Here is a 55,128-nt window from a genome sequence, read left to right as displayed (position 1 = left end):
AGCGTTGTCACCGCAAACAACATCATGCGGATAAGTTACGTCTGGGAGCTGGATGCCCTGAAAGGGGCACGTCCAGATCTGTGGGGAAGGTTGAGGGGCGACCCTTGACCTCACCCTAACCACTTAACGCAGCAATGAATAACCATTCAGGGGCGATTAAAATACGTCATACGGCATCTGCTGCCGAGCGGTTAAAACAAGCGCATACATTAATGGGTATCAGTAAATCTTTAGGCGGTGAATTTGAAGGTCTATTTAACCAGTGGGCTAAAGTGCGCATTACGGATACAGAGGTTAAAAAACTTATACAGATTGCTATGGCACCAAATAAAGAGGTTTTAGAAAATTTAGCGGAAGGTAAATTAGACCTGCTATCTACGCATTACACGAACATTGTTGATAACGTGTATGAATATGCTTTGGGTAGTCAAACCCAGCAATTGGAAACAACCGCAGGAACGGTATTTGGTGCTTACAATGCCGTAACAGGTTATTTTCAAAATGTGCGTAGTTTTAAAAGTGACGAAGCCAAGTTTAAATCTATTATGGATGGTACAGCCAAGCAACGGGCGCAAACCGCTTTTAATCTTTGCCGTGATTTTGCAACGCAGGGAAGCGAAGCATTGATTTACAATTAATTGCCGATAAGGGGGAGCAATCCCAATGCCATTAAGTTAAGGACTTGAAGGCTTTACAGTAAAGAACCGGATCATGTCCGGTTCTTTACTTTTACAGGAAATCATTGTTGCATTATGCCTGTAAACATTAAAATCATTAACGACCTAAAAATTTTTATTACCCAGTCAGCTACTCAAACAGAGCTAAGGGCATTATTCACACACTCAAAAACAGATTTCTCCCGCGATAGAAAGTTAGGGTTTGAGCGGTTAGTTCTTTTATTAATAAATTTTTTCCGTAGGAGTTACAGTATTGAAATCGCTGAATTTTATAATTGGTTAGAAATAGATGAGCTAACAGTAAGCAAATCAGCTTTCTGTCAGCAACGAATGAAAATCAAAGATTTATTCTTTGCTTGCCTCAATGAAGTTTTAGTACAAAGTTTTTATGAGCATTATGGACAAAATATTAAGCGCTGGAATGGAATGCGGGTCATTGCCGTAGACGGATCGATAATAAACCTAATTCATTACGATGAAGTCATTAATCATTTTGGAACTCAAAGTAATAAAAGCGATAAGAAATTTCCAATGGGACAGGCACTATCTGCTTATGATATATTGAATGGAATTGCAATAAGGGCCGAACTTTATCCTGTGAAAATATCCGAACAAAGAATGGCGCAACATTGGGTGCAATATTATGAATCTGATATGTTGTTAATCTATGATCGTGGTTATCCTGGCTTTATCAGTTTCTTTCTTCACGAGAATAAAGAACAACCACAACCCTATATTATGCGCTGCCCTTTAAGGTTTACATACGAGATAAGAGACTTCGTTATTAGTAACGATACCGACACAATGGTTTCATTCAGAGCGAATAAGTATTCATCAGATGAGCTATACAAACAAGGATTCTTTGTTCCAATAGGTTCAACTATTAATGTTCGGTTGATTAAGGTTATCCTTGACGATGGTACAATAGAAGTATTGGCAACCAACCTGTTCAATCAAACAGACCACCCACAAGGAATTTTCAAAGAGTTGTATTTTATGCGATGGGGCATTGAGACCAACTTTAGCTCAATTAAAAATCAATTGCAATTGGAAGCTTTTAGCGGACAGAGAGTTACGACCATTATGCAAGATTTCTATATTACTTTCTTCCTATCTAATTTCCAGGCTATCATTGCAAAACCATGTGAAAAAGAAATAGCCTTAATTACTTCAAAACGTGTACATCAATATAAAATCAATAAGAACATTGCCTATGGAATAATGAAAAACAGGTTGATAGACTTGTTTATACATCGAAATCCTGAAAAGATCCTACGTCATCTTGAAGAATTATTTATTCATTACCTCGAACCAGTGAGGCCTAATCGAAAATATCCACATTCTAGAAAAAACAATAAGTCGAGAAGTAAATACGAGGCATTAACGAATTATAAAAGGGCAATTTAATCCCTAATTTTATGTCAATGGACAAAGTTTGTTTGCATCTAATCCGTTAGGTTCAGTTAACAAATTGCTAACTTTCTAAATATTTCAGATTTTCTTCAAGCGATTTTAACTTTTTAAAGAATTTGACTTTGTAATACCAGTGACCACCAATAAGTGATATTGAAGTTGCAAGTGCACAAGTTATAAAAATGGTTTGTAGGGACGGGTGCCAGTAAGGCAAGAATAGTTTAATAACAGCATAAAAGTATGCAGGATATAAAAACAGATAAATAATGTTAAACATCAAATAAAATCTTCTGAAGGCTGAAATGGTCTGTTTAAGGGTTACCATCACATTGTCACCACTGTATATAGTAAAAATTTGTTCCTGCCTTTTAAAAACCCAAATAGTTACAATACAGTAAATTACCATTATGGTTAAATATGCAACTGACTCCAGAATGCCAGCAATTCTGTGCAGATAAATACCTTTTATTAACATGATTAGCGATACTACTGCTAGCATACCCAATAATATTTGGTTTGTAGCGGTTCCAAATTTTTTCCAATAAGCACTTTTCGAGTGCAGGTGTCCTAGTGTGTCTGTGGTATTCATAATAATTTGTTTTAATTTTTCTGATGGAATCTTCTGTTGTTGAAATTCATTATCCTGGATAGTCTTCCAGTGCGCTTTAAACTCGTCCAGTTCCATATTATCCGTTATTTACAATTGTTTTTAATTTCGTACGTATCTTATTCAGGTTAAAACCTACGTTTGATTCTGATAAACCTATTACATCGGCAATTTCTTTATAGCTATAATCATCCATATACAGCATGGTAATTGCCCGTTCCACTTCTGTTAGATTTTTGATGGCTGAATACATTTGTAACACCTGTTGATTTTCTTCCGTATTGTCTATAGCAGATATATTAAAAGCACTATCGTCAAGCGCAGCAAATTTTTCGCGTTTGGTTTCTTTCCGAAGCCGCGTTATTGCATTGTTAAGTGCTATTCTGTAAACCCATGTTGAAACTTTTGAGTTGCCATTAAATGAGCCATAGGCTCGCCAAAGCTGTAATATGATGTCCTGAAAAAGGTCTTCTTTATCCTCCCGGCTATTGCAATACATGTTGCAAACCTTTAGAATCAGGCCTTGGTTATTAGTTATTAATAAAATAAACTGGTCTTTCAATTAATGATATTTATACAATTAGTCGCATGAGATTGGAAAACCTTAGCAGATGTTAAAATTAATTTTTTTAAGCAGTTATGTAGCTTATTTAAAAGGACCATATTATTTTATCCACCTTTTAAGTCGTTTAGAAAAACTCTTCGATGCCATCCAATTATCAAGACAGTCATTTACCAATTAAAATGCCTATTAGGAAAACACAACCCTAATCTCTCCAAAAAGCTGGCAGCTCCATCTAAATCCTTCCCGGTTGGGAGGACTTGAAAAAAGTGCGAAGCTAAAGTCTCCGTTCTCTGGAGATTTAGAGGGGGCTTTATGCTGAGGGGTTCCTTAACTTAATGACATTGGGAGCAATCCCCCTTATTTTCAAAATTCCCCGGCGGCGGGCTATCGCCCGCCCGAAGAACGCCCCCTGTTTTCTTATGCTTTAACGATCTTTGGTGAAAACAGGGGGCGCTGATCTCAAAAGACTTAAATAGATAATCTTCGGTTCCGTTAATGTATGAATTAACTTAATATTTTAGTCCTAACAGCTTAATGTTACAACACATTTAAATTTAGATTTTTGATATTCGCCTTATTCCTTGAATAACACCATTGTCGTCCAACCATATCATAGCATATGATTCATTTTCAATATGCACTTCGATTGGACTAATATACGTAGCGTTTTGATCCATTAAGATTGGCCTCAGTTCAGAACCTAATTCATTAAGTTCAGCTGTCAATTGTTCATATACTTTTTCATCGAATTGAATGACATCATTCAAATTTAAAATATGAAATTGTTTACTGTTACTAGGTAACAGTTTTTCCAGTTCAGACATTTCATTACGACGATCATAATCAATTTGCCGACGTTTTTCCTCTTGATCAGCTTTCTTATCTAAAAAGCTAAGTATTAGTTCTTCTATATTCATAAAATCAATTTAAAAAATGCTAGGAGTTTATTCTCATTCCTTGTTCAAAAATATTAATTAACTAAAAAGCGTCGTCGATAGATTAACTTATTCTAATAATTCAAACCCGTCTTTGGAAATAAATTCTTTCAATAGTTGGTCTATTCTAATGCTGATTTTAAAATTTGGTAATGTTTCACCTTCTATTTTTTCAAAATAAGCTTTTGCTTTATCTCTGTCCACTGTAGCTTTTAATTCATCGAAGCGGCCATATTCATTAATATTCAGCTCTGTAATATTGTCCCGCATTAAATCCTGAAGCTTATCTTTATCTAAGCCTAAAATACTGGCGAGCTTTAAAATCTGCCCATATTTAGCCCGATATAAATACTCTGTAATGTAATCTCTTAACGTTTTATCTGCCGATAACTTCACATTGCCGCTCATCACATCGTTCAAAAATATATTAGCAAACTTTTGCTCTTCCTGGGTTAGTGTGGCAAAAGATTTATGCAGTTCATCTAAAATTTGTTTACGCTGCTCTTCTGAAATGTCGGTTTGATCTAAAGACTTGATGTACTTTACAAAGCGTGAATTCATGTAATCAGCATCAATTTTACCAGTGTCAATCTCTACAATGTAAGGTTCTATTTCAAAGGGGACATCGGGTAAGCTACTACCGCCTGCGCCCTCGACGAACATTTCTTTGTAACGTGCTAACAGGCTATTATAATTAGTCCCATCAACCAACATCTCTATAAAAAGCTTCGGCTTCCGATCTTTGAACTCATAGCTGGATTTGCCCCATTTAAAACCTTGTACTTTTGCTGCTTCAAGGAACTGGTTAAAGACTTTAAACAGCTTGGCAAACTGTCCCCGTACAGCTAAATCATCGGGTAATTTTTCAAAATTTTTAATCCCTGCATTGTTAAATAGGTCGGCGATCTGTTGATAGGTAGCGTTCATATTTTCCAATTGCTTGTCTAAGCGTTCAACAAACAAACCATAAGGTCTATCGCCTGAATATAGTTTTACGGCTCTATCAACGTTTTGATGCATGGTATGCGGAAACCGGTAATATTTTACTACGCCAAAAGGCTTTTCTGGTCCGAATAAACGGTTTGTACGGGAAAAGGCTTGTATAATATTTTCATAGCGCAATACCTTGTCAAGATATAAAGTATTTACCCATTTTGAATCGAAACCTGTAAGCATCTGGTCTACAACAATGAGCAGATCAATCTGCTTTTCGGGTGATTTCTCTATTCTCTCATAAGGTCTTTTGTGCGCCAAACGATTAGATATATCTTTCTTGAACCTGGCATGAGTAGCGAAAGTAAAATCTTGTTGATATCGCTGGTTATAGTCTTGTATCAATTCCAGTAAACCCTCTTCCTTAAATACAAACCCTTCATTATTGTCGATATTCGGATCAAACAATGCGGTGGTTTTTAGTGTAGGGAAATCAGCTTTTAGCAGTCGATAATATTCTATTGCTTCTGTAATACTGCTTGTGGCAAGTATGGCATGGAATTTTCCATTATGGCTTAAACGCAGCCAATTATCTTTAATATCAGCAACTACTGTGCTTTGGTGTTCTATACGCGCATACTGTGACCGATTTAAGTAATCCTCTATTCCTTTTACATATTTTCCAGCCCCGGTGAGTCCACCGGCCATAAATACACTTGCTGAATCCATAAAATGATAATAGATTTCGCTTTTATCCGGATCGGCGATGGCTTCGACCTCGGTTGTGACTTTAGCTTCTTGCAGGGCAACTGCCTTTCTGATGTCCCTGTCTCTATAGGTGAGTACTTTATAAGGATCAAAACCCAGTACATTTTTATCACGAATGCCATCTGCTAAACTGTAGCGGTGCAACTCGTCACCAAATATTGTTGATGTAGTGGCTTCTTTGCGTTGGTTTTCTTCCTGTATAGGTGTGCCGGTAAATCCAAATAACACTGCGCGGGGAAATGTTTCTCTAATAGCGGGCAATATATTTTCTCCAAAAACGGTGCGGTGCGCTTCATCTATTATGATTACCATTCTTTTGCTGCGCATCTGCTCCAGATCTTTAGCGTTAAGCCCATCTTCTTCAGCTCCAATATTGCTCATTTTTTGGATGGAGGTAACAATCAAAGTATCGGCCGGATCGCTGCTTTTGAGCTTGGACACCAAAACATAAGTATCCTCAGTGGCCTGCACAGATTGATTGTCGTCTGCAAAGCCTCGGTATTCTCTTAATGATTGTGTACCCAATTCAATCCTGTCCATTAGGAAAACTACTTTATCGGCATCTTTGGAGTTGGCTATCAACTGTGCCGATTTAAAGCTGGTCATGGTTTTGCCCGAGCCTGTAGTATGCCATATATAACCGCCGCGCACATCGGGGTTTTTCCAATCGGTTTTAGCCACACGATCTGATATGGCATTGGCCGCATAGTACTGGTAGCTGCGCATCACCTTCAGTACACCCTCCGAAGTGTCGGCTACGGTATAAAAACCAATGAGTTGGTGGGCCATTGGGATGGAGATCAGCGAGCTGGCTATCTGACGCCAATCGTTGATAGGTTCATTATTGAAGTCTGCCCAATGAAAAAAGTAATCTTTGTTAAATTTTCCTTCAGGACCGGGGTTAGCAAAATACAGCGTTTCTTCGGGCGTTATGGCCACGAAGATTTGTATCAAGGAAAATATACCTGAGAAAATACCTTCGTACGCGTATTTTTCTATTTGGGTGCTTGCCTGGCTGATGTGTATGCCCGATCTTTTCAATTCAAGATGAATAACAGGCATGCCATTAATCAGTAAAACCAAATCGCCACGGCGGTCGTTTAGTATTTTAGATTTGCTTTTGTATTTGGGTTGCTGTACAATTTGGTAGCGACTTTGCCCGGCGGCAATTTCTAACCTATCGTATATTTTTAAACTTATTTCTTTGCCAAAATGTAGCGTATCCGCAGGATTATCGCGGGTAATGGCTACGCTTTTACCATTAATAAAACCGTTTAATTTAAGCGGTGTGCGTAAGGCGGTAATCTGCTCTAAAATCTGCTGCATCTCGCCCTGGGTGAGTGGCGTATCATTAAGGCGGTCTATCTCTCGGTTATTCTGGAAAAGGATACCGGCCCAGTTGTTCAGCAAATCCTCCTCGGTAGGGTTTTTAAGCACCTCCAGTTCCCAGCCCTTTGTAGCCAGGAGCTGTATCAATGCGTTTTCAAAAGCTGCTTCACCGGTAAAAGTAGTCATGGTCAGGTTGTTTTTTAGATGAACATTTTTTGAAGCAAGGCTTGTCTAAGGTGCTTTAACTGTACAATTTTTTGCTGGGATTGATTAATCAAATGATCCAAATTTTGGAAATATTCTCCGATTTTTTGCTGTTCCAAATCATTTAATGGTATCAACAATTTTGTATTTCTGATGGTTTTTAACCCTAAATTTTTTATTGTAGAACCAGTTAAATTATCGTTGAAAAATTTAATAATCACCGAAGATTGTAAGTAAGCATAAATGAACCTTTTGTTTACGCCATTTAGAATAATGTATGCAACACTTTTGCCAAGCATAATATTTTTTTTATTATAAAATGCTAAGTTTCCAATTGTGCCATTAATTGAAAGCAATATAGTTTCACCATTTAATAACTTGTCACTCTTTGATTTTTCGATTTCAGTAACACACTTTGTTTCATTATTGACGATAATCTCTCCATTTATAAGGTTGTTCCCGTTTATAAAAAACACATCTCCGTCTTCGCTATATTTAGGTGTTCCATGTAAGCCATCACCAATTTTATCAGATATCTCCTCCAGTTTTTTTGCCTGCCATTTCTTAGTAAACCCTTCAAAACGAATTTCCGGGACATCGGCATTTTCCTTGGGAAACATTTTTTCAAGCATCGCCTTTTTTAGGTTAGTAACCTTTTCCAGCTTTTGCTCCTGTAGTTGGATTAAGTCATCAAACTCTTTGAAATAATTTCCGATTTGGGTTTGTTCAGTGGGATTTGGTATCGTTATGGGCATCTTTCCAAGAGTTTTCCCGGAAATTTCTAAAAAAGTCGAGCCCGACGAATATTTTAATGCAAACTTCTTTATAAGAAATCCCATTGAATAGATAAAATAAGTGTCGCTATCCTCGTTCAATACCAATGATTGAAACCCTTGATTTGTTGCTCCGGGGCTTTTCAAAATTGCCATATCACCTATTCCAGCACGGCTGGTGAATAAAACGGTACGATTGGCTGGTAAAATAGTAGCTGAACTTTGTTCGAGGCCTAATGGTGTTATTTTTTTTCTGCTTCCATTTGCATAAACTTTATCTCCAATTTCGGTAGGCGAGTACCAGTCTATCGCTCCATCCCAATATTCTTTATTTAACGTGCTTGGTGTTCCACCTCCAATAATTCCTCCAATTTCTGCTAACTGTTTTTCCTCCCATTCCTTCTCAAAACCCTTAAAGCGCACGGCAGGAACCTTTTTAATTGCTGTCATCATCTTCACCTTGTAAAAGTTTTTGCCACTCGTTCAGCCCCTGCATATCGTGTACACTGCCGGTTAGTTCGCCCATCATTTGCGCAAGGGCCTGTTCTGTATCCTGTAATTGGTTACTTACCTGTTGTAAGGTAGTGCTGTACTTGCCGGCCAAATAGTTTACCTTTTGTGTAAGTGTAGCAATGCTATTGGCCGGCAGGTTGTGCAAAGCATTTACCAACGGGTTTATCCACTTGTGTTCAAGTAAATCATTTACCTGTTCATCTGTCAGTGTTTCAATGGTTTTTTTGGTAAGTATATGCAATGCATATGCTTCCTCATTAATTTCTTTTTTAAGGGCTTTCTCTTCGACTATCAAGGTATTCACTTTCCAAATTTTAGTTTCGTCGTCGTCTTCTGAGTATTTTATCCCTTTCTTTTTATCGGCAGCAATGTCTTTGGAGGCTTTGATAATTTCTGCATTTACAAATGCATCTTTGGCTTCGTTGGTAATGTCGCTGTCTTTAACTTCTTCAGATAAAGCTTCTAATAGTTCTTCAAATTTAGCGGTAATTTCGGCCAAACGGTTTTCTTTAGCTATAAGGCTTTGCAGTTCATCGGCCAAATGCAATTGTTGTACTAATTCAAAGGGTAAAATATGTCCCTTCCAACCATCCTGCACCTCTGTGTCTTTACCTTTCACTTTTTTGGTCACCATGTTAGCATCTACCTGTTTGGCTGCTTCAAAGCCTTCGGTTTGCAACATCTCCAAGTCGCCAGCAATCCCCTGCCAGGCATCATCCAGTAATTGGTAGGCCGCGTATCTGTCAATCAGGGATATTGGCTGCAAACGGCTAAAGATATCGGCGCTCAATATGCTTTTTTCTTTCGCTATGCTCAAGGTCAGCATTTTTTCAATCAGCCTGCTTTTAAGGATGGTATCAAAATTTGCAAAGGCATGATTAAAGCTTGCTAAAAATGCTTTTACATCCGTATGGGTATTAATGGCCGATGTTAGATCTTCTATTTTTAAAGCGGCTATTTCATCGGTTGTATTAGTAAATACAGATTCTTTCAATCCCGGAAAGGCCTCCCAATAAACCGATAGTTCGTCAATTTCTTTCACCGGGATACCGCCAAACATAGTGGCATAAATATCCCAGCTTTCGGCCGCCTCGCCACTATCTACATAACGAGGAATGTTGAGGTTGTAATCATTCTTCCTAATCTCGTCGCGGCTTACCAAAGCAGCTAATTTGGGGATGCTTTGGCGTTCTATCACCGCGTCTGCAATCCGCCTGATATCGGATGCGCGAAGCTTATTGTTTTTCCCTTCTTTAATAAACCTCTTCGATGCATCAATGATCAATATATCGGTTTCCACGCGCTTTTGCTTCAACACCATTACAGTGGTGGGAATCCCGGTGCCAAAAAATATATTGGCCGGCAAACCTATAATAGCATCGATATGATTTTGTTCAATCAGGTTTTTACGAATGGCTCCTTCTTCACCACCTCTGAATAATACGCCATGTGGCAATACAATGGTCATGATACCATCGGGCTTTAAATGGAATAAATCGTGCAGTAAAAAAGCGAAATCGGCTTTTGATTTCGGCGCCATGCCGAAACGGGCATAACGCGGATCCGCCTCCTTATCAGCAGGCTCCCATTTTTGCGAATAGGGCGGGTTAGAAACCACCGCATCCAGATACAACGGATTGTATGAGTTTACGGGGTCGCTTTCATTAAAGTACGGCCAATCTTCTTCTAAAGTATCACCGTTTCTGGTCTCTATATTATCTATGTTGATACCACGCATAATAAGATTCATACGGGTAAGGTTATAGGTATTTTGTTTTAGCTCCTGTGCGTAGTATTTAATTTTGTTATGGCCATCCATGTGTTTGGCTACACTTTTACCAATATTAATAAGCAGGGAACCAGAACCGCTGGTAGGGTCGTAAATCTGTATTTCGGAACGATCTTTAAGATGATGTGCTATAATCTCAGACATTAATACAGAAACCTCATGTGGAGTATAGAATTCTCCGGCTTTTTTTCCTGCGTTAGCAGCGAATTTTTCAATAAGATATTCGTAAATGAAACCGAGCACATCGTAATCCTGTCTGCCATCCATTGGGATGTCTTTGATCAGCTGTATCAGTTCGCTAATAGCTTTGGTTTGTAATGCAGCCGTATCACCTAACTTACTCAGCCCCGTTTCCAGGGTTTTAAAGATGCCATCAAATAATTTTTTATAAGCTGGATTAAACAAACGGTTAAAAGCTGACAATGCATCGCGTACATCCGATACTTCAAAGTCGCTTCCTTTATCTATCCAGGTAGAAAAAAGATCCTTGTACGCAATAAAATACCCAATATTTTCTTTGAGGTAGTCAACAGTTTCGGGCTCTTCTTCAGACAGTAGCTTAATGTCTTCGTCCGTAAATTTTTCCTTTTTAGCGAATTTTATTTCGTATTCTGATAGGTATTTATAGAAAATAAATCCTAATATGTAATCTTTATATTCATTCGCTTCAATCTTGGAACGCATCTGATTTGCGGATTCCCATATTTTAGCGGCTAATTGCTGTTTGTTCATTCAATTTTGTGATCTGATTTCATACAATTTTATTAAAAAAATACAGCCTTTTTGTTTTAATTCCTATTTAAATATTTTCAAATGCGACAAGGATTTGGAAATCTGTGGTAAAATTTATAATGCACCTTATACGTGCTACGATATAATTAGTACCTAATGCTCTCAATTTTTCACAAAGCATGGACTGCGAAAAACCTGTTGGCATCACGTATGAGCCTTGTTCTGGCCATTCCGCGCATGAAATTCTTTTCTCCGCAAAGAAAAGCTGCATAACAAACACCGGAAAAATCTTGGCTTTAAAGGAAGTTTTTATCTGTAAACCTGGTATTGAACTGGTAACTTCAACAAGATTAGAAGCCTATTAGGGTTATATTTGGCAGGATTTCACAATTACCTTTCTGAAGGTTAAAGAAATTCGTAACCGGCGGTCTATTCTTTGGCCATTAAACACATCAGTCTTTCTCCCCGTAATTCCATGAGTCCATATTTTCCGAGACTCGCCTGCTATAACAACCATACTTCTTGGTTCCAAAAGAGCATCAACCTTTTCTTTGGTTCTTATATTAATAAAATCCATGACACATGGGGAACCTAAACTTATCGAAATAACAGTGTCCCCAAAACATGGTTCGCAATCGATATGGTTTGCTATACCTTGACCTGGTTCATATTCATTAACAATCAATTGGTCAGGCAACTCCGAAATATATCCCTCATTAAAGAGACGGTTGGCTATAATCTTCGCCCAGGGTGGTATTTCACCTAAAAACATTGAATAATTTATTGCGCGTGATTTGTAATCATACTTCCAACCATAATGCTGAACCCTCCGTTTTAAATCACCCAACCACGTTGACTTATTAATTTCTTGCCATAGGTAAGTGTGATCCTCTCGACTTAAAAAATCTGGTACATATTTTAACCCTCTCACTTTGATGAGATCCTGCGTTAGATTTAGCGTTTTAGGCTTATTATCTAATGCTTTTTCGGATGGTTGGTTAAAAAGATTGTACATCGTCAAAACTTTATCACTTCAAATCTAACTCTTTCTGATGTTGGTGGCCAAGTACTATGTCGATAATTATTATACTTTACAACACGGTTCTCTTCAAATATTAACTCAGGATCGTGCAAAATATTTTTAAACCTTTCGTATTTCTCATTTTTTTCCGGTTCAATCACGTTCTGAAAAAATAAAAATTTGGGACATTTGTTCGGAATCTTTAAGATATTTTGAATGCTTTCAGCTAACTCATTTTCATTTAATGAATCACTGGCAAACAAATAACTTGTATTAATGAGTACACAAGACGCGTCTTCTAAAACATCCAAATCCAAGAGTTTCAATTCATTGATATAAATACTGGCATTAACGGGCTGATGCAATTCATTATCCATCATATCCGCGGCCCCTTTTAACATCGAATTATAATAATCCACTGCTATATAATCGAATTCAGCAACTTCCATGCCTAATGAAATTAGATAGTCAATGAATGCAATGGCTGAGGTTGCAGGGCCGCAACCAATGTCTATAAACTTAATTGTTCCAGGTTGCTTGATGAACCTTTTGAGCCAAGTGCTTTTTTCAAATAAATACAATGACGAATAATAGTGCTTTCGCATGTTATAAAAGCAGTATAATTTTACAATTTGATCTGCTGTCAACTCATTATATTCATTGTCAAAATGGCCTTGTCCAAAATTAATTATCTTAGATCTTATGGTATAGCTACTGTAACCCAATAGGATATCGTGCCATATCGTATCTTCATGATTTCTAAGATAAGTTAGAAATTTTCTATTAAATAATGCATTAGAAAAGACTGTTGGCTGATAAACATGTTCTGTATCAATTTCAATTTCAGGCTGATATTCTAAAGCTGCTTTTTTACTATTGAATTCTTTAAGAATGTCAAACTGTTCGAGTAAGTCCTCATCTAAAAACTGCTCCTGAAATCCAGGCACATGGGCAAAATCAGTATAGTATTTAAAAAGGTCTACTAAAATCTCATCAAAATATTCTTCTTGACCATCGGAAACCGCCTCTGAAAGTTTTTCAAGATACGCTCCAAAACGATTAATATGAGACGCTGGTTTTGTATAGTTCTTATACTGGAGCCAAGCAAATAATCGCTGTTTTAATATAGAATCGTCTATTTTATTATAGCAAGTTGTTACAAATGCAGATTTATTCGCCTGTTTAAAATAAAGGCCAAAACTTATATAAAGTATTTGATATGCAGGATGTCTTAATACTTCACTATCAAATTGATTAATATGGCTTAAGGCCCCAATAAGTAGGTTGGTGTTTACAGTTGAAACAGTCAAATTACTCAATAGCAATTTGAGTTCGGACCGATTTTCATCGACAAGTTCTTCTATTTCACCTGCATCAGATTTCAGGATTACCTCATAAAGATCCTCAATTGTCATAATAACTCTTTATACTTCTCAGCCATTTTTAACCGGAATTTAAGTTCTTCAACCTCAACGCGGTTATCTTTCACAGCGTCAATAAACACGCTTCTCGAAAATGTAACCATTTCTCTAAATGGAACTTCGTTATATAACACACCTGAAAATATAGCCGGATTTGTTTTTAATCTCAACCGTAAGCAACAAAGGCCTATTTCAGAATGTAGAGGAATATTATTTGGCAATCGCATTAACTGTGGCATTATACTATCAAGAGGATTTGCCTTTATTAATAGCTGGTAACTTTTGCCGTGAATTATTGTACTGCTATAATTAAAGTTTTCACCAAAAGAGGGAGTTTCATTTTTTTGATCAAACAGATGATCGAATTGTGCAAAATTTAATTCTGACTTAATTTCTCCAAACACGTAATTGAAAACTTTATCTATGACCAAATAATCGAATTTTGTATTCAATTCAAATTTGATTGTAGGTTTATGAATCCTTTTATTCAGTTTAAAGTATTCTTCTGAAATGTTTGTCAACCGATCTTCAGTGTTTCTCAGAAGCTTATATCCAAAAAACATATTTAATACAGCGAAAGAATATTCACCAAATTTCACCGGAGGGTTTTTTGAAATGTCTAATCTGGGCAGTTCCGGATTGGTCTTTGTGCCATATATTCTAAGAAATGCAAACAAATAAAGTGCAAATTTCTGTTGTGACTCTAGTTCCAAAATTTCCTTAAAAACAGACTTTCTTTCTAATGACTTCTGCAACAAAGAAAAAATGCGATCAACTAATTTTTCTTCATGAATGAACCCTTTAGAGGAGGAGCTCAATTGGCGAAATGCTTTAGTATCCTTATCCGTAAAATTTGAATCATCATAAATTCTATTGATGAGCCATCCCAGTAATACCCGATCCTTCGGGACATCATTTGCAAATAGCCACTTATAAAATTCGGAATGCTGGGAACTGATTACAATTTCTTTTGCAAATAATGGGTCTATTGCCTGAATCGCATAAAAAAAATGGTCAGAAAGGCTTTTATAAATATCCGTCTTGCCCAACGTAAGTACATTATAATTTTTAGTTCCTGCAATTAGCCCTAATATTTTATCAAATCGGTCGAGATTATTTGTGAGGTCTACTGTACCTGGCATAGACCGAGATACAGATATTGTCGGCAATTCGTTAGGTAGCCCGACAGTGATTAACTCTTCCGGGATTATCCCGCCATCTCGAAGTTGCGATTCTTCTAATAATCGTTGTTTAACACCTTCATTTGAAACATACAACTTAATAATACGGCTAATGGGTATTGCAGTACTGACTAATTTGTAATCTTTAAAATCGGATATGTCCGATTCCTTTACATTTGAGATGTCCAATTTCAAAAGGACATTATCTGCATTGAATGTATTACTCTTACCATTGCTTAGCGTTAAATAATCACTGTTAATGGCCTGAATGTCCGAAAAAGCATTTTGCGAACTATACTTGGTTGGGTAAATAACCCCAGCACCAAAGTACTGCAATACGTTCCCGATATGAACTTCAAAAAAAGCAGTAAGCGTGTTGACATACTGTTTTTGTCCATAGGTTATTTTACCATCATGCTTATGTTGACCATCGTACCTTGAATAGCCTGAATACTTATTTATGTCGTTTTCTGATAAGGGTTTTTTAGGTGTTTCAAAATATTTCTCATTGTTTTTTAATTCACTCTCTTTTACCAGTTCTTGATTGTTCGTAATTTCTAAAGGAATTTCTTTTTTAATCGTTTCCACCATATCTAATTCACTACCCGCTTCAATTTGGGTATCATCATTTACTTTATTATCCTCATTTCCAAAAAGGTTACCAGTAACAGTCGCCATAAATCCTGATAACGATGCTCCCTTTTGAGGTACTTTTTCTTTGGTGCTCGACTTTTTTGCCATTGGTTAAATATTAAAAAGGTAAATCATCATTAATTGGTGCGACTGGTTTGTAAAAATTCAATATTCCTGGCTTAAAATTACATAAAACATAAAGTGTTGTTTTTGCTCTTGTTGCGCCAACATAATAATGATTTATGGTCGCCCACATTTTATTTGTGCCATCCGCATTTTTTTCAATTACCCATTCCTCACCATCCCGGCGTTTTCTTGGTTTTGTTAATGCGGCTTGTGCATCGTTAAAGAACGGCATTATAACAATATCAAACTCTAAGCCTTTACAAGAATCATAAGTCACAATAAAAGGCGTTTTCATTTGATCAAACATCACCTGTTCATCAGCCTGAGGCATAGTAGAGTAGTAATAAGAGAACGATTTATCTTCAGGTGCATCGGCTTTACATGAGTAACCATTCTTCTCTAAATACAACTTTATGTCTGTTACCTGATTAGCGTAATTTACTAATATTCCGATATTATTATTAGCATTACTTTCAATTACACGCCTAATGTAATCCATTTGTTGATCATTGTTAAGACCTGTAATTATCTCAGGGTTTTCCCCTGCATCTAACTGTGAAGTATCTAATTCCTGAACATTAGAATCTTCGGGAACAAAACCTCGCGCAAATTCAAAAATCTCCCTGGTGTTTCTGAAATTTGCTTCAAGTTGTTGCAACTCTGTGTAAGATTGCTTTTTCAAAGTTGCAAATATCATATCTACAGCTTCATCCGGGGGGAAATTGCCTTGTAAATTTTGAGCATTGTCCGCACCACAAGATACTTTATCTGCTAAAATAAATGAATTTGCAAAAACACTGGATGTAAGATCCTGTGCTTCATCAAAAAATATTTCAGTGAATTTTGATCCTCCTCGTCGATTAAGTTTGTTATTAAAGTCCTCAGCAACCTTTTTGTCATCATAATCTGGTTGAAACCATCCATACCATTTATAAAAAGACGCAACTTTATTGTTAATCACATTCCTAATTGCGTTATTATCTAATGTGCCAAAAAGTTCTTCGGACTTTTCGGTCAGTAACCCTTTAATTGAAGCTAATAACGTTCTGTTATATGTAAAAAGCATTACATCCTTTTTGTTTCTGACAGGTATTAAAAATCGATTAATCGTTACCACAGTTTTACCGCTTCCCGGCCCTCCATAAATAAGTATCGAATTGTCATTGTTTAAGGCTAATCTTTGCGCATCAGTAAGTTGTCTATCGATTGGCAGTCTGAAACGAAAATTCGGCATTTTGTGACGGGTTAAAGATAAGGATTAGATTGCTAACTATATTAGCAATCTTGTTTATAATTTGTTAAAATTATAAAATATTCTTAATCAACTACTTTTTAGTGGAAGAAGAAATAAATAAGCCGATTCTATGATGATTATATTGGTTTAAAACCTACTCCAATTCGCACTTCAAGTATTTTGTTCTCTTTAACAAGGCAAACTTGAACCCTTTCTCGATTTGGAAGTTCATAATGAATATTAGAATAAGAAAAGTCACTATTTTGAGGCTCCATTGATGCTTGACCAAGGCCGTTGATAAATCCAAATTTTTCCTTTTCATCTTGTTTCATAACAGGATAATCCCAGTTTTGCGCTGCTTTGAGAAATGGAATTATAAAATCAAACGGAACTATGCCGTCCCAACTAATTGGCGTTAGATTATTATCATCACAATAACGTTCAAGCTCTTCTTCAGATTTAACATAGGAATGCCACATAAATCCGAGTTCCTGATGATTTAACTTGCTAAAATCTAAATTTTGGTAAAGGTCAAAAAGAGCTTTTGGAGTAGGTAAAATATGATGTGTCACCCAATGCATTAATAAGCTTCGAACTAATCTAACATTATCGTCTGCAAAGTATTTTACAATTATATTCGGGAAGAGTAGTAGCTGTTGTTTTAAAAATTTGCCTTCTATTACGTGAATTTTAAATGCTTCCGTTTTTTTCGCCTTATCAAGCCATTCGCGAGTGGCTGTAGTGATATAGGAACTTACTATAAGTAGAAAATGATCTGCTTTTTCCACCCTGGCCCAGTTAACTTTCTCTACAATTTGCTCTAAAGGAAGGCCATTACTGTAGCGTTTGCATTCTACAAACCATTGTTCCTGATAAGGACTTACTATAGAATCTGTTATATATCTTTTGGCTTCGATGTCCCTGCCATTATCCGCTCCGCCTTGCCTCCATGCCATTGAATGAAAATGATACTTCACCAATAAATCATAACACAACTCTTCAAATTGTATCCAATCTATTTTGGTAAAATCAATATCATCATCTGTGAAAATCATTTATTTATTTATTATTAAAGATCTCGTAACTTATATTGCTCGTAAAGTATTAATGACTGAAGGTTATTCAAATTGTTATTTTTAATATAGTTAATAACATCGTCTTCGTGGATATCGCGGGGTATTAGTCTTTCTAATTTTCTTATAGCAGAACTTGGAACGCCATATTCTCCAAGTATAGATAGATTGTCTCTTAGGAAATCATTTTCTATCATATTGGCATATATCCTATAGTTTCCTGGCATGAGCCCTTCTTCTGAACAAATAAACTTCTGTATTTCATTTATAACAGATAGCCATTTAGGCACCTTATATTCGAACCAATGCTTCATCATTTGGAATATTTCCTGAATACACTCATTCATTAATTCAGAATCACTCAGGTTTTCATATTTCGGAACTCGTGGAGCGTTGGGAGTTTTCTTACTTGCTGGTTTAAGCTGTCCTCTCTTATAATTAAAATCGGACGTAATTAATGAGTTTATATTTTTTTCCAACCCATAATTAAAAGTCCGGTTTACTAATTTTGCTTTAGTCATCGGACTTGTTGTTTCCCCTTCGATCAAAAGATGATCCCAAGCCAGTTCTAAAATATAACGTAATTGTTCATAATCTGGCACGGTCCAATTTATTAATGGGTATTTAGTTTTTATATCTTGTCTCAAAATCTCAAAGATTGATTTTTGACCATCAACTTTAGCACCGTTTTTTTTGATCACTTCCTTATCCCCTGGTGGAATGTTTTGAATATCTATGTATTGTTTTGTTTCCTTATTTAAAACTTCTTCATGATCAATTTGAATCAGTAATTCATCCCTAATAGGCTCTTGCACAAAAAATGGAATGTCGATCAGAATAGTATTATTAACGGGCGGTTTATTAAAATTATAGATCGTTCCTACATAGTGCTCCATCATTCTTCCTGCACGACCTTTGATGTTAGAGTAATCGAAGAAATCGATTGGATTCCCCCCTTTAGTTTCATCAAAATAAATAATGTTTTTTGCACTTGTGTTGACTCCTTCAATTATAGTTGAGGTACAAAAAAGGAATTTTAAATCGCCAGAATTGAAATAGTCTATGATTGATGTGCAAATATGTTTTTGAAGCGCTCCGTCGTGAATGCCAATGTCATAATTTAAATTGTCCAGTAAACTCCAACTTCTACTAACGTTATTTTGAACCCATTGTATTAAAGGATAATTCTTCACAGTTGGTGTATCATTGTTTTCTTTTAAAAACTCTACGAACGATTTGGACAAATTTCTCACTCGGTTCGGTGAAGAGCAATAAATAATACTCTGCTCATTCTTTAGCTTTAAAAGCAGTTCAAATAATCGTTTTTCTTTATTTTTAACTTTGCCTTTTGAGTTGAATTCTTCTGAATATGTCTTGTAAACATCGACGCTTTTTGAATCGACTAATGAGTAATCGCTTTTAAAAAACACAGCATTAAAGCGCTCAACAAAACCGCTACTTATAGCATCAATATTTGGCCCTAAAAGATAAAATTGAGGTGAAAATGTTTTAAGTAAATAATACAGAGCACAATTTAATGAGGAGGATCGTTCATCGTCTCTATTGCCGCTAAGTTTATAAAATTCATCAATAACAATAAACTCAATTTTCGGAAATAGCGGATATTCATTAACCCTTTCAGCCGTAAATAAAAATACATTTCCTAAAGTAGGACTTGGCTCTTGGGACGTTCTTACAATCAATTTGTAAAACTCTTTATATTTCAAGAGCTTTTTTCTTGTTTCATCCAGTAGTGCGAGTGTCGGTTGAATAATTACAATATTCTTAAATCTTTTAGCTGCTATGATCTCCTCTATTAGAAGACTTTTCCCAAAACTGGTTGGAGCACTTACAATCACATTTTTACCGTCTTCAAGCAGCTTCAATAATTCATATTGTTTTTCATGAAAATATTTGGATGCCAAATTTGAGGAAGAATGAACTTCCTTTCTTATCTCCCCTGGCAGATTATTTATCGTTATCCAATCACGGTTCTTTTCCAAATAAGGATAGAAACCAGCGGCCTCCACAAGATCGGTCCACATTTCCGTAGTAGCTGGGTGAAATTTAGCCCAATTATTTAAAGCATTAATTATAATTATTCGGGCTTTTCCATCATCTCTTTTTAATAAGGATGAACAAAGTTGTGCAGCGCCAAAGCTTTCATCAAAATTTAACGAAGTCAGACTATCTAAATTAATTAAGGTTTCCTCAAAATCAGGCATTTTGCTGGGCTGTAAGTTTCAAATGTAATGCACTAATGAGTTGTTTCTTACTTGGAATAGGGAAAAGTATGAGTATTATATTCAAATTGGTTTTTACTGGTTCTCCCGAATCAATTCCAAACCCTTTTAGTTTTTCGTCAAACCTCGCTTTCAAAATCTGTACTTCTGCAGCATAAGCATCTAAAAAGCTTTGGTTTGTTTCATCCGTTACACCTTCAAATATTTTTGATTGATAAGTGCAGATGAGAGGGATTGTAACCGAATCGAAAAACTCTTGCAATTTTTTATTGCCGTTTTCAACATCCTCGAAAATATCAAACCAATGTTTTTTCTTGTTTAGAAATTCTTGGTACTCTTCTTTGGTGTTTAAATCCGTGTAGTCATCTATTGTATCGAAAGCATTTTTCTTTTTACCGATCAACGCAATTTCCCTCAATAAGAAGTCCTTTTTAAAATGAAATTCAATATCTTCTATTAAATCATCAATACCATTTTCTCCAGCCCTATTGTCTTTTCTTGAATAAACTTTAGATTCCCCTAAGAATAACGTCTGTTTATTTGGATTTCCTGGATCAGTCCCAATGTGAATAATGTCGAAACCGTGAACAACGGCGCTATCAGTATCTTTAAAATGTATTTTTGACAGTAGCGGAAGGCTCTCGAAATTATCTCTTAATATTAAATGCAGAATCATTTCCCCAAATTCCCCTCGCTTCAGATATTTATCTTCTATTTTAAGTTCACAATCAAAAATCTCTGAGTTATCATCAAGGTAAATTTTCTTTACCTCATTAAATCCCTTGACTTTGTAAATGGATTTTGCAGCTTCTTTTAGCTTTCTCCGGTCGTATTGCTTTAATATTCCAGTATGGAAACCAAAAGCAAAGTCCACAATAGTGTCCATTAATTTTTCAGCAAATTCTTCATTGCGATATTTTCCGAAGTCAAAACCAACATGAAAAGTTCTAAGATCTGCCCCGGATATATTTTGAATTAGAATATTATTAGAGTTGAAAGCCATTTTAATATACTTTGTGACCTGGTATTTTCAGGATTAGGTTCATTCTTCAAAAGCGTAATATGAATAAACATAAATATTAAAATTAGTTATTCCTATTTTTCCACACTTTGCATTATAAGTCCTGCGGAAGAGACGAAATAAAAAGCTTTTAGATATTACTAATTCTGATATAGGCCACCGGAAACTTTGGGAGTAGAGCAAAGCATTAATAGTGTTATTTCTAAAATGAAGCAAGGCAAGCCATGTGTTGATTTGACCCAGACACTTTGCCTGAAATACTTTGCAGATTAAGCGTCTCGATTCATACGTAAGCTTTTCAAAGACAAAATTTCGGTGATGCGCCAAAAAACAAGTTTTCTGGAAAGTCTATTTTACAATTTACAAATGATTCATGGCAGGTGCTATGAGGCTGCACTATCAACAATGGACAACTATTTATTATTGGTTAATGTAGGACACGAAAAACTCTCATCATTGATGAGAGTTTTATATTAAATTTTAGACACTATGAAATTATTTATAAATCGTCTGTTTTAAAGCCTATTCTTTTGCGTGGAGTTGGATTGTTTTTCTCCTCAATTAGTTCATCTAAATAACGAAATACAATTTCCATGTTTTTATCTTGATTATCTAACTTTCCTTTTATTTTTTCTACCTCTAACCTTAATTCTGTATTATCAATAAACATTTGCCGTATGCGAATAAATATGCGCATTATTTGAATGTTGACAGCTATTGCCAAGTCGCTATTTAGTATTCCTGAAAGCATTGCTACCCCTTGTTCCGTGAAAACGTACGGTAAGCTTCTGCGCCCGCCCCAATTTGATATCACAATTTGTGATTTCAAGTTTGACCATTCCTGATCTGTAAGTTGAAACATAAAGTCAGGAGGAAACCGTTTAATATTTCTTGATACAGCCTGATTTAAAATCCCGGTAGTTACTTTATACAATTCAGCAAGTTCTTTGTCCAGCATTACTTTTTGACCTCTCACATAATAGATTTGGTTCATCATAACCTCATCCGGTATTATAGGTGATTTTTCCATGTTACTAAGTTTTATAATTTACAAATATCTTGATATCACAATTTGTGATATCAAGATGAATACTATGATACTTTTAATAACCCATGTTCACTGAAAATCTTACTTTCCAATACTTTAATGTTATTACTAATTTTACGCTTAGTGATCTTCGCATATATTTGGGTTGACCGTAAATCTTTGTGACCTAACAACTTTCCTACAGTTTCTATTGGTACATCATTTTCAAGAAGAACGGTTGTTGCGAAAGTGTGTCTTGCCGTGTGCGTGGTAAGTTCTTTTTTAATTCCACAAATAGTTGCTACTTCTTTGATGTAAGCATTGTACCGAACGTTACTATTAACGGGAAGTAATTTGTTTTCGCCTACGCAATAAGGATGATTTTTGTATTTTTCAATAATTGCCAGGGCAATAGGTAACAAGGGTACAGTTTCTTCAACACCTGTTTTCTGACGGTCTTTCGTAATCCAAAGTTTACCGTCCAAGCCTTTGAAGATATTTGCCGGTTCAAGATTGTAAACAGTTTCATAGGCATAGCCCGTAAAGCAACAAAACACATACACATCCCGTACCTCTGCTAAACGTTCTACTGAAATTTCCTTTTCATACATTCCAACTAACTCGTGCATCTCAAGCGTTTCTCTATCAGGATCTTTATAGGTGCATTTAAAGCCCGATATAGTGTTATGTTTAATCCAACCTTCATCAATGGCACGATCTATAATCTGCTTTAAGGTTTTGACATATTTCATAGCGGTGTTATCACCTATGTTTTCCATTGTGAGATAATGAAAGAAATTAACTGCAAAAGCCATTTCGATGTCTTCTAAGGACATATCCGCCAGCTTGCATTTTTTTCTAAGGAAGTCCTGTACTTTGTCCTTTAAGCGCTCATATCGCGCCAAAGTGCCATTTGTGCCTTTGCTTTTGCTAACCCGCTCTGCAAACTCGTCATTGTGAAGCTTAAAAGCCTGCATTAACGATTTTTGCAAAACCTGTTTAGGCATATACGCATCTTTAACCATAGCGGCAGTTACTTTCTTATTAACAGCCACAATCTGATTATAATGCCTTTCTAATTCCACCCTGGTTTTAGCTACATAGCTATTAATAAGTTTATAGTCTGGACAGTTCATACCAGCTATAGCAGCCTTTTCATCCCATGCATCAGGATGTATTTTTTTCCCGGATGAAAAACCGTCACGGTTACCGTTAACGGTAATTCTAACCCAAATAGGTACCTGTCCGTCTTTGGAAGCCTTTTGGCGATTCAGCCAAAATAAAATTGATAGATCTTCATTTACTTTCATGAGATTTTTGTTTAAAAAATGAAACCATACGTTTTTAAACTGAAAATCAAACTGATACAATAGACCAGAATAAATTCGGTAACCTAATTTCGGAAAAAGGTATAGGTTACCGAATAGGTTACCGATTACTTTGAATTAGATTGAACTAACTTGCATTGAAATTTTTGAAAAAAGCGGAGGAATGGATTTGAATAAAGTTGGTTTTTAACTCAAAAACCGCGTTTAAACAAAAAGAGCCCCTTTTTCAAGGGGCTCTTACGCCAAAAAACGAATGCAAACCCTGGTACTTTATGTTTGCTCTGTGATCCCGCTGGGATTCGAACCCAGGACCCCAACATTAAAAGTGTTATGCTCTACCAGCTGAGCTACGGAATCATCTTTTCAACTTGTTTCACTACTGTAAGCGTTTCCGTTTTAAGTGGTGCAAATATACGCCGATTATACATTGCCTGCAAGTCTATTTTAAAATTATTTTGAAGTAAAAAATAAGGCTTTCATTATCAGTATTTAAGGGGTGTAAATTCCTATTTTACCCCTGTCGCCTGCAAATAAAATGAGGTTACCCTTCTTTGCTTTGCGGCAAACGTTGTAACTTTTGTCGTCAATTTTAGCCCATATTTTACCGCCATCGGTACTTATGCAGCTTCCCGGGGTGCCTGTGGAAATAAAAGTATCATCTTTTATGTATTCAACAGACGACTGAAACCCCACCGGATTGGTATCAGAAAGTATCGCAGCGTTGGCTGCTGTAGCGTTCTTACGGGGCAAATATTCCGCTACCGAATCTGTTCGTGCAGGTTTAGCATAATCGCCGCCTACTATCACTTTGTTGCTTCCATTAGCAATAGAAAAGGCACCTTGGCTTTGCTGTCCGTGTAAAATATTAAGATCCCGGGCCTGCCAAATATTGCGGCCCTTGAAATTAAAGGTAAGTAGGCGGCTATGTGCCCCGCCGGTGACAATGGCGATGCCTTTTTTATCAACCCGCAGACAGGTGCCGCTTGCAGCAAACGCTGCTTCGCCTTTTAAAGCGGAAGGGGCATTGATCAGTTCTTTCCAGCTGTTGCCACCATCTTTTGTTTCCAGCAGTAAAAATTTGTCTTTTATCGGGTCGCCCATAATGTAGCCGTGCTTCTTATCGGCAAAATCCATGGCATCTAAAAAGTATAGGCTATCGGTTTTGCGGTATTTTTCCTGCCATGTGGCACCACCATCTGTAGTTTTTAGTATCACAGCCGGCGTGCCCGAACTCATGATCACGGCATCTTTATCCGAAAAAGCTTCGATATCCCTAAAATCGAGTTTCTCATAACCTTTAAGCTGCTGAAAAGCCCATGTTTTGCCGCCATCGTTACTGATGCCTACGTTGCCGCCGCTGCCACTTACCCAAGCAGTGTTATCGTCCACCACGGATAAACCACGCATGCTCACGCGGGCACCCTGGTGTACCAGGTTAATGGTTTGCGCTTTTAAATTTGTGTTGATAAACAGCAATGCCGGCAATGCGGCGCAGAGGATAGTTTTTAGTTTCATTTTACACGTGCCCAATTTTCGCTTCGTCCAAATAACGAAATGCCAATATAGCCACGAATTTTCAAAATATCGCCCTTCAGCGTCATTTTGCAGCTATAAGTTTTACCGGATTTCGGGTCGTAGATGGTGCCGTCCTCATAAACGTCGTCGCCATCAAAGGTGAAGTTCTTTAATAACTCTATCCCCAATTTAGGGCGCGACTGCAAAGCCTTATCCGGGTTCAGGGCATCCAGTTTGGGGTTGCCGCTGGCATCATTAGGCTCTTTCATCCAGGCCAATTTGCCGAAGTATTTATTCCCTTTTTTAAAAATAAGCACCTGGCCTTCGCCGCTTGGGTTTATCCATTTGCCTAAAATAGCGTCGGCTTTTTGTGCTGATGCGGTAAGCGCACATACCATAGTAAACAGCAGCGCTATACATGTTTTTTTGATCATGAAGTGTAATAATTGGTTACACCGAAGGTAAGTTTTACCATCGTATTTGCAAAACGCAGCTTATTTTGCATTTATTTTTATTTGGATGGGGTAAACGGTTATATTTGCAGCCCGCAATGGGTGTATGGCCGCAAGCCAGCAAACGTTAAAGGAAAAATCGTTCTATTGCCCGGATGGCGAAATTGGTAAACGTTGCGGTCTCAGAAGCCGTTGAGAATTGTCTCTTGAGAGTTCGAGTCTCTCTTCGGGCACATCCATTTTATTAGATTTGAGATATTAGATGTGAGATTTGAAATAACTCATTTCTTACATTTAATATACCACTGGATCTTGTTAAGGAACAGCACTCAATCCTGAGTTTGTCTCATATCTAAAATCTCACAGCTCAAATCTTTCTTTTAATGCCCAGGTGGCGAAATTGGTAGACGCACCATCTTGAGGGGGTGGCATTCGCAAGGATGTACGAGTTCGAATCTCGTTCTGGGCACAATTCAAATTACTTTCCTGTTAAGAATTTCCTCTTGAGAGTTCGAGTCTCTCTAAGGGCGTAATTCTTATGATGTGGACCCAATACAAAGCATCACAACATAAAACACATAGTAACCATCAGCCTGAATAGCACCAAGCCGGGTGAATTGTCCGCATGGCGAACCCTAAGGAGCGGCCGGAGGACTAAGTTTTGGGGCTGTAAGTGTTCCACTTTGAAAGCGGAACACCTATTTTTAAAACAGTATTGTATACCAACGCTTTACAGTTTTTTGTGGAACACTTTGGAACACCATGCATTTTGATTATCAACACTTTACATTTTTTTCTAAAAACACTTTGGAACACCTTAACTATTTAGGTAAATTCATAATACATTCATTATCAGTAAATTATTAAAAATGCAAAAAGAGCAAAAAATAATTGGAACACCTTAATACTGCCGTGGAGCACACCCCGGGCTTAATTGGGGAAGGTTGAAGATGAATTTTATTTCCCACTTTGTGGATAGGTGCGGTTGTCACCCCGAGCCTGTCGAAGGGCGCGTGCAAGGTTTTTATGTTTGTGTGTGCTATTGTTTAGAAAAGCAGGGGCAGCAGTACTTAGGTTAGGTTCTGCCCCGCTATTCGCTGCAAGTCCTCCTTCGTCCGGGCTTTACGCTGCTATCGGGCTTAGGGGTGTTAAGCTGGAAGCTTAACGCATTTTAGGTCGAAGTTATAAACTTCGACCAGTGAGGGATTTATTAAGGCGGAGAATAATTCATTTAGGTTTGATTAGGGATGTCGATCAGTTAAGGGGTTTAAAATTCTATTCCAAACACTGGCCGATTTAATTTAATCGGAAATTCATTTTTCCAGTTAACAGTTGGTAAATCATATCCCCTCGGTTGCTTAACAATGCGTGCCTTTAAATCTTTATAATTATTGTCGAATTCAATTACACGCGAGGCTTGGCGAATATTATGATCTATAATTTTGACAATATTTTCAAGCCTGTACCGCCTATTTTTATACATTAGAAAAACAACGTAATGGCCGACCTCATCTGAGTATTGTCGCGCAGGAAGTTCCATAGAGAAAGCGCCTTTCGACATTATAATTGGGATTACACCGAAGTCTCTTGCAACTGTATCAAAGCAAGATTTGTTATAGGCATTTCCGAATTTAGCCTTGATCAATTTGCAACCGCTTAACTTATCTGTATTTACAATAGTAACGTTTAAATTATACACAGGGCTTGTCGAATTATTATTGAGTATGGCGCCCATTTTTGTCACCGAACTGATTGCAAATTGAAAAGCAGGTATTTCATCAGTACCTCCCACGATATCTCTCAACACATCTGCGCTTTCAAGAAGTCTTTTTGACGAATTTACTTGACTGGCTGTGATTCCTGCTGCCTTGTCGTCTAAACTCTTTTGTAGAGCTAATTGGGATTTAGTAAGATTTTCCTGTAATAATTTGTTATCGCCACGTAGTTTGTTCAATTGGTTCTTTAATTCCCATTTGTCTTCATGAGAAGAATAAGAAGAAATAAACGCATTTAAAATAGATAGGCCGGTTACGAATAAGATCACAAGCCTAATCATCCTTGCTTCTTTTTGAAGTGCTAAAGTTTTTGATCGAAAATCCTTATTAAGCGCTACAATAGATATAATAGCAGCTAAAACCGACGCTGCAATCTGGCCCGCTGAGACAGCATCGAAAAATAAGTAATGCTCAAAAAAATACTTCACTGCTAAAGGTTTGTTCAAATTTAACCTTTTGTTTCGTTTTCATGCCCATAGAAGTGAAGTAGTTGGAATATTCTCCCCTCCCCTGGCGCGAGTATGCAGCGCTGGGAAAAAGCGTGGAGTACTCGTGCCTATCATTTGCTATATCAACTATTAGTAGATGTCACGAGTATGCCACCCACTGGTCCAAGTTTAGCATAGCGTAACTTGGACCTATAATTTTCCAAGCTTTCAGCTTGCCCTCGCAAGAAGAATTCTTGCTCTATTATAGGTCGAAGTTTTAAACTTTGACCAGTGGTGGCCCGTCAGCGTGGACGCTGACAAACATTTGCAGTCAGGCGTGGACTCCTGACCGGACGGGAATAAAGTTGGTGATAACACAGACTTTAGGCTAAGTGCTTACAGGAAATGTTAAAACCGGCCGGACGCAATATCGCTGCCCGGCCGTTTATTTATTTACTAAAGCAAACAGTTTTTAGTTTTTGTGTATAGTCCGGGTGGAGGGGTTCGTTGGTTTGGGCGAGGCGCTGGGAGCCAACGTTTGCGGGGCAGGCTATTCCGTTAGGGGCATCGTAAATTAGGTTTGGTTTGGCTGCAACAAGTTCCTTTGGTACATAAATTTGCGTTTTGGTAACAGAGTAACCGCTGGGAATAAAGCGGATGTAGTACCCATCCGGGTGCAGCGACCAAATGCCCGATGGCACATCCGGGTCGGGTTGCGGAGCCAGGCCGGCCAGTATCGCGTATTTCTCCATCTCCTCGTAGGATGACGAACCCGATGCTGCAAGCCTGCGGATGTTGTTCTCCGCCTCAAATACGGCTTGTACAGCCGGCGGCAACTGGCCTTTTGCCTTGTCCATCAGGTTTGCGGGTAATACGCCAAGCGCGCCGCCCTCCAGCATCAGCAGTTGCTGCGGGGTTAGCAGGGTGCTTGCGGTGAGTTTAATATCGTTACCCATATCAACAAAACGGGTGCGGGCAATAATGGCCCAAAGCAATACCTGTATGCTGTGCTGGGTAACCTCGGGGTGCTTCTCGCCACTCTTCAGGATGAGGATCACTACTTCCTTTTTGGGGCCTAACACGGGCGCCAGCATATAGCCATCGCCGCTGCTGGGGCCGCGGGTACCGGCGTGCAGGCAATAGCTTTTATTGGTCATTTCGTAAAAGCCTTCGCAAAGCTGGTAGCCGCCGGCTGGGGCTTTAGGTAACAAGTACAAGGGCTGTGGCTGCTTCCCGTCGGTAAACGAGGGCGACTTGGAGCCTGTTTTATCAACGTCCTGAAAGTTGGTAGTGATGGCTTGCGGCTGCTTTAGTATTTTGTTTAATCCGCCGCCTGATACCACTTCGGTACCTTTGTCCAATAGTTTTTTTCCGAGGCCGCCAAACTGCGCGTTCGCATTAATGGAACAGAAAAGCGATACCGTTAACGCTAAATAAGTACTGATTAATTGTTTTTTCATGTAGATGGTTTTTGTATCGCAAATTAATCGAAAGATATTAATATATCGTTAAGATTAATCAACACCAACTGTTACTTATACAAATCGCGGCACATTAATCTTTTAGTTTATAATGAACAGACATACAGCTTATTACTTGGTTGGCCTTCCCGCTTCTTAGCTTTTCCTGTCACTATTAAAAATATCCCTGAAGATCCTCCAGCCCTCCGGCGTCTTTTTCCAAAGTTTGAGGTATTTTCCGGTATCTATTATACTGCCGTTGGTGTTGAATACTTGCCAGGTGCCTTCTTCGCATAGGTATAGTTTGCCGTCGCCGTAAACATTGGAGGTGGAGAATTTTACGCCTTTAAGTTTAGTATCAGCGTAGGCTGCTTTAAAATCTTTAAGCAGCGCTGCGCGGCCACTTACCGCGGGTGCGTTTGGCGGCAGCAGAATGCCGTCGACCGTGTAGAGCGTAACAATGGCGGCATCTTTGTTTTGAAACAGGCGAAAGTACAGGGCGTTGTCCTTTTCTATTTCTTTCCTGATCGCCGGGAGTTCCTGACCCATAGATGGGTGACTGATGGATAGGAAGAATAAGGCAGCAAGCGTTGCTAAAATAATGTTCTTTTTCATGTTGATGGGTTTGTTTTATGGCACAAACCTATCGCTTATGAAAACCAACAAATTGTAAAAATCGGAACTGATCAGTTGCTCAGCGGCACAAAAAGGTCTGTGGAGCTTTCGGGCTGGAAATGGGAGGGCGTAAAGCCGGTGAAAAATTTAAAATCCTTAATAAAATGCGATTGGTCGTAATAACCGCAGCTGTGGGCAATGGTGGTTAGCGGCAGTTCTTTTTGCGTTACCAGCTGCAGGCTTTTTTGGAACCGCGATATCTTACCGAACGGGTTTGGCGTTAAGCCCGAATAAGCCAAAAACACCTTTTGCAGGTAGCGGGAGGAGATGCCGTACCTGGCGGCAACGGCGTTGATATTATCCGGAAGATCATCGTGGTTAACGCTGTGGATGATGCTGTTCATCAACTTTAGCTTCCCCATTTTTGGTTGGAAACGCAGGAGGCGCGCCAAAAGGAATTCTTCAATAAGAGCTATTCGCCGGGTAAGTAAAGGGGCGTCCAGTAGCTTTTCGTAAAGCAAGCGCCCATGCTTGCCAGCTACGTCGTGAAAGTCGGTTACCTGGTCGTTGAAGTCAGCTATCGGTTCCTCAAAAAAGCAGGCGGCGGTATGCGCAAAAAAGCGGATGCCCAGCATGGCGTGCTTCCCACTGGAGGTAAACGTAAATGGCCGGATGGTTTGCCCCCACAATTGCACACGTGGCTGGCTAAGCAGCCCGCCGTTTACAAGCCTTTGCGGCCCATCGTCGCCCAGGTTAAACATCAGCTCTACTTTGCCCGAGGCAAAAACCTTGTCTTCGGTAACGATGTGGGTGTCAGATTCGCACGTAAAATAGCATTGCACATAACGCTTTAAAATACTCCCCGGAATGTATTCCCTGTAACGCATATAGATAATTAACCCAACCTAAAATTAACAGAAAAAACTGAGGTTACCATGCTGATGATTTAGGACGGCCGCCTGTAGGCAACCCGAAAGGACTAAATATTTCCCCATTTCGTCTTAATTCCCCACCTCTTACTCCAATTTCAGCTATTTAACTCCCCTTATCTCTGCGATTATTTTTAAACGCAACTCTTAACCACCACATTAAAAGTATCTTTGCGACATTAATTTAATCATAACCCCTTACTTGTTAATGGACGAAAAGGAATACATACAAAGCGGAATGCTGGAAACCTATTGCGCAGGTGCGTTAAACGCCACCGAGCAGCAGGAAGTATTGCGTATGTGTGCCCTTTACCCGGCCATAAAACAGGAACTGGAAGCTATTGAATTGGCCTTTGAGCAACTGGCGCTATCCTTAGCTGTTACGCCACGCCCGGGATTGCGCGAAAAGATCTTGAACGCCGCGTTTAATATTCCGGAGCTCGATCTGAACAATTTGCCGCTTACCGATAATTCATCCGATTTGGATGCCTGGCTTAAAGCGTTATTCGGCCTTATTCCGCAGGAGCATACTGATCCATTTTACCATCACTTGTTACGACACGATGACCAGGTGACACAGTCCCTCGTGGTTTCCAAGGTAAACATCCCCGACGAAACCCACTCTGACCTCATCGAAAGTTTCTTTATCCTCGAAGGCAGCTGCCGTTGTGTGATAGCCGGGCAGGAGCACATCCTCCAAGCCGGCGATTTCCTGGAGATACCACTTCACCAGCACCACGATGTGATATTGCTTACCCCCTACGTGGTGGCCATTCATCAGCAACTGGCATTGCGGGTAGCATAGCTATCGGTTTACCTGCATTCCACATTATAATATTATTTACCGTAAAACAGCTAAGCTGTTTAGTGAGTACCCTCTTTAGCAAATTTTTTTTCGCCGGCTGGTATGGCAATCTTTAGTTGGTTTTCGTCGGGGGGTTGGGGCATGAGTAACCGCCTGCAAAAGCGCAGTAAGGGTTATAGGCTTTGTTAAAATCGATGGTTACGATGCCGTTTTTAAAGTCACCCTCGCGGAGGTCGATATAGCGGCCGCCACCGTATGTTTCCTGTGCGTTGGTTTCATCCGTAAAAGGTAAAAAAAGGTAGTCGGCATACAGGGGGATCTTGGCAAGCCCCGTACTGCGGTAAACCGAAAGTGTTATAGGCTTGCCCTTCACCTGCATGGTTAGATCGGCGTACTTTACATATTCCCTCCCGGTGCCTGCAAAAACGGGCATTACAAAAGTGGGGGCGCTGACTACTATCCGGGCATGGGCTTCCACTCTATAGGTACTATCGGCATCGTAAAAACGCAGGTATTGCAGGTCCTCTTTTTTCAGCGGTGAATTTTTATCCTCCAAAAAATCGTCCATATACTTTTAGCGGTAAGCGGCAATCTGCGTTTTATGGTCCTGCGCCAAAGAAGCAGTTGTGGAAAAGAGGAGAAGGGCTAATAGATATTTTATGTGTTTAATATTTGATGGTAGGGTGGTAAAGCCCAGTCTGCCTTTGCAATGATCAGGTAACTACCTATTGGCCCCGGCCTTTGCGCGACATTCGACAAGCTCAGGGTGACAGTCGCACCCCTACCCATGGGGGTATTAAAGCATAATTTGGTCGAATGACGGCGCCCCCCCTCCCCAAGGAAAGATTTGTAGCTGCACGTTTTATTTCATACTCACTACTTCCTACTCACTACTCACAAACCCCTACTTCCCAATCCTATACAGTTTCCCGCTATCGGTTACGCCGTAGAGGGCGCCGTCTTTACCTGTGGTGAGGGCGCGCCAGCGTTCGCCTTTATCTTTCAGCAAGCGTTCTTCGCCGGTTACTTTATTGTTGCTGATGATCAACCGCGCGATGTGCGAACCGCCGAGGCCGCCCACAAAAAGATTGTTTTTCCACTCGGGGATAGCGGTGCCGGTATAAAAGGCAATGCCCGACGGCGAGATGCTCGGGTCCCAGTAATAAACGGGCTGGGTAACGCCTTCTTTTTGCTGGATGCCATCGCCCACCTTGCTGCCGCTGTATTCTATACCGTAGGTAACCACGGGCCAGCCGTAGTTATTGCCTGCGCGGATGATGTTGATCTCGTCGCCGCCGCGTGGACCGAACTCGGCTTCCCAAAGTTCGCCGGTAACGGGGTTCCAAGCCATACCTTCGGGGTTACGGAAACCGTAGGCGAAGATCTCGGGCAGGGCACCTGCCTTACCTGCAAATGGTCCGTTTGCTACGGGCAAGCCGTTTTTGGTGATATGGATCACTTTACCAATGGCAGCATCAAGGTCCTGTGCCTTCATGCGGATGTCGTTACCAGACCGTTCGCCGGTGCTTACAAACAGGTTGCCCTGCTTATCAAACAAAATGCGCGATCCGTATTGTAACGGGCCGCGGTAAGCGGGCAGGGCACGGTATATCACCTGTATATCTTCTATAGAGCTTTCATTGGCAGCCAATTTACCTTTGGCTATGGCCAGCACGTTACCACCTGCAACTGCTTCGGCGTAATCCCAATAAACCATACGGTTGTTGGCAAAATCAGGGTCGATGTTCACATCCAGCAAACCGCCCTGCCCCTGCGCCACTACGGCTGGTAGGTTGGTTATCTTTTTATCGGCCTCCCCGTCGGCTTTCAGGATGCGCATGGTGCCCACCTTTTCGGAGATCAGAAAACGGCCATCCGGCAATACGCATAATCCCCATGGGCTTTTCAGATCGCTGGTAATCACGGTTGCAGTTATAGCGGTTTGGGTTTTTACACCCGGCGCGCGGGTTTGCCCTTTAAAGGCGGACTGGTAATCGCTGTTTGGCGATTTGGTTTCCACCGGGTCGCCCTCTTTTTGTTGAGCCAAGGCAGGCTTAGCTATAATAACCGACAATAGCCCAAGGCCCCAAATGAATTTCTTGCTTGATACAGGTGGCATAGTATGATGTTTAAATACACTCGTAGATGAATAGCCTAAATTAAGATTTAGTTTTAAGTTGCCACATACCCAATTGCCGGGCTTTGCTTAACCCTCAATATTTTTACAAAAAAACGCCCGGGCCTTTCTGCAAAGCCCGGGCGTTTTAATTGAAATAAACAGCGTTACAATGCCGGCTTATCTTCTTCCTTCTTCTCTTCCGTTTCGTTGCCAAGCGATTCTAAGGCGGCCACGGGTTCTTTTTCCTCTTCGGCCGGGGTAACAGGCGCTGCCGATTTTCTCCCGGTGAAGAACTTTTTGATGGCACCACCTACGCCTACAAACGCGAGGGCTATCAGCTTCCAAAATTTAACGGCGAGGGCAAAAAAACCAACTTTAGCCAGTATTTTACCAGCAACCAGGCCGCCGATGGTCCAGGCCGCTACCTTATCAATACCCGAATCGAAATTGGTGTATTTGTTACCGTCGGTAAATTCAACCATGGTGAGTACATGCGGCACGTCGGCTTTTACGGGTGCTATTTCGTTCATGGTGGCTATGGCGTTTAATACCAATACGCCTTTGCGGCCCAGTACACGTACATTATAATTAAGCGTGTTCACACTGTCAGTACCAAATTTCACTTCTTTGGCCCAGTGCAGAATGTGCTTATTGGCATCATAATACGGTGTTGCGGCCCAGCCGACAATGGTTATCGGCTCGTACCCGGTTTTCTGGCGCTCGGCATTGTTGTCAGTGGTCTCCTTTTTCAGGTTGGTGAGCATTTCATCGTAATTAACGTCTTTGGCATCATCGTCTTTTACGTAGCCAATGGCATCATACTGAATGTTGAACACATACCCGCCGGCCATAACACCCTGATCTTCGGGCAGAATAAAGCCCAAGGTCATGTTAGCCGTTTTGGGGTTGCCCCAAATTTCGGTAAGTACCCGCAGCGACTGTACCGAATCGAGGTATTTAAAGCCTTTAGGGACGGTTACCGTAGCTATACCATCGCCTATTTTGATGGTGCCATGCTGGTAGGTGAATGATTTTTCGAAGGCTGCTGTCTTTAGGCCCGTGCTATCCTGCGCCAGGGAAGCATTTACACAAAGGCCTAAGAAAACAATGAGGGCGTAAAGTTTTTTCATGCAATAAGGTTAGTTAAGGTTTTAAATATAATGGATTTGATGTTAAGGTTAAAATAGTTTTTCATGAAATCCAACTTGCTGTCTTCGGACTTTACCACAACAAAATTGTACTTTTAGCAAGGTTGCAGAACAAATGCACGCAGCGGATGTTAATCAACCTACTTTCAGTTCCTCAACGCCCCCGTACCATCTATGAGTTATAAACGGCTATTTGTAAGCGCCTTCTTTTTGTTATTAACACGTTTTGCTTATTCGCAACAGGCAAGCCCGCCGGATAGCATCACTATGGCCATTAACACCAAATTTGACAAAGCCGGCAAGGTAACCCGGTTATTGCTTGGCACTAATTACCGCAAGGTTTGGGCGCAGGAGATCAGGATGCCGGTGTTCCACCTCGATAAAGAAAAAGGCGGCTTAAAAATTACCGGTACCGGCGGCGGCAACCAAACTACGTCCTTACAATTGGAGGATTCGAGCGGCCGCGAATGGGTACTGCGCTCTGCCAATAAAACCACCTCGCGCGATCAGCCCAAGATCTATAAGAACACCCTTGTAGAGGCTATCATGTTAGATGCAGGTTCTATAGGTCACCCTTTCTCGGCACTGGCGGTGCCGCCTATGGCGCAGGCATTGGGCATAACCCATACCAACCCCAAAATTGTTTACCTGGGCGATGACCCTCAACTGGGCAAATACCGCGACGAATTTGCCAACCATGTTTACCTGTTTGAAGAACACGGCCCGGCAGATGGCGGCAAAGATTATAAAACCGAAAAAGTGCAGGATAAACTGGAAGAGGATAACGATAAAAAAACAGACCAGAAACTCATTCTCCGCGCCCGCATCCTGGATATGATCATGGGCGACTGGGACCGCCACGGTGGCCAGTGGAAATGGACCAAGGGCGAGGACTCTACCAAAAACACCTACGAGCCAACCCCCGGCGACCGCGACAAAGTTTTCTACACCACAGGCGGTGCTATATTTACCGTAATGGCCCTGGCAAAACCCAATCTGCAGCCCTATACCGACCACATTAGGCGGGTGGATATGTGGAACTATAACACCGTTGGGTTCGACCTTTACTTTTTAAACCAACCGAATGAAAAAGATTGGGAAGATGAGATTGCCTACGTACAAAAGACACTTACCGATAGCCTGGTTACCCGCGCCGTGAAGCTTATGCCGGCCAACGTGTACGCGGTTTCAGGTCCGCACATCCTCAAAACTTTTTTTAAGCGGCGCGACCATATCAAAAAGTTCGCCATGCAATACTACCGTTTCCTGGCACAAAAGGTGGACGTCCCCGCATCTGATAAGGACGAGCATTTTACCATCAACACCCAAAAGGATGGAGACGTAAAAGTGACCATTAACAAGGTAAAAAAGGACAACACCACAGGCAAGGTTATTTACCAGCGCACGTTTAAAAAAGAGGTTACCAACGATGTGCGTCTGTACGGCCTGAGCGGTAAAAACAGCTTCGAGGTTACCGGCAGCAACCAAACCCCTATAAAAGTGCGCATGATAGGCGGCACCGATACCGACACCTATCATATTGATACCGCGCTGAACAACCGCAAAAACCTATACGTGTACGATGTGCGCGGACCAGGCAACAGCCTGCCAACCTCCAGCGAGGCGCACCTTAAACTATCTAACGACACTGCCATAAACGCCTACAAACGCCCAGAGAATAAATACACTACCTACACGCCCATAGTAGGCGTTGGTTACAGTACAGAAGACGGCCTGCAGCTGGTGGGCGGCGTGGGGCTTACACAATATAGTTTCCGTAAAGAGCCTTACCGCAACACGCAGCAGCTGAAGGTGAACTATACGCTCAGCAAAAAATCCTTCATTGTAACCTATAGCGGTATTTTTAAAAGCGTTTGGGGCAAAACCGACCTGCTGGTAAACATCACCGAACGCGGCCCGCGCAATACCAACAACTTTTTTGGCCTGGGCAACGTGGGCGAATACCAAAACGAAAAAGAGTTTTATTACTACCGCAACAGGTACGATTACGGCGTAGCCGATATTCGTCTGGCGCATAAATTTGATAAATGGCAGGTAAGCGGCGGCCTCATCACCGAGTTTTACATCGCTTCGCGCGGGTCTAACTTCGATCACTTTTTTAGCCAGTACGACCAGGAACATCCCGAAGAACGCCTTTTTGATACCAAACTTTACGAGGGCGTTATTGGCGGAGCGGTGTATGATAGCCGCAACAACCAAACCTTCCCCAGCAAGGGCGTAACCTGGCGCACTACGGTAACCGGGCTTACCGGGCTCAATGTAGGCGGCCATAGCAGTGCCTCCTTTCTCAGCACTTTCAGCTTTTTTGTGCCGATAAAAGATTCAACCATAGTACTTGCCAACCGCACCGGCGTGGGTCACATTGTGGGCAAGGGCGAATTCTTCCAGATGATGAACCTGGGCGGATTAACCCTGCAGGGCTTCCACACCAGCCGTTTTATAGGCAACACCGTGCTCTACAACAACCTGGAACTGCGCGCCAAACTGTTCAATTTTAACGCTTACGTATTGGCCTCGTCCTTCGGCCTGGTAGCCTTTAACGATGCCGGCCGTGTATGGCTCAAAGGCGAACACTCCAGCACCATCCACGATACCTACGGCGGCGGCATCTTCCTTACTCCCTACAACGCCTTCCTGCTCCAGGCCGTTCTCGGCAAAAGCGCCGATGGATACCTGAGTTATATAACGGTAGGATTTAGGTTTTAGGGGAAGGTTTTTAATATCGAATGATGAATTTCGAATAATGGACGCAAACCGAAGTAAATTCTCTGCACCCCCTTATAGAGGGACTAACTTTTACCGTCGGTAGTTCAATTGATCAGATGGCCGAATTGAATGGACAGATTAACATTTGATATATATTTGCTTAAAAGGCATTTTTTGATGAGGGACATAAATAATATGTGCCTATTTTTATACCTTTAACTAAACTAATGAGAAAATAAGTTTTCTTGGTTTCTTTAAATGATAAAATGAAATTAAAAAACCCAAGGTCGCAATCTGATCTTTCAATAAAGAAAAACTACCACGTATTGGAGGTTGGCCCGGGTAACTATCCACATAAAAGATCCAATGTGCTCGTGGAAAGATTTATAGATATCAATTACCACAGATCTGGTGACCTTAAAGTTTTAGGAAATCAAACCCTTATTGAAGCAGACGGTCATGCGCTTCCATTTAAAGAGAAAGAATTTGACTACGTGATCTGTAGCCATGTACTTGAACATGTGGACGATCCAGCGAAATTTTTAGCAGAACAATTCCGGGTTGCACCACGCGGTTATTTAGAAACGCCATCTATCATTGGTGAGTATTTAATGCCCAAAGAATCACACAAGTGGGTACTCCAGGAAATAGACAACAAAATCGTAATGTATGAAAAAGATAAAATTAATTTTCATACAAGTCCAGACTTAGGATATATCTTTCTAAATTATCTTCCTAAAAATTCAATCGGCTTCAAAATAATGGATATAACTCATGCGAATCTTACACGCGTGAATTACGAATGGGAAAATGAAATTGAGGTCCTCATCAATCCGGACTCTGATTATTACAAACAGTTTTTTACGCAGCCATTGAATGAAAAGCTTTGCAAAATTTTGTACCCGGAGAAAAAATTAAGTACAGAACTCTTAGATGCTGGAAAAGCCTTTGGTAGTGTCATTTTATCAGTCATAAATAGTAGGTTATTAAAACAGTAATTAGGATCTGCCGGTTAGAGCCCTGCTTTTAGGAGCTATCCTATTGACCGCCTACAAGTAATTCAGCTTATCCTCAGGTAAGCCACCCTTCCATTTAAAAAAAGCAACGCTTATTTAAGGAACCCGGCGAGCAGCACATCAATATTATTGAGCGTATTTTGCTGCAACACGGTTTTGCCATACTGGGTAAAATAGGTATGCCGGTAAGCAAGCTAATGTTAGATTGCCACCAGTCGCGGTCTGTATACTCTTTTTTTAACCTGACTGCCCACCCTCCCTGGCGCAAGTATGCGGCTTTGGGCATTGAAGGGCGTTCTCGTGCCTAACCACATGCAAAGCAAAGCGGCAAAGTCAAGAGTACGCCCACTCCTACCCTACACTGCATCCCCCCGCCATTAATAACCCTTGCATACAGGCCACAAGCCGGATACGCGGCAGCGATAAGAATACTTGCACCAACCTTCCCCACCTAAACCCGAGAGCAGCGTAAAGCCGCTTCTCCCGGCGGCTTGCAGCGGATAGCGGGGCTGTCGTAACCTTTAAACCACTGTTAGTGCTTTTCCAAATCATCATAGTAAACCGGCTAATACCCCTCTGCGGGAGGGAATAGAAAAACCCTGGCTCCACCTTTTCCTATGGCCGCCAAACTTAACACAACCACCTTACCACCTATAGGAATAAAGCCTCACCAACCCAAACAAATTAGCCGCTTTTTTATTTTATTCCTATTTTCCGTTATAGTTTATCCATGCCATGACAAAGCCATCAGATAATAAGCCCCTGTTAAACGAACAAGCGATTTTTGCGAGTGAGGAACGCTTTAGGGCGCTGGTTACCGCTACGTCTGACGTTATTTACAGCCTTAGCGCCGACTGGCGGATTATGCGGCAGTTGGATGGGCGCGGTTTTTTAAAAGATACGCACGAACCCACAACCGATTGGCTGGCAAAAAACGTTTATCCCGGCGATCAGGAAATGGTAACAGCCGCTATCAAGGAAGCCATCAGGGATAAAAAAATACTTCAATTAGAACACCGGGTGCAGCGGGTTGACGGCAGCACTGGCTGGACTTTTTCGCGTGCCGTGCCCATCCTGGATGAAAGAGGCGAGATAACGGAGTGGTTTGGCACCGCCAGCGATATTACCGACCGTAAACAGGCTGAGGAAGCGCTGCGGGAAACTACCGAACGTGCCGAGCAGCAAAAACGACTATATGAAACCATCACCGCCGGTACGCCCGACCTGATGTACGTATTTGGGCTGGATTACCGCTTCACTTATGCCAACGCTGCCCTGCTAACCATGTGGGGCAAAACCTGGGATAATGCCGTTGGCAAGGGCTTGCGTGAAAATGGCTACGAAGAATGGCACGCCGCCATGCACGAACGGGAGATAGACCAGGTGAGGGCAACCAAACAATCCGTCCGTGGCGAAGTATCCTTCCCGCACGCCACTTTGGGCAGGCGGGTATACGATTATATCCTCACCCCGGTGCTGGATGAGAACGGCGAGGTAGAGGCCGTGGCCGGTACCACCCGCGATGTTACCGAACGCAAGCAATGGGAGCAAGCGCTGGCGCAAAGTTCAGAAGAATTGCAATCTATTAATGAAGAGATGGCCTCGTCCAACGAGGAACTTGCATCCACTAACGAAGAGCTGAGCGCATCCAACGACGAGCTGGGATCGCTTAACCGGCAGCTGTTGGCCGCCCGTCAAAAGATAGAGGAAGGGGAAGTGGCGCTTCGCTTAGCCATTAATGCCGCCAACTTTGGCACCTGGTTCATCCATTCAGTCACCAGAGAATTTATTGTTGATACCCGTTTGAAAGAACTATTTGGCTATTATCCGGAGGAGAGCCTGTCTATTGAACAGGCTTTGGCGCAGATAACCGAGGAGTACCGCGGATATGTGGCAAACAAACTGGAGAACGCCATTTATCATAACGGCGATTATGATGTAACCTATCCGGTGATCGGCTTGCATGATAACCAGCTGCGCTGGCTGCGGGCCATTGGCAACCTCAAGGCAGATCCGTCCGGGGCTTTCTCGGCCTTTACCGGGGTGGTGATGGATATTACCGACCAGTACCTGGCGGCTGTAAAAGTAGAGCGTGCCGAAGAAGGTTTGCGTATGGCGGTTGATGCCGCCGGGCTTGGAACCTATTTTATTAATGCTACCGACAGAGTACTTTCCGCATCGCCAACCTTAAAAGAGTTTTTCGGCTTTAAGCCGGATGAGGAGGTCCCTTATGAAGCAGTTATTAACCAGATCCACCAGGATTACCGCCAGAAGGTTGCCGAAATGGTGGAGGTCGCCTTTACAAAAGGCCAACGCTTTGATATGGAATACCCGGTAATAGGTTATCATGATGGTGCCACCCGCTGGGTGCGCGGCATTGGTACCATGCTCAATTATGACGGTAAGGACTTTTTCACCGGTGTACTGCACGATATTACCGAACGTAAGCGCGACGAGATGCGCAAGAACGATTTTATAGGGATGGTGAGCCATGAGCTGAAAACGCCCCTTACCTCGCTCAACGCCATTATACAGGTAACCAATGCCAAGCTACAAACCAGCGACGACCAGTTTTTAGCCGGTGCCATGGCTAAGGCAAACGCCCAGGTGAAACGGATGAGCACCATGATCAATGGTTTCCTGAACATCTCCCGACTGGAATCGGGCAAGATCCTGATAGAAAAAAGTCGCTTTAATATCCAGGAGCTGGTAGGCGAAATTGCCGAAGAAATGAAGTTGAGCGTAAACAGTCACCACATTAGCCTACCGCAGTGCGCATCAACCGAGGTATATGCCGACCGGGATAAGATCAACTCCGTGGTTTCCAACCTTATCAGTAACGCGGTTAAATATTCGCCCAAGGATACCACCATCCAAATTTCCTGCACAATAAAACAAAAGGAACTCATTGTAAGCGTAAGGGACGAAGGCATTGGCATAAAACCCTCAGACGCCGTTAAAATATTCGACCGTTACTACCGCGTAGAGAGCAGCAATACCCGCCACATCTCCGGTTTCGGTATCGGCTTATATTTAAGCGCCGAAATAGTAGAACGCCATGGTGGCAAGATCTGGCTGGAAAGCGAACCCGATAAAGGCTCTACTTTTTATTTTAGCCTACCGCTTTAATTTGCCGGGAAGGAATTTGGACAATAGGAAATACTTGCACAAGCTAACCCACTTAAGCCCGTATTCTTCGGGATGCAGCGGGGCTGGCGGTGGCTTTGTAAATAAACTTCACATTGCTGTGCGATAATCCATCGTTGATGCCGAGGCTGGTTTTAAAGGCATTTTGGTATTGCCCGTATGCCCCCGCCGCATTAAAAAACAAGGCAATTACAAACAAGTATACACCACACCTAAAGGCTTTTACGGCCGATTCATGAACACGAGAAAAAGAAATAGTTTTCACCCCCATTTATTTTACAGTAGCAGTTTTAGGTTTAATAATTGGCCGGCAAATTCTAATAATCGGAAAAATCGCTTCTACAGCATTGTACCCAATGCAACGGATAAAGTTATGAAAATGAGCGCGTAATTTATATTAGGGTAACGCTTATTTAGGAAACCCCGCAAGCAGCACATCAATATTATTGAGCTTATTTTGTTGCAATACGGTTTTGCCATAGGGCGTAAAATAAGTGTGCCGGGTAAGCAGGCTGATGTTGGATTGAAACCAGTCGCGGTCGGTATACTCTTTTTTTAGCCTGGCTGCCCACTCCATCCGCAGCAGCCTGGCGCGCTTGGGGTAATCGGCGCGCGAAAGGTGCGAGAGATCGGCATCGCAAAGCACCTCTTCCATTAAATTAGTAGGGGTTTGCGGTATTTGCGTAGCGAGGATGCAGCCCGAAACTTTGGCGATGAATTTTTCGTCGGTGCCCTGCTGTTTTAAAAAAGTGGCGGCAATGGCAATGCTGCTATCCTCGTGCCCGGCATAGGCGTAGCAGTAGCCGGTATCATGAAACCAGGCGGCTATCTGTACAATAATGGTTTCTTTTTTGCTGAGGCCCGAGTTTTGGGCTATTTCGATGGTGGCGTTCACAACACGTTCGGTATGCCGTAGATTGTGGAAATACATATCGGGCGACAGTTGAGTGCTTAGCAGTTCTCGTACGTAATTCTCGGCATCTGTTACTAATACTGCCCTGGCCATAAAAAGCGTGTAGTTTTACGGCTAATTAGCTAAACATTCTGTAGAAAAACTGGATTTTCACGTCCATTTTTCTTTATATTGAGGCGGGGCCGCGCCCGGTCTATCCATATTTTTTTGTTAATTTGGGCTATCAACGCTATTCAATATCAAGCCTATGCATCGTTTAGTAAAAGCCTCCCTCCTGTTTTGTTTATTGTTGGTTTTTGGCAGTAATGCCATCGCTCAAAATATTAAATATGTAAACGGTAACAACAGCTGGGACCCCGATTCGCTGGGCAACCACCGCGCGGTTCTCAACGTGGACGCGGCCGGCCCGGTTAGTAAAGCCGTAATAGTCTGGCGCCGGCACGACGGGCCCGCCAATAAGCAGATCATGGTAGTGGATGCTAAGACCAATAAGCGCGTCCTGAATGTAAAAACGGAAAATATCTCCCGCGAGAGCGGCACCATTTACTTTGAACCAACATCCGGCGCGGGGAAATATTATGTCTATTACATGCCCTATAAGGTAACCGCCCGCAGCAATTACCCAAAAGCGGCGTACCTGACGCTAAAAAACACAGCATCTGAAGCGTGGCTGTTAAAAACCGGCAAATCTACTAACGCCACCCTGCTTTATTTGGAAGCGGTTAATGCCTTCAATAGTTTTTACCCGATGGAGGTGATTGCCACCAAAGCCGAAGTATCGACTATTAGCAAAGCAAAACCCTATTTAGTTTTTACCGAGGACAGGACGAACCCCATTAAAATGCCGCAGGACCTGCCCCAACGCTGGATCCAGAAAGGCGCTACGCTGAAGTTTAGCGGCACGGCAGCAAAGGGCGAGAATTACAGCTACCAGTTGGGCGTGTATGCGGCAAACAAAGACTTGAACAATGTTAAGGTGAACTTTTCTGATTTGAAGGATACGAAAGGCCACGCCATATCGTGGTTGGAGATGAGCTGCCTGAATACTTATGGGACTAAATATGACGGCACCCATCTTGAGAAAACCGTTAGCATTGCCAAAGGCGACGTGCAGGCGCTATGGTGTTTGATAAATGTCCCCGCTAAAACCGTGGCAGGCACTTATAATGGCTACGCAACTGTTTCTGCAGATGGTGTGCCCGCCACCAAAGTACTGGTTAGCCTGGCTATTAAAAACCAAAAAGCTTTAAACGGCGGTGTTAACCACCCGGAATTACAAACCCGTCTTACCTGGCTTAACTCTACATTGGCACAGGAGAATACGGTAATAAAACCCTACACCCCGTTAAAGGTGGACGATAAAACCATCAGCTTATTGGGTCGTAAGGTTACCTTAGCCAGTAACGGCTTCCCAAAGGAAATTCAAACTTTTTTCACGCCGGAAATGACAGAAATGTCAGTCACTCCGAAAAACATTTTGGGTGAGGGCATCCATTTTCATGTGATTGATGCGGCTACGCATAAGGATGTTGCTTTTAAAGGAGAAACGAAATCAATAGATCAATTTGATAAAAGTACCGGGGATAGAACTACCATAAGCTATAAAGATGGCTTTACCTTTACTAACACAACCTCTGGCAAGATAAACTGGGAGAGCAAAAGCGCATCCGATGCATTAGACATGGAAGTCAACGGCAGCATCGAGTTCGATGGCTACATGAACTACCAGGTAAAGTTTACTGCCAAAAAAGATATCAGTCTCGACGATATTAAACTCCATATTCCCTTTGATACCGCCGCCGCCAAATACCTGATGGGCCTTAACCAAAAGGGCGGCTACCGCCCCGATACCCTCAACTGGAAATGGGACGTGGCCAAAAAGAATCAGGATGGCGCCTGGATTGGCGAAGTGAATGCCGGCCTGCAATACTCCCTGCGCGATGAGAATTACGTGCGCCCGCTCAACACCAACTTCTACCTGCAAAAACCACTGTTGCTGCCCACTAGCTGGGGCAACGGCGGTAAGGGTGGCATCCTCATCGCTAAAAAGGGGACTAACATCCTGTCGGAAAATTATAGCGGCCCGCGTACTATAAAAAAGGGCGATGTGCTGTACTACAACTTCACGCTGCTCATCACCCCCTTCCACCCTATCAATACCGATTTTCAGTGGAGCACGCGCTTTTACCATAAGTACAACAACCTGGATACCATTAAAGCTACCGGCGCTACCGTGGTGAACATCCACCACGCTACGCCCATCAACCCTACCATCAATTACCCCTTCATCGCCCACAATGCTATGAAGCATTATATCGATTCGGCACATCAACTGGGCCTCAAAGTGAAGATTTACAACACCGTGCGCGAGCTGAGCAATAGTGCCTACGAAACCTTCCCGATGCGCAGTCTGGGTCACGAGATCTACTCGTCCGGCAAGGGCGGAGGCTACTCCTGGCTGCAGGAACACCTGGGCGACGATTACATCGCCGCCTGGTACGTGCCCGAAATTAAGGATGCCGCCATTGTAAACAGCGGTATGAGTCGCTGGCACAACTACTATGTAGAAGGCATGAACTGGCTGGTGCAGAACGTAGGTATCGACGGTATTTACCTAGACGATGTGGCTTTTGACCGCATCACCATGAAACGCATCAAACGCGTACTTACACAGGACGGGCACCCCGGTATTATCGACCTCCACAGCGCCAACCAATACAACAAAAGCGATGGATTTAACAACAGCGCCAACCTGTATATGGAGCACTTCCCCTACCTTAACCGCTTGTGGTTTGGCGAATACTTCGATTACGAAAAGAACTCCCCCGATTTCTTCCTCACCGAAGTATCGGGCATCCCCTTCGGCCTGATGGGCGAAATGCTGCAGGACGGTGGCAACCCATGGCGCGGCATGGTATACGGTATGACCAACCGCATGCCCTGGAGCGACAACGCCGACCCGCGCCCCATCTGGCAAGCCTGGGACCAGTTTGGTATGCAGGGCAGCAAAATGATAGGCTACTGGGTACCCGCCAACCCCGTAAAAACCGGCAACCCCAAAATACTGGCAACCGTGTACAAAAAGGCCAACAAAGCCCTCGTAGCCATAGCCAGCTGGGCAGACACCGATACCAGCATCAAACTAACTATCGATTGGAAAGCCCTCGGCATCGACCCCACAAAGGCCAAAATAACCGCCGCGCCCATCAAAAACTTCCAGCAGGCCAATATTTTTACAGAGGGTAGCGAGATACCGGTGGCTAAGGGAAAAGGGTGGTTGTTGTTGATTGAGTAAGGGAATTGGTGGCTAAAAGTTTAAGGCATTTGAAAAGCAGGGACAGAAGCAATAGGTGCCGATAGCCCCGCTTTCCCTCCAAGCCACTGAAAGAAGCGGACTTTCCGTACAATCGGGTTTAGTTGGGTTGGGCATGTGCGACTTTACTTTTGACAACAGATCCCCCTCAGTTCTATATTGACATTCACCTGGGCTTAAATTTTTTATTCAAAATCGATATATTTCCTTTGATTAAAGATGCTACCATTTGGTAAAATGTGGACAGTTTCAAGTTCTATTGGTGAGCCATAAGGTCCTATGATTTTACTCTCGACAGCAACACCAATCTTATTGGACGGCTCCGTAAAATTCTTTACGTTACCGTAAGTTTCAAAATCATCAATGAGTTTATGACTTGGATACTCATATAAAGAAAACAATACACCAGCATTACTTACGATAAATTGCAATTGCCCGAGGTCAAGCCTTTCGTCTATCCCTCTAATAACGGGGCGACTGAACCTATTAGCATTGGTAAAGGCAAAAACGTCTCCTACATTATCCCTGTCTACGGCGACAATAAACTTATCCTTGTTAATGAAGAGGCCTTTTGGAAATTCAACTTCTTCTTCTGGCCAAGCCCTATTAGGGAAATATTTACTGTAGACATGTTTCCAGGCTTTAATGACACTGCCGTCCGTAGAGCCAATATTAAAAATCAATGGGTCGGTTTCTTTATTTTGGAATGAAGCTATAGAATAATGAATCTCGCTACGTAAATAAGTTGCATTTGGGTAAAACCGGTCGTAGCCGAGTCCTTTCATCAAGGCAATTATCTTCAAATCATACATAATTTACTCTCTTATATTTTAACGCTCGTAATTTGTTAAAACTACTCATAAGTCCCCTTTATTTCAATGACTTTCTCTCCAATTACTCAACCTTTTTGCCCCTACTGGTCGAAGTTTCCAAATTAATCCTAAATCAAAGCAAGTATTCGCACGAAACATTATTCACAAAAAACAAGGCCACCTCCCAGCAGCCTCATCTCTCTTAAATCAATCAATATTCAATTTTTATTTCTTAACCGGCTTAGCGTTGGTATTCACCTTGGCGTAGATGGGGAATATGAAGCTGAAATCGGTTTTTATGTTTGTGGTATCCTTGTTTTTAATATACGCTATGCTGGCATCGCGGTGGCAGGTAATGCACGATGCATCCGCCTGCAGGAAGGTCTCCAGCGTGGTGTTACCCAAAAAGTTTGGCGCGGTTGGCCCGGGGTGAATTTCCGACTGCTCCCACTGCGTACCTATGAGCTTATAATTGGCCCAAACGGTGCCTTTAAGTTTGGCCTGCCATTGCTGGTTCACCAGTTCGGTATAACGGTAAACGGGGTACACGCGCATGGCCTGTGTACCAAACGAATCGCGCTTGCTTTGCTGACCGGGCGAGCCTGTAGCGTAATCGCGGGCATAAGGCATGGTAGGTTCCCACATATATTGCTGGTTATCTCCCTTAATGGTATCTGCCGGGGCGTTAGGTGTACAATTAAGGCAGTCTGGGTTATAAAACGACCATTGCCTGCCGCTCATTTGCGCCTGCTGGGCATCATCCGGCGTGTTATCAATGTGCTCAAACGTGGTCCAGATCTGGTTAACAAATACCTTGGCTGTTTTGCGCACAATGTGCATCCCCACCATGCCCACGGTTACGTTGTTAATAATGAGCGGCTTATGGTTACGGGTGTGCAGGCTATCAATAAAAATGGTGGCCTTGCGGCAATAGTAGCGGCTGGTATCGTCGCCGGCAGCGGGGAGTAAAATGCGCCAGGAGGCCTTGATCTCTATGATCCCCAAATTTTTGGCCTTCTCGTTGCTTTTCGGCAAATCGATTGCGTTACCGGTTTTACTCCCCGCATTGTAGATGCCCTGCGTGGTAGTGAGGTGGTTATCAAGGGTGAAACTGGTTTCTACCGGGTTCATTTTTATTTCGTAAAGGGCAAAATTGAGATTACGGTCTATCAGTGGGTGGCCGTCGGCCTCCTGGAAACCGTTCAGGTCGTTAGAATTGACAGATTTAATGGCGCCCAGGCCATGCGGCGCTTTCGAATCGAGGTAAAGAAACTTTTGCCCGCCCTTTTTGGCTATGCCGAGGCGCAGATTAAGCAAAGGCATACCTGTGCCAAAAACCTCGGCAGGGTCCTGGTAATGCTCCCACACGCGGGGTGCGTTCACTGAATCGGTAATGGAGGTACCGATAGGGTTACCTGCGGCATTGGCGGGCCAGTTGAGGGCTATAAAAGTTTGCCAGGAGAAGATATCGAAAGGCGTTTGGTGCAGCGAATCGAGAAAGCTATCGTAGCCGAGGCCGAACTTTTCATCAACATCGTAGGGAATTATGGAGCAGGGGTTATCCGCCTGGGTGGAGTCGCAAAAAGCGTTTGGCAGGCCGCTGGCGTTATGGCTTTGAAAATATTTGCAGGCCAGCAGCATCCCGAAAGCAACAACAACAACGAGGAATTTTTTCATAAATCAGGGTTAGGTAGAGGTAAAAAAAATAGCTAACAGCTTTATTATGAGTAAATTTAATTAATTAAAAACCACAATAACAAGCGCGCAACCCATAACCTGGCGCAATAGTTTAAATAAGGGTTAAAAGAGGTTTTGTGCAGGGTAATTAAGCGGCACAACTTACAGGAATAACCGGTAACAACAGGGTAATTTCACCCTTTTGCTAATTAATCCACAAAAAAAGGGCCACCTCACGGCAGCCCCTCATCGTATTTAGTTTGATCAGTTTATTAAAATGCCGACTTATCCGCATCGTTCTTAGCCTCAATTTTGGCAATAACGCGGCGCACCTTTTGCTGGCGGGCTGCTTCATCGTCCGCAGTTTCGGGGATGGTGAGGTCGGTTACTTCTGTCGCTGCGGTACCACGGCCGTAAAAGCGGTCCTCGTTAAAATGCTCGTGCTCGTAAAAGCCTACCGCCTCGTACGGGCCGGCGCTGCCGCCTTCAAAAATATTGCGGATGGCCACCTCGTTTTCGGGCGTCAGAACGCCGTGTTCGTACATCGGCAGCGTGTATAGCTGCTGGGCGCTTACATTAGGGATTATTACATCGTCATCATCGGTGTGCAGTTCTGCCACACCGATGGGGATCAGCACATTGCGGTCGTCGGCTATATCGGTACCGTTGGCCTTTAGTTCTACCACGAGGTAACGCACCGCGCGCGATTGCGGGTCGAACAGCAGGTCGTCCACCTCGCCAAATTTATAACCATTGGTATCCAGTACGTTCCAGCCGGTAATATCCGGTTCGCCATCCACTATCTGGTAATCGCTGTCGCTTAATGCCTTAAGCCCGCCATTATATGTTGTGTTTTCATCTTCAAAAGCCATGATCTTGTGTTGTTAATTTTTAAAATAATAATTAGTTAGAAACCGGGAATGCTACTATTGCCACATTCCTGTTTTGCTGCCTGCCGCCTGCGGTGGCATTGCTTGCAACCGGTTCGTTTTCGCCTAAGCTCTGTACCGAAACTTTATCGGCATCCAGCCCGTTTTTGGTCAGCCAGTCTTTAACTGCATTCGCGCGATCTGTACCCAGTTGTTTGTTGTGGGCGGCATCGCCTTTGCTATCCGTACTGCCGTAAACGCCAATGGTTGCGCCTTTAAACTTGTTGTTTAACGATGCTACAATCATCTTCAGTTTGACGTCCGCGCTGCTGGTAAGCGTGTTTTTATCCGTTTCGAACAGGATATTATTACCAAGGCTGTAAATGGTGTACTTATCGGTAGCGCTTACATAGATGCTGGTATCGCCAATGTCGCTGTCAGTGCTGCGGGGCGAATTAAAGTCAACTGTGCTCCAGTCGGGGCCGGTTGCCGCTAATGCTTTCGTGGTATCACCCGTTACGGTACTGGTACTATCGGTTGATGCTACTTGTTTTGAGCCGCCGCATCCTTTAAGCAAGAAAAACAATACCGCCAGGGCCACCAGGGCCAGCAGTATCCAGATCCATGGAGACGACTTTTTGGGTTCTACTTCTAAATGTGCCATTTGTTGTTAAGTTGAGTTTATATTGATTAATTCGTTTTTTGTATTAATCACAACTAACAACAATTAACTATGTTTTAAATATAAATCTTTATAAGATAAAAACAATTTGATATAGAAAGGTGTAAATGGGTATTTTGAAAAGCAAGGGCAGAAGCTTTTAGGTTGCGGTAGCCCCGCCATACGCTTATACTGCGCGGGCATTAAGCGCCGGGCCGGTATCCGCTGCTGTGGGGTTTAGGTGGGATGGGCTTTAAGTTTGGTACGCTTACTTCCTTAAAATTTTCTCCATTGCTTTTCCTTTTGCCAATTCTTCAATCAACTTATCCAGGTAACGTACCTTCTGCATCACCGGGTCTTCAATATTCTCCACACGGTAACCGCAAATTACGCCTGTAATTTTTCCAACATTCGTGTTCATTTTCGGCGCTTCGGCAAAAAAGGTTTCAAAATCTGGTCTATCGCTGATAAGCTGCTGCAGCGATTCATCGTTATACCCGGTGAGCCAAAATATAATTTCATCCACCTCTGCCTTTGTTCGGCCTTTCCGCTCCACTTTATTCACATAAAGCGGATAAACACCCGCGAAACTCATTTTGTAAACCCTCGTGTTATCCATATACCTGTTATTATTACCTGCAATTATGGGCAGGCCTATAAAGTTACAAAATGAAATTTATACGGAAGATTTAAGAAAAATGGTTTTTGAAATTGTATGCAGTATGCTTTGCATGCGGGCAACAAGCCGGGGACGCTTGCGGCAGCGATCTGCTTGAGGTAGCCTTGAAGTTTCCTTAACGCCACAACCCTCACCCCCACTAAACCCGATTGTACGGAAAGCCCGCGTCTATCAGCGGCTTGGAGGAAAAGCGGGGCTACCGTTGCCTAAGCACCACTGCAATTGCTTTTCAAACCCTTCTTTTAATAATAGGCCTCCGTACTGGCCACCAAATTCAGTATCTCCAGCTTGGGTTCCACTTCCAGACCGCTAGCCGAAAGTTCGTCAGCAAATTTTTTGAAGGAGGCGAGTTCCTGCAGGATTTGGTGAGCCTCTTCGCTTTCCAACTGGTCGAAATGCATAAAGGTTTTGCCATCGGGCAGCAGCCAGGCACCATACTTGATGCCGGGGTGGTTCAGGGTTTTCAGTTCGGCCACAACGGCAGCTATATTCTGCTCATTTATGGGCGCATATTCGGGCCGGGTGGTGTATTGCACACGTACAACTTTCATGGTAATTTTGGCTAAAGGGTTATTACAATAATACCAAATTGCACCCCGCTCGGCAAGGGGCTAAGCCGCCATAAATACGCGCTTTTTACGACAAAAAAACCAGAGGGCTCATACAAAACCCCTGCTGTGGGCACTAAGCTATAAATCTCAGCGCTTTACAATATAATCGTACCAAACGTACAACTGATCGAAAAGGGGGCCGGCGGTAAATTCCTTGCCTTTGGAGGTTACCATGCGCACAAATCCCTGCTCGTTATCGGCTATCACTTCGTCTATTTCCGCAGGTAGTTTATCCTGCTGAAACCGAAAGCGCACCTTTACTTTGTCCTGTTTACGTTCTACCTCGCTTTGGGCGGGCACCAGGAAGGTTTCGCCGCCTTTGTAAAAAGAGATGTGCCGGTTTTCTGATAAACTCATGTAGTGTAACGCGAATTGCATGGTGTAAAGTAACGCAAACCGTCAATACTGATACAGGGTAGAAGCACCCTATTTCCGGTGTTTTTTCACCCTGTTTTTTTAGCTAAAAGCGTATATTGCCGGCAAATTATAAACAATAACCCTGTATGAAAAGACGCTCTTTTGTAAAGTCGGCCCTGGTAAGTGGTGCCGCTGCTGCCATAATACCTGCCGCGGCCATAGCTGCCGATACCGATAACCCACCCAATCATGGTACAGATTACTACGAATTGCGCACCTATACGCTAAAGAACGATACCCAGCAAAAACTGGTAGAGGATTACTTTCAGTACGCCTCCATCCCCGCCCTCAATCGCATTGGCATACGCCACGTAGGGGTATTTACCGAACTAAAGCCCGAAGGGCAAACCAAAATTTACGTACTTACCATTTATAACGGACTGGCTCATTTAAGCCACATAGCCGATAACATTGGCAAGGATGCCGAATTGAAAAAACAAGGCGCCGCGTACCTCAATGCCCCTGCCTCGGCACCCGCGTACGAACGAATAGAAAGCTCGCTGATGAAGGCATTTAAGCATAGCCCGTTATTGGAAGCTCCGCCAAAAACCGCAAGGATATTTGAGTTGCGCCAGTACCAGAGCGCCAGCGAAGCCGCCGGTAAAAAGAAGATTGAAATGTTTAACGACCAGGGCGAGATTGACATTTTTAAACGCCTGGGCTTTAAACCCGTATTTTGGGGCGAAACCATCATCGGTCCGCTGCGCCCCAACCTTACCTACATGGTAACCTTTGATGACCTGGCCGCCAAGGACGCACACTGGAAAGCCTTTGGAGGTGACCCTCAATGGAAAAAAATAAGTTCGGTGCCTGAATATGCAGATGCCCTGCTGGTGAACAAGATAACATCTACCCTGCTGGTACCTACGGCTTACTCGCAGATATAACCGGGGAATTGAATTACAGGCGAACTGTTATTTTGGTAGCTTTGCAGCATACAACAAACATAAATACCCATGCAAGACCCATTTGACATATTAGTGAATGGAATAGTTTATTCCGTATTCCCCGAGGAGGATAACGTTTATACCATTTTTAAAGCCGGGGTGGAATTTGGCAAGATAGAAAAAGACACCGAAAACATTTGGCTAAAGCTCAACTCCGAAACCGAGATGCCCATGTTTGATAACGACCCCGAAACCAACCAAATTGGGCAGGCCATTACCAACTATGTACCCGAAGAAGAAGACGAGGACGAAGAGTTTGAATAACAAATTTATAGTGAAACAAAGCGGCCACCGATAAAACCGGTGGCCGTTTTTGTTATTTAGTGATTTTCTTTACCCCTTCACTGGTCATCACCACGCGCTTGATGCTGCCATCTTTATTATAATACAGGTTATCTACACAAACCGAGCGATGAAAACTCCCTGCATCTGCCGCCAGCGCGCCGGTATGATAAATAAAATAACTCTTCCCCTTAAAATCAATAATGGCCTGGTGGTTGGTATTGGAATTACCTGCCAACTCGTTTATAATGCCTTTGTACACCCAGGGGCCATTAATGCTGCGGCTCATGGCATAGGCTATTTTTTCGGGGAACTCATAAGCGTATGACAGGTAATACCAGCCATTGCGGAAATGGATCCACGGGGCTTCGGTAAAATGCGGCAGGGTGATGGTTTGGATGGGGCCGTCCAGCTCAGTCATATTGGCTTTTAGTTTGGCGTAATAGCAAATGCCGTTACCCCAAAACAGGTAGGCCTGCCCGTCATTGTCGATGATAACGGATGGGTCTATATCGTCCCAAGAATGCTTCACGGCTTTGGTCATATCGTTGGTGATAATGGCGCTGCCGCGTGCATCTTTAAACGGGCCTAACGGGTTATCGGCAACGGCCACCCCTATCGCCTTACCGGGTATAGTGGCGTGCTCTACGGCTACATACCAATAAAATTTGCCATCGCGTTCTATCACCTGCGATGCCCACGCGTCGGCCTTTGCCCAGCTAAATTCTTTCACATTCAAGGGCGATGGGTGCTCCGTCCAGGTGTTCATATCGGTAGTGGTAAAGCTTGCCCAATGGTGCATTACATAATTACTTTTGCCGGTTGGCGCTTCGTCCACCCCAGTGTACAAGTACACTTTGCCATTGTACACCATTGCGGCAGGGTCTGCAGTGAACTTATGCCGGATGAAGGGGTTACCTTCGGCACGGAAAACGGTATCCTGCGCATTCGCCACACTAAAAAGGCAGCAGGCGGCTAAAGCGAATAAGTATTTTTTGTTGAGCATATTGTTATTTCTTGGTTGTCAATTCATTTTTATCTATTTCCGGCCAGCCGTCTACCCAATTCAATTTATTTAGGCGAAGCTTGGAGATGCCTTTATCCGCAGCGTCATATCCGTGGAACGCAATATAGTCGGCACCATCAAACGTACTTACACCATTGTGCCCTACCCCGTACCAATCCTTATCTCCTTCCAGCAAAATACTCCCGCCGCCTTTGTTCATGGCGATGCCAGCCTTATCCAGGAAAGGGCCTTTGATATTTTTAGCACGGCCGATGATCATCTTATAGGTACTCTTCGGCCCTTTGCAGCAATAATCTATGGATGCGAACAGGTAGTAATATTTATCGTGCTTAAACATAAATGGCGCTTCAATGGCGTTGCCGCCGGCATCAACCGGGTTACCCTCTGCCGATGGCGGATTTTCTGCCGATGGGGCTTTTTTCCGGGTGGCTATGGTGGGGATCGCTGTAAGATCGTCGGCAACGCTCAGCCTGTCTTTCTTCAGCTTAATCAGTTTCAGCCCGTCCCAAAAAGAGCCGAACGCGAGGTACGGTGTGCCTTTATCATCGGTAATTAAGTTTGGGTCGATGGCGTTCCAGTTGGTTCGATCTGGGGTAGACCGGATGATCTGCCCATGATCTACCCATTTATAAGCGGGGCTATTGGGATGCAGCGTAGTGTTGGTGGCCAGCCCGATAGCCGAGGTGTTCTTCCCGAAGGCAGACACCGAGTAGAACAGGTAATAGGTGCCGTTATAGTACGAAATATAGGGCGCCCAGATGTGGTTGGTAAACGCCGGCAAAAAATCCAGCACCCATTGCGGCGCGGCTGCAAATATTTGCTTTTCGCGTTTCCAATGCACCTTATCAGTGCTCGACCAATTGCTGATCCCCATCCCGGTGCAAAAAATGTAATAAACGCTATCCTGTTTAATAATTACCGGGTCGTGTACGGAAATATCCGTCTTCAATTGCTGGGCCTGTATGTGGAAGCCCAGGAATAGCGTGAAGGCGGTTAACAATAGCTTTTTAAACATTAGATATTTGAATAACCTGTTTGTAATACTTAACTATCCGATGTGTTAGTCAACATGGCGGCGAACACACCCCTGCCATTACACACATCGGCGCGCCCCCTCTCGAGAGGGGAGATAAAAAATGTCCTACTTTAAAAGCAGGGGCTTCGTGCGATTCCCCTCTTGAGAGGGGTGCAGGGGTGTGTTAGTCAACATGGCGGCGAACCCGCCCCTGCCACTACCC

At 42.3% G+C, this 55,128-nt stretch carries 44 protein-coding genes and 3 tRNA genes; 11 read left to right on the top strand and 36 right to left on the bottom strand.

From position 1 onward, the window contains the following. Positions 1-134: 134 nt before the first annotated feature. Together EPL05_RS21685 and EPL05_RS21680 are read left to right on the top strand one after the other, a co-directional pair. A complete protein-coding gene (locus tag EPL05_RS21685) occupies positions 135-638 on the top strand; it encodes a DUF932 domain-containing protein (protein WP_243837347.1) in 504 nt (167 codons plus the stop codon). Between the two features lie 114 nt (positions 639-752). Then, complete coding sequence (locus tag EPL05_RS21680; RefSeq protein WP_128536077.1) at positions 753-2,084, top strand: IS4 family transposase; 1,332 nt, start codon at positions 753-755, stop codon at positions 2,082-2,084. 67 nt (positions 2,085-2,151) lie between these two features. On the opposite strand, the gene EPL05_RS21675 is transcribed toward EPL05_RS21680, so the two are convergent. From EPL05_RS21675 to EPL05_RS21590, 18 genes are all read right to left on the bottom strand, one after another. Next, on the bottom strand, positions 2,152-2,775 hold the full coding sequence (locus EPL05_RS21675; protein WP_128536076.1) for a hypothetical protein: 624 nt from the start codon (positions 2,773-2,775) through the stop codon (positions 2,152-2,154). Between the two features lies 1 nt (position 2,776). Further along, positions 2,777-3,259, bottom strand: coding sequence for an RNA polymerase sigma factor (locus tag EPL05_RS21670; RefSeq protein ID WP_243837346.1), 483 nt, complete (start codon positions 3,257-3,259; stop codon positions 2,777-2,779). A gap of 557 nt (positions 3,260-3,816) precedes the next feature. Beyond that, positions 3,817-4,179: a hypothetical protein gene (locus EPL05_RS21665; RefSeq protein ID WP_128536075.1), complete on the bottom strand. Its 363-nt coding sequence runs from the start codon at positions 4,177-4,179 to the stop codon at positions 3,817-3,819. 87 nt (positions 4,180-4,266) lie between these two features. Then, positions 4,267-7,413, bottom strand: a complete 3,147-nt coding sequence (locus EPL05_RS21660) for a type I restriction endonuclease subunit R (RefSeq protein ID WP_128536074.1) — start codon at positions 7,411-7,413, stop codon at positions 4,267-4,269. A gap of 14 nt (positions 7,414-7,427) precedes the next feature. Then, positions 7,428-8,657 (bottom strand): restriction endonuclease subunit S, encoded by a 1,230-nt coding sequence (locus EPL05_RS24105; protein WP_166727779.1) that lies wholly within the window; start codon positions 8,655-8,657, stop codon positions 7,428-7,430. Beyond that, positions 8,641-11,238, bottom strand: a complete 2,598-nt coding sequence (locus EPL05_RS21650) for a type I restriction-modification system subunit M (RefSeq protein ID WP_128536073.1) — start codon at positions 11,236-11,238, stop codon at positions 8,641-8,643. Before EPL05_RS21650 ends, EPL05_RS24105 begins: the two co-directional genes overlap by 17 nt. Positions 11,239-11,605: 367 nt before the next feature. Next, entirely contained in the window at positions 11,606-12,253 is a 648-nt protein-coding gene (locus EPL05_RS21645; RefSeq protein ID WP_128536072.1) for an alpha-ketoglutarate-dependent dioxygenase AlkB, read from the bottom strand. 2 nt (positions 12,254-12,255) lie between these two features. Further along, positions 12,256-13,674: a hypothetical protein gene (locus EPL05_RS21640; RefSeq protein WP_128536071.1), complete on the bottom strand. Its 1,419-nt coding sequence runs from the start codon at positions 13,672-13,674 to the stop codon at positions 12,256-12,258. Next, the gene (locus tag EPL05_RS21635) at positions 13,671-15,602 is read right to left on the bottom strand and encodes a hypothetical protein (protein WP_128536070.1); all 1,932 of its coding nucleotides are present in this window, start codon (positions 15,600-15,602) and stop codon (positions 13,671-13,673) included. The genes EPL05_RS21640 and EPL05_RS21635 overlap by 4 nt, the downstream gene beginning before the upstream one ends. A gap of 10 nt (positions 15,603-15,612) precedes the next feature. Next, positions 15,613-16,854, bottom strand: a complete 1,242-nt coding sequence (locus EPL05_RS21630; protein ID WP_128536069.1) for a DNA/RNA helicase domain-containing protein — start codon at positions 16,852-16,854, stop codon at positions 15,613-15,615. 137 nt (positions 16,855-16,991) lie between these two features. Continuing rightward, on the bottom strand, positions 16,992-17,909 hold the full coding sequence (locus EPL05_RS21625) for a restriction endonuclease (RefSeq protein ID WP_128536068.1): 918 nt from the start codon (positions 17,907-17,909) through the stop codon (positions 16,992-16,994). Between the two features lie 14 nt (positions 17,910-17,923). Continuing rightward, positions 17,924-20,152: a DEAD/DEAH box helicase gene (locus EPL05_RS21620; RefSeq protein WP_128536067.1), complete on the bottom strand. Its 2,229-nt coding sequence runs from the start codon at positions 20,150-20,152 to the stop codon at positions 17,924-17,926. Beyond that, positions 20,145-21,173, bottom strand: a complete 1,029-nt coding sequence (locus EPL05_RS21615) for a HamA C-terminal domain-containing protein (protein ID WP_128536066.1) — start codon at positions 21,171-21,173, stop codon at positions 20,145-20,147. The genes EPL05_RS21620 and EPL05_RS21615 overlap by 8 nt, the downstream gene beginning before the upstream one ends. A gap of 517 nt (positions 21,174-21,690) precedes the next feature. Continuing rightward, positions 21,691-22,221 carry an ORF6N domain-containing protein gene (locus tag EPL05_RS21610; protein WP_128536065.1) on the bottom strand — a complete coding sequence of 177 codons (531 nt, stop codon included), beginning with the start codon at positions 22,219-22,221 and terminating at the stop codon, positions 21,691-21,693. Between the two features lie 62 nt (positions 22,222-22,283). Next, a complete protein-coding gene (locus EPL05_RS21605) occupies positions 22,284-23,528 on the bottom strand; it encodes a site-specific integrase (RefSeq protein WP_128536064.1) in 1,245 nt (414 codons plus the stop codon). A gap of 302 nt (positions 23,529-23,830) precedes the next feature. Continuing rightward, positions 23,831-23,903: transfer RNA gene (locus EPL05_RS21600), tRNA-Lys, on the bottom strand. A 132-nt stretch (positions 23,904-24,035) separates the two neighbouring features. Beyond that, positions 24,036-25,061 carry a WD40/YVTN/BNR-like repeat-containing protein gene (locus EPL05_RS21595; protein WP_128536063.1) on the bottom strand — a complete coding sequence of 342 codons (1,026 nt, stop codon included), beginning with the start codon at positions 25,059-25,061 and terminating at the stop codon, positions 24,036-24,038. Continuing rightward, positions 25,058-25,495: a DUF2147 domain-containing protein gene (locus EPL05_RS21590; RefSeq protein WP_128536062.1), complete on the bottom strand. Its 438-nt coding sequence runs from the start codon at positions 25,493-25,495 to the stop codon at positions 25,058-25,060. The genes EPL05_RS21595 and EPL05_RS21590 overlap by 4 nt, the downstream gene beginning before the upstream one ends. A 167-nt stretch (positions 25,496-25,662) precedes the next feature. Between EPL05_RS21590 and EPL05_RS21585 the strand changes: the two genes are divergently transcribed. Then, positions 25,663-25,746: transfer RNA gene (locus EPL05_RS21585), tRNA-Leu, on the top strand. 152 nt (positions 25,747-25,898) lie between these two features. Next, positions 25,899-25,982: transfer RNA gene (locus EPL05_RS21580), tRNA-Leu, on the top strand. Positions 25,983-26,780: 798 nt separating this feature from the next. On the opposite strand, the gene EPL05_RS21575 is transcribed toward EPL05_RS21580, so the two are convergent. The 4 genes from EPL05_RS21575 to EPL05_RS21560 form a co-directional block, all read right to left on the bottom strand. Further along, entirely contained in the window at positions 26,781-27,734 is a 954-nt protein-coding gene (locus tag EPL05_RS21575) for a hypothetical protein (RefSeq protein WP_128536061.1), read from the bottom strand. 431 nt (positions 27,735-28,165) lie between these two features. Next, the gene (locus EPL05_RS21570; protein WP_128536060.1) at positions 28,166-29,176 is read right to left on the bottom strand and encodes a hypothetical protein; all 1,011 of its coding nucleotides are present in this window, start codon (positions 29,174-29,176) and stop codon (positions 28,166-28,168) included. Positions 29,177-29,332: 156 nt separating this feature from the next. Then, on the bottom strand, positions 29,333-29,791 hold the full coding sequence (locus EPL05_RS21565) for a YybH family protein (RefSeq protein WP_128536059.1): 459 nt from the start codon (positions 29,789-29,791) through the stop codon (positions 29,333-29,335). A gap of 71 nt (positions 29,792-29,862) precedes the next feature. Then, positions 29,863-30,678, bottom strand: a complete 816-nt coding sequence (locus EPL05_RS21560) for a helix-turn-helix transcriptional regulator (RefSeq protein ID WP_128536058.1) — start codon at positions 30,676-30,678, stop codon at positions 29,863-29,865. A 250-nt stretch (positions 30,679-30,928) separates the two neighbouring features. Between EPL05_RS21560 and EPL05_RS21555 the strand changes: the two genes are divergently transcribed. Next, on the top strand, positions 30,929-31,525 hold the full coding sequence (locus tag EPL05_RS21555) for a cupin domain-containing protein (RefSeq protein ID WP_128536057.1): 597 nt from the start codon (positions 30,929-30,931) through the stop codon (positions 31,523-31,525). 112 nt (positions 31,526-31,637) lie between these two features. Here the strand turns inward: EPL05_RS21555 and EPL05_RS21550 are convergent, their stop codons facing one another. The 3 genes from EPL05_RS21550 to EPL05_RS21540 form a co-directional block, all read right to left on the bottom strand. Then, complete coding sequence (locus tag EPL05_RS21550; RefSeq protein ID WP_208394809.1) at positions 31,638-32,093, bottom strand: DUF1684 domain-containing protein; 456 nt, start codon at positions 32,091-32,093, stop codon at positions 31,638-31,640. 336 nt (positions 32,094-32,429) lie between these two features. Then, complete coding sequence (locus EPL05_RS21545; protein WP_128536056.1) at positions 32,430-33,644, bottom strand: PQQ-dependent sugar dehydrogenase; 1,215 nt, start codon at positions 33,642-33,644, stop codon at positions 32,430-32,432. 164 nt (positions 33,645-33,808) lie between these two features. Continuing rightward, complete coding sequence (locus EPL05_RS21540) at positions 33,809-34,774, bottom strand: DUF2167 domain-containing protein (protein ID WP_128536055.1); 966 nt, start codon at positions 34,772-34,774, stop codon at positions 33,809-33,811. Between the two features lie 192 nt (positions 34,775-34,966). On the opposite strand from EPL05_RS21540, the gene EPL05_RS21535 reads away from it, so the two are divergent. From EPL05_RS21535 to EPL05_RS21525, 3 genes are all read left to right on the top strand, one after another. Continuing rightward, positions 34,967-37,519: a BamA/TamA family outer membrane protein gene (locus tag EPL05_RS21535; RefSeq protein ID WP_128536054.1), complete on the top strand. Its 2,553-nt coding sequence runs from the start codon at positions 34,967-34,969 to the stop codon at positions 37,517-37,519. 266 nt (positions 37,520-37,785) lie between these two features. Then, positions 37,786-38,517 carry a class I SAM-dependent methyltransferase gene (locus EPL05_RS21530; protein ID WP_128536053.1) on the top strand — a complete coding sequence of 244 codons (732 nt, stop codon included), beginning with the start codon at positions 37,786-37,788 and terminating at the stop codon, positions 38,515-38,517. A gap of 753 nt (positions 38,518-39,270) precedes the next feature. Continuing rightward, positions 39,271-41,664 carry a PAS domain S-box protein gene (locus EPL05_RS21525; protein ID WP_128536052.1) on the top strand — a complete coding sequence of 798 codons (2,394 nt, stop codon included), beginning with the start codon at positions 39,271-39,273 and terminating at the stop codon, positions 41,662-41,664. Between the two features lie 52 nt (positions 41,665-41,716). Here the strand turns inward: EPL05_RS21525 and EPL05_RS21520 are convergent, their stop codons facing one another. Both EPL05_RS21520 and EPL05_RS21515 read right to left on the bottom strand, forming a co-directional pair. Next, complete coding sequence (locus EPL05_RS21520) at positions 41,717-41,947, bottom strand: hypothetical protein (protein ID WP_128536051.1); 231 nt, start codon at positions 41,945-41,947, stop codon at positions 41,717-41,719. Positions 41,948-42,091: 144 nt separating this feature from the next. Beyond that, positions 42,092-42,688, bottom strand: a complete 597-nt coding sequence (locus tag EPL05_RS21515) for an HD domain-containing protein (RefSeq protein WP_128536050.1) — start codon at positions 42,686-42,688, stop codon at positions 42,092-42,094. A 154-nt stretch (positions 42,689-42,842) separates the two neighbouring features. On the opposite strand from EPL05_RS21515, the gene EPL05_RS21510 reads away from it, so the two are divergent. Beyond that, positions 42,843-45,890, top strand: coding sequence for a glycoside hydrolase domain-containing protein (locus EPL05_RS21510; protein WP_243837345.1), 3,048 nt, complete (start codon positions 42,843-42,845; stop codon positions 45,888-45,890). 203 nt (positions 45,891-46,093) lie between these two features. Here EPL05_RS21510 and EPL05_RS21505 read toward each other — a convergent pair whose 3' ends face one another. The 7 genes from EPL05_RS21505 to EPL05_RS21475 all read right to left on the bottom strand — a co-directional run bounded on the left by EPL05_RS21505 (position 46,094) and on the right by EPL05_RS21475 (position 51,595). Further along, entirely contained in the window at positions 46,094-46,720 is a 627-nt protein-coding gene (locus EPL05_RS21505) for a hypothetical protein (protein ID WP_128536049.1), read from the bottom strand. A 225-nt stretch (positions 46,721-46,945) separates the two neighbouring features. Further along, positions 46,946-48,397, bottom strand: a complete 1,452-nt coding sequence (locus tag EPL05_RS21500; protein WP_128536048.1) for a hypothetical protein — start codon at positions 48,395-48,397, stop codon at positions 46,946-46,948. A gap of 272 nt (positions 48,398-48,669) precedes the next feature. Then, the gene (locus EPL05_RS21495; protein WP_128536047.1) at positions 48,670-49,269 is read right to left on the bottom strand and encodes a PRC-barrel domain-containing protein; all 600 of its coding nucleotides are present in this window, start codon (positions 49,267-49,269) and stop codon (positions 48,670-48,672) included. A 31-nt stretch (positions 49,270-49,300) separates the two neighbouring features. Next, positions 49,301-49,930, bottom strand: coding sequence for an OmpA family protein (locus EPL05_RS21490; RefSeq protein WP_128536046.1), 630 nt, complete (start codon positions 49,928-49,930; stop codon positions 49,301-49,303). 265 nt (positions 49,931-50,195) lie between these two features. Continuing rightward, complete coding sequence (locus EPL05_RS21485; RefSeq protein WP_128536045.1) at positions 50,196-50,546, bottom strand: DUF2200 domain-containing protein; 351 nt, start codon at positions 50,544-50,546, stop codon at positions 50,196-50,198. A gap of 302 nt (positions 50,547-50,848) precedes the next feature. Beyond that, entirely contained in the window at positions 50,849-51,157 is a 309-nt protein-coding gene (locus EPL05_RS21480; RefSeq protein WP_128536044.1) for a hypothetical protein, read from the bottom strand. A gap of 147 nt (positions 51,158-51,304) precedes the next feature. Next, positions 51,305-51,595: a hypothetical protein gene (locus tag EPL05_RS21475; RefSeq protein WP_128536043.1), complete on the bottom strand. Its 291-nt coding sequence runs from the start codon at positions 51,593-51,595 to the stop codon at positions 51,305-51,307. A 125-nt stretch (positions 51,596-51,720) separates the two neighbouring features. Here EPL05_RS21475 and EPL05_RS21470 point away from each other — a divergent pair, with 125 nt between their 5' ends. After that, positions 51,721-52,521 (top strand): NIPSNAP family protein, encoded by an 801-nt coding sequence (locus EPL05_RS21470; RefSeq protein WP_128536042.1) that lies wholly within the window; start codon positions 51,721-51,723, stop codon positions 52,519-52,521. 69 nt (positions 52,522-52,590) lie between these two features. Next, complete coding sequence (locus EPL05_RS21465) at positions 52,591-52,845, top strand: hypothetical protein (RefSeq protein ID WP_208394808.1); 255 nt, start codon at positions 52,591-52,593, stop codon at positions 52,843-52,845. A 52-nt stretch (positions 52,846-52,897) separates the two neighbouring features. Here the strand turns inward: EPL05_RS21465 and EPL05_RS21460 are convergent, their stop codons facing one another. Continuing rightward, complete coding sequence (locus EPL05_RS21460; protein WP_128536040.1) at positions 52,898-53,869, bottom strand: glycoside hydrolase family 43 protein; 972 nt, start codon at positions 53,867-53,869, stop codon at positions 52,898-52,900. 4 nt (positions 53,870-53,873) lie between these two features. Beyond that, complete coding sequence (locus EPL05_RS21455; RefSeq protein WP_128536039.1) at positions 53,874-54,905, bottom strand: family 43 glycosylhydrolase; 1,032 nt, start codon at positions 54,903-54,905, stop codon at positions 53,874-53,876. Between the last annotated feature and the right edge of the window lie 223 nt (positions 54,906-55,128).

This window comes from Mucilaginibacter gilvus (genome assembly GCF_004054195.1).
Lineage (GTDB): Bacteria > Bacteroidota > Bacteroidia > Sphingobacteriales > Sphingobacteriaceae > Mucilaginibacter > Mucilaginibacter gilvus.
The sequence above is the reverse complement of the archived record's forward strand: the minus strand, read 5'-3'. Positions and strand labels throughout refer to the sequence as shown.

Bases quoted from the DNA above. Each gene is read 5' to 3' on its own strand.
- EPL05_RS21685 (WP_243837347.1), top strand. From the start codon at position 135: ATGAATAACCATTCAGGGGCGATTAAAATACGTCATACGGCATCTGCT.
- EPL05_RS21680 (WP_128536077.1), top strand. From the start codon at position 753: ATGCCTGTAAACATTAAAATCATTAACGACCTAAAAATTTTTATTACC.
- EPL05_RS21675 (WP_128536076.1), bottom strand. From the start codon at position 2,775: ATGGAACTGGACGAGTTTAAAGCGCACTGGAAGACTATCCAGGATAAT.
- EPL05_RS21665 (WP_128536075.1), bottom strand. From the start codon at position 4,179: ATGAATATAGAAGAACTAATACTTAGCTTTTTAGATAAGAAAGCTGAT.
- EPL05_RS21660 (WP_128536074.1), bottom strand. From the start codon at position 7,413: ATGACTACTTTTACCGGTGAAGCAGCTTTTGAAAACGCATTGATACAG.
- EPL05_RS24105 (WP_166727779.1), bottom strand. From the start codon at position 8,657: ATGATGACAGCAATTAAAAAGGTTCCTGCCGTGCGCTTTAAGGGTTTT.
- EPL05_RS21650 (WP_128536073.1), bottom strand. From the start codon at position 11,238: ATGAACAAACAGCAATTAGCCGCTAAAATATGGGAATCCGCAAATCAG.
- EPL05_RS21645 (WP_128536072.1), bottom strand. From the start codon at position 12,253: ATGTACAATCTTTTTAACCAACCATCCGAAAAAGCATTAGATAATAAG.
- EPL05_RS21640 (WP_128536071.1), bottom strand. From the start codon at position 13,674: ATGACAATTGAGGATCTTTATGAGGTAATCCTGAAATCTGATGCAGGT.
- EPL05_RS21635 (WP_128536070.1), bottom strand. From the start codon at position 15,602: ATGGCAAAAAAGTCGAGCACCAAAGAAAAAGTACCTCAAAAGGGAGCA.
- EPL05_RS21630 (WP_128536069.1), bottom strand. From the start codon at position 16,854: ATGCCGAATTTTCGTTTCAGACTGCCAATCGATAGACAACTTACTGAT.
- EPL05_RS21625 (WP_128536068.1), bottom strand. From the start codon at position 17,909: ATGATTTTCACAGATGATGATATTGATTTTACCAAAATAGATTGGATA.
- EPL05_RS21620 (WP_128536067.1), bottom strand. From the start codon at position 20,152: ATGCCTGATTTTGAGGAAACCTTAATTAATTTAGATAGTCTGACTTCG.
- EPL05_RS21615 (WP_128536066.1), bottom strand. From the start codon at position 21,173: ATGGCTTTCAACTCTAATAATATTCTAATTCAAAATATATCCGGGGCA.
- EPL05_RS21610 (WP_128536065.1), bottom strand. From the start codon at position 22,221: ATGGAAAAATCACCTATAATACCGGATGAGGTTATGATGAACCAAATC.
- EPL05_RS21605 (WP_128536064.1), bottom strand. From the start codon at position 23,528: ATGAAAGTAAATGAAGATCTATCAATTTTATTTTGGCTGAATCGCCAA.
- EPL05_RS21595 (WP_128536063.1), bottom strand. From the start codon at position 25,061: ATGAAACTAAAAACTATCCTCTGCGCCGCATTGCCGGCATTGCTGTTT.
- EPL05_RS21590 (WP_128536062.1), bottom strand. From the start codon at position 25,495: ATGATCAAAAAAACATGTATAGCGCTGCTGTTTACTATGGTATGTGCG.
- EPL05_RS21570 (WP_128536060.1), bottom strand. From the start codon at position 29,176: ATGAAAAAACAATTAATCAGTACTTATTTAGCGTTAACGGTATCGCTT.
- EPL05_RS21565 (WP_128536059.1), bottom strand. From the start codon at position 29,791: ATGAAAAAGAACATTATTTTAGCAACGCTTGCTGCCTTATTCTTCCTA.
- EPL05_RS21560 (WP_128536058.1), bottom strand. From the start codon at position 30,678: ATGCGTTACAGGGAATACATTCCGGGGAGTATTTTAAAGCGTTATGTG.
- EPL05_RS21555 (WP_128536057.1), top strand. From the start codon at position 30,929: ATGGACGAAAAGGAATACATACAAAGCGGAATGCTGGAAACCTATTGC.
- EPL05_RS21550 (WP_208394809.1), bottom strand. From the start codon at position 32,093: ATGGACGATTTTTTGGAGGATAAAAATTCACCGCTGAAAAAAGAGGAC.
- EPL05_RS21545 (WP_128536056.1), bottom strand. From the start codon at position 33,644: ATGCCACCTGTATCAAGCAAGAAATTCATTTGGGGCCTTGGGCTATTG.
- EPL05_RS21540 (WP_128536055.1), bottom strand. From the start codon at position 34,774: ATGAAAAAACTTTACGCCCTCATTGTTTTCTTAGGCCTTTGTGTAAAT.
- EPL05_RS21535 (WP_128536054.1), top strand. From the start codon at position 34,967: ATGAGTTATAAACGGCTATTTGTAAGCGCCTTCTTTTTGTTATTAACA.
- EPL05_RS21530 (WP_128536053.1), top strand. From the start codon at position 37,786: ATGAAATTAAAAAACCCAAGGTCGCAATCTGATCTTTCAATAAAGAAA.
- EPL05_RS21525 (WP_128536052.1), top strand. From the start codon at position 39,271: ATGACAAAGCCATCAGATAATAAGCCCCTGTTAAACGAACAAGCGATT.
- EPL05_RS21515 (WP_128536050.1), bottom strand. From the start codon at position 42,688: ATGGCCAGGGCAGTATTAGTAACAGATGCCGAGAATTACGTACGAGAA.
- EPL05_RS21510 (WP_243837345.1), top strand. From the start codon at position 42,843: ATGCATCGTTTAGTAAAAGCCTCCCTCCTGTTTTGTTTATTGTTGGTT.
- EPL05_RS21505 (WP_128536049.1), bottom strand. From the start codon at position 46,720: ATGTATGATTTGAAGATAATTGCCTTGATGAAAGGACTCGGCTACGAC.
- EPL05_RS21500 (WP_128536048.1), bottom strand. From the start codon at position 48,397: ATGAAAAAATTCCTCGTTGTTGTTGTTGCTTTCGGGATGCTGCTGGCC.
- EPL05_RS21495 (WP_128536047.1), bottom strand. From the start codon at position 49,269: ATGGCTTTTGAAGATGAAAACACAACATATAATGGCGGGCTTAAGGCA.
- EPL05_RS21490 (WP_128536046.1), bottom strand. From the start codon at position 49,930: ATGGCACATTTAGAAGTAGAACCCAAAAAGTCGTCTCCATGGATCTGG.
- EPL05_RS21485 (WP_128536045.1), bottom strand. From the start codon at position 50,546: ATGGATAACACGAGGGTTTACAAAATGAGTTTCGCGGGTGTTTATCCG.
- EPL05_RS21480 (WP_128536044.1), bottom strand. From the start codon at position 51,157: ATGAAAGTTGTACGTGTGCAATACACCACCCGGCCCGAATATGCGCCC.
- EPL05_RS21475 (WP_128536043.1), bottom strand. From the start codon at position 51,595: ATGCAATTCGCGTTACACTACATGAGTTTATCAGAAAACCGGCACATC.
- EPL05_RS21470 (WP_128536042.1), top strand. From the start codon at position 51,721: ATGAAAAGACGCTCTTTTGTAAAGTCGGCCCTGGTAAGTGGTGCCGCT.
- EPL05_RS21465 (WP_208394808.1), top strand. From the start codon at position 52,591: ATGCAAGACCCATTTGACATATTAGTGAATGGAATAGTTTATTCCGTA.
- EPL05_RS21460 (WP_128536040.1), bottom strand. From the start codon at position 53,869: ATGCTCAACAAAAAATACTTATTCGCTTTAGCCGCCTGCTGCCTTTTT.
- EPL05_RS21455 (WP_128536039.1), bottom strand. From the start codon at position 54,905: ATGTTTAAAAAGCTATTGTTAACCGCCTTCACGCTATTCCTGGGCTTC.